Raw genomic sequence first — 52327 nt, 5'->3', positions numbered from 1 at the left:
ACATTTCAATTCCTATGGCCTTTAAAGCGATTATTGCCGGTGGTATTTTATGTTATACGCGGGCGCTCGGTGAATTCGGTGCGACCTTAATGTTTGCCGGAAATTTACCGGGTAAAACGCAGACGACACCACTAGCGATTTATACCGCAATTGATGGCGGTAATATGCAGCTTGCCTGGCTATGGGTCGGCGTCATGATTTTGATTTCCTTCGTCATGCTCCTTAGTGTGCATACGATTCAAAAATAAGAATGAAAATTGAATGAAAACGGGAGCCTATTCATTTAGGCTCCCGTTTTTTTAACCGCCACTAATCGGAGGAATGAACGCAATGACATCACCACTTTGCACAATTGTATGGTCCATCGCAAATTCCTCGTTCACGGCACTCATAACCGTTGAAAGCTCAAGTTGATAGCGGGCTTCAAGCCATGCTTTGACGTCCGAAACGCTCATCTTCTCCGCTTCGATGACAAGTTTCTCCTCGCCAACGGTTTCACGTAAATGCGCAAATAACAATACATTAATCATCTAATTCCTCCTTAGGCGCACCTGCTCGGTATGGTACATTTTCTAGCTGGTCGCCAATCCATTCCGTACCGTCTTCCCAGTGCTCTTTTTTCCAAATCGGCACAATTTGTTTAATGCGATCTATCGCAAATTCATTCGCTTCATAGGCGATTTTTCGGTGTGGCGATGATACCGCAATGACAACCGCAATATCGGTGATGTCAAGCTTACCAACACGATGGGTAATCGCTAGCTGTGCTTCCGGCCATTTTTCATGCATTTCACGCTCGATTTGCTCAAACATTTTAATGGCCATCGCGGGATAGGCCTCGTATTCAAGTGATACTGTCTTTTTGCCTTTTGTTAGCTCGCGGACGGTACCGATAAATACTGTAATCGCGCCTGCATTTCTGCTGACAACTTTTTGTGTGACGTCATCCACGACAAGTGGCTCACTGCTAATTTCAAAACGCGCTGTCATTTAACATCCTTCTTTCGTTACTAAAAATGATAGATATGCTGCCTCATCCTGCAGCGCAAAATGCGGAATTTTTTCACATAATGCTTGTGGAAACGTCGGCCAATAAATAGCCGCGACAATATTTGATAAGGTTAAAAGTTTCACATCTTCAGGCTCTTTAAGAAGCACAACCTTTTGATATGACTCACTTTTATACCCTTCTACAATTATAAAATTAACCAAAAGCGCTTGTTCATATAAATGAATCAACTCATTTAATGCACATGTATTTTTGGCGAGTTGGAGCTGTACAACACCGTCCCCTTCAACGGCGGAAACTACAGCGCCTGCTTGTGCATGACGGGTGCTATCTTTCGTTAAATTCGAAGCGGGTGTACCGCCATGACCATGATGCTTAATCGAGCCCACACGCAGGCCCTTATTACATGCATAGGAAATCAGTTTTTCTGCAAGCGTTGTTTTGCCGCTATTTTGATAACCAACTATCTGTAAGATGGTACGATGTTGTCCCAAGGCCATGCACTTCCATTCGTATCTTCGAGTAGTAAGACATCAATCTGCATGCCCGCTTCATAGCCTCGCGTTCCACCGGGTAACACGATAAAGGCATTGGCATCCGCAAGCGACGACACCGCACTCGATTTATCAAAGCCAGATGGTGTCGCGACAAGCTTGCCGTCCGTCACAGTGACTGTACTACGAACGAAGCGCGTAAATGGATTCGGCTTTTTAAAATCCACGCCAAGTGCCGCTTTTTCACGACGTAGATGTGGTGCTTGACTCCCAAGCGCCGCTTTAATGACCGGTTTTGTATACAATTCAAAGCCGACATAGCATGCAGATGGATTGCCAGATAAGCCAAATAAGAGCTGTCCGTCACACTGTGCAACCGTCGTCACACTACCGGGACGCTGTGCGACTTTGTTAAATAACACATCTGCACCAATTGCCTCATAAATTGCTGGTAAATAATCAAAGTCTCCAACCGATACACCGCCCGTTGTAATTAAACAGTCGACCTCCGCCATCGCTTTTTTAACGGCCTCAATACAGACGGCTAAATCATCACTTAACTTACCATAATATTTCGCCGTTGCGCCGGCACGTTCAATTTGTGCGAGCATCATATAGGCATTACTATTACGAATTTTCCCTGGTGCTAGTACTTCATGTGGCTCAAGCAGCTCACTCCCTGTAGCAATGACGCCAATAACAGGCTTTACAAAAACCGGGACTCGCGCATAGCCAAATGTCGCCAGCAAGGCAGACACACCCGGATTAATATACGTGCCTTTTTTCACCAGTACCGCACCCTGCTTCACATCCTCGCCGCGGTAAGAAATATTCGTCCCCGCTGCAAATGCGCGCTTAATGGTCATATAGGTTTTACCGTCTGCCTCATATCCCTTCGTCAGTTCAAGCATGACGACTGCATCACAGCCAGCAGGAATCGGTGCGCCGGTCATAATACGCACTGCCTGCCCCGGTTCGACAAGCTCATCAAATACAAAGCCGGCACCAATGGTCCCAACGACCTCAAATGCGACCGGATTTTCAGCAGAAGCGGCCGCACTATCAATGGCACGAATCGCAAATCCATCATAGGGTGAACGGTCAAATGCGGGAACATCCTGATCGGCCGCAATATCCTCTGCGACGTAACGTCCGTAGCTCTCGGTAATGTCCACCTGCTCTACTTTTCCTTCTGTTGCATACTGCATGACGCGCTTCACCGCTTCACCAACCGCGATTGGTGTTCTTTTTTCTAACATATTGTTCACTCCTTAGCCTAATAGACGATAATATAAATTTTTTGCATAGTGAATATCATGAGTCCCATGAATGAGCACACGTCCATCCTTAAAAATAACGATGCGCTGCTCCGCTAGCTGACATGATATTAAATACGGATTTTGTTGGACCGTCCCCTGACTTGCTAATGTGCTCGCAAGCGCCTCTAAATCATAATTTTTCGACTGTGCCGGACGGATTTGAACCGCATCACGCCCGCATAATACCGCACTTTTCGTTTGCTGTTCAAACGCTAAATACGGATAGCTCGGCGCCTCGCCACAGCTTTGACAACCGGGATTTTTTGCGGCCTGCATTTTCATTTCAAAATGCTGATTTTGCCACACATCAAATGTTAAAAAGGTGCCGCGTAGTGCCGCATAGTTATTCGTTAAAATTTTAAAAGCCTCCGCTACTTGGTAAGCCGCAACAATTTGAACTGCCGGACTAATAATGCCCACTGTATCACAGGTCATTCCTGTATTTGGCATCGCCTGTAGTAGACAATGCAGACAAGGTGTTGTACCCGGTAAAATCGTATAAGTCGCGCCGTAACTACCAACACAAGAGCCATAAATCCATGGAATATGATGCTTTTGTGTTAAATCATTGATAATAAAGCGAATATCAAAATTATCAGTACCATCGATAACTAAATCGACGTCCGAGAGAAGCTCCGTCAATGTCTCGACATTGGCATCCCCGACGATGGCCTCTACTGCGACGTCGGCATTAATTGCTTGCAGTCGTTCTTTTGCAGCAATGGCCTTTGGTGTTTTTTCGCGTGCATGTTGCTCGGTATATAGCTGCTGACGCTGTAAATTACTCCACTCCACATAGTCGCGGTCAATAATCGTAACACGTCCGACGCCTGCGCGCACAAGTGGCTCAGCCGTTGCACTACCAAGCGCCCCTGCGCCAACGATTAAAAGATGTTTTTGTTGTAAATGTTGCTGTCCTTCCACTCCAATGGGGGTAAAGAGTTGTTGACGAGAATAACGGTCATTCATGACAGCCACTTCCTTTCTTGTTTAATTTTGTTTGACGTACTGATTGTTAGCATTATAATATAAACATTGATTTTATGCCCGAAGGAGGCGATGATTCATGCATCCAACCCATGAACAGGAACGCGTACATGCCGCGATTTTAACGGTAAGCGATACGCGTACGACTGAAACCGATAAGGGTGGTCAAGCCATTTTGCACGCATTGAAGCAGGCAAATTTCGACGTAATTGATTATAAAATTTTAAAAGATGAGCTCGACGAACTGCTTGCACAGCTACGTATTTGGTGCAGTGATTCGTCGATTAATACGATTATATTGACCGGTGGCACTGGCTTTACGAAGCGTGATGTCACATATGATGCCGTCGTACAACTCGTTGATAAGGAAATGCCGGGTTTTGGCGAGCTATTTCGCATGCTAAGCTATGATGACATTGGACCAAAAGCGATGTTTAGCCGCGCCGTTGCTGGTGCTCATGCCGAAACAGCTATCTATGCCCTCCCCGGCTCAACGAATGCGGTCAAACTTGGTATGGATAAACTCATCGTGCCAACTGTGCAACATTTTTTAGGCGAGCTAAAGCGCCGATGAATATTACCGGCGTCATTTTAGCTGGCGGAAAATCATCGCGCTACGGCAAGCCGAAGATGTTTGAACGCTTTAGGGGAAAGCCCTTATACAAGGTCGCGGTCGATGCCTTTGAAAAAAATGCACTCCCTGTCGTCATTGCGACAAATGAGACACTACTGCCACATTTCTCAGATGAAAACGTGACGTTTATTACCGAGCAAACACCGCATGAGGGCCCGCTTTATGCGCTCGCTCATGTTATGGAGCAAGTCGAATCTGATTGGTATTTTGTCGTTGCGGCAGACATGCCCTTTATTGATGCCGCATTTATTGCGACACTTTGCCGTCAAATAACAGCAAACTGTGATGCAGTGATTCCGACGTCAAATGACAACTTGCAACCACTCGCAGCACTCTATCATCGACGCGCACTTGAGCAAGCAAAACAGGCACTTTTTGATAATAAACGAAGTATGCGTGCGTTGCTTCATCAAGTCCGCGTATCATTCGTTGAAATGAATGATACGACAACATTTTTAAATATCAATGCCGTTGAGGACTGGCCTCAAGGCGATAAAGGAGATAACGAATGAGTGAATTTTCACATTGGAATGAAGATGGCCGTCCTAAGATGGTCGACATTTCCGATAAACAACCAACGAGCCGTACAGCCATTGCGCGCAGTACGATTGCGTTATCAACAGAGCTTTACGAAGCCATCGAGCAAGGCAACATCAAAAAAGGGGACCCGACACAAGTAGCACAAATTGCCGGCATTATGGGCGCGAAGAAAACCGCCGATATTATCCCGATGTGTCACCCGATTATGCTACAAGGGACAGATTTTACCTTTGCCTATGAACAAACGGCTGCAGGCTATGATCTGCACATCGAAGCAACCGTGAAATGTGACGGTAAAACAGGCGTTGAAATGGAAGCATTAACAGCTGTATCCATTGCCTCCCTTACGTTTTATGATATGTGTAAAGCTGTTGATAAATCGATGATTATTAAAAACACCTATCTCCTGAAAAAAACAGGTGGTAAAAGCGGTACATTTGTAAATGATAAAATCGATTAATGAAAAAGGAATCGCCAACTCGCGCGATTCCTTTTTTTTATGATTTAGCCGCTTTTTTTTGGAATGCGATATAGTAGGCAAGACCAACAAATACTGCCCCACCGACTGCATTTCCTAAGAAAGCAGGTACGACATTGTGTAAGAAATCGCCCCATGTAACATCTGCGCCTGCAAAAATACCCGCTGGAATCACGAACATATTTGCGACAACGTGCTGGAAGCCGATTGTCACGAAAGCCATTACTGGGAACCAAATACCTAAGATTTTACCGATAAAGTCTTGTGCACCAAAGCATAACCATACTGCTAAACATACTAGCCAGTTACAGCCAATACCTGATACGAAAATTTGCATAAATGTGGCATCGACTTTCCCTTGTGCGATGGCCATTGTTTTTTCAGCAAATGCACCTTCTGTTAAGCCTAAATAATGGCCAAAGAAGTAAGCGATAAATAAGGCACCAAGTAAATTGGCGAATGTGACGAAGAACCAGTTACGAGCAAGCATTGCGAATGTGATTTTTTTCGCATAAAATGCCATTGGCACCGTCATCATATTACCGGTAATTAAGTCTGCCCCAGCAAGTAATACTAAAATAAGACCGATTGGGAATACTGCGGCGCCAATAAATGTCGCGAAGCTTCCCCATTCTGCTGGCATTGTGCCCATTACACGAATATCTAATAAAAAGCCAAACGCAATAAATGCGCCCCCGAAAAAGCCTAAAATCAACATTTTTAAAATGCTGCCTTGGACTTTGCTCACGCCGGTGTTTGTTGCGATTTCTGTAATTTCCTCTGGTTTATAAAAAGCCATGTTACTCTCCCTTAATCAAAAAACTTACAACATGCTTAACCGCCGATATGTGACATTTCTATTTTTGCCTTTTTACGACGTTTAACTGTTTCTTCTGTACGCTCCTCTGAGTAACGGTCCGTACGCTGCTCCCAGACCGATGCAATTTTTGCACCGACTGCTGCATCGTCTAAGTCCGAACGCAGTAAGTCGCGTAAATCTGTGCCTTCTGTTGCGAAAAGACATGTATATAATTTTCCTTCCGCCGAAATACGCGCACGTGAACAATTACCACAAAATGAATCGGTTACAGATGAAATCACACCAATTTCTCCGCCGCCGTCCTCATAACGAAAACGTGACGCAACTTCACCACGATAATTAGGTGCAACTGCCTTTACAGGAGAGAATTTTTGCACTTCGTCGATAATTTCCTTTTTCGAAAATACATCATCCAAGCGCCAACCATTTGAATTGCCAACGTCCATATATTCGATAAAGCGTAAAATATGCTGTTTTTCTTTAAAATAACGGGCCATCGGTAAAATATCCTCGATGTTTTTACCTTTTTGCACGACCATATTCATTTTTACGTAGAGTCCTGCTTCTGCCGCTGCCTCAATACCAGCAAGCACGGTTTTTACTTTGCCGCGATTGCCATTCATCGCTTGAAAACGCTCATCCTCTAGTGAGTCTAAGCTAATCGATACGCGGTCAAGTCCCGCTTCCTTTAGCGGCTTCGCATATTTTTTGAGTAACGAGCCATTTGTCGTCATCGCAATATCCTCGACACCCTCGACTGCACGAATCATGCGGACGAGCACATGTAAATCACGACGCATTAACGGTTCGCCACCCGTAATACGAATTTTCTTTACACCAAATGACACGAAAATTCTCACAAGGCGTTCGATTTCCTCAAAGCTTAAAATTTTATCAGACGGTAAAAAAGCAAAGTCCGGGCCGAAAACCTCGGCTGGCATACAATAACTACAACGGAAATTACAACGATCCGTTACCGAAATACGTAAATCACGTAATGGTCTTTTCAATTGATCATAAATGGGGTTCATCTTCACACCTCCTCCTTTTTGCTTTTATAAGTTCACACGTTTTGGATGCGTATAAATATTCAGCGATTTATTACGAATAAAGCCAATCGTCGTGATGCCTAATTGCTCCGCTAAGCTAAGTGCTAACTCAGTCGGTGCTGATTTAGATAATACGATTTCACAGCCAATTTTTGATACTTTCATTAAAATTTCAGATGAAATACGCCCGCTAAAGACGATAATTTTATCGTCCATCGAAATCTCATGCTTCATGCAGTAACCATAAATTTTATCGAGCGCATTATGACGCCCAATATCCATACGGCTAACAATAATGCCATTTGTATCACAAAGTGCGGCATTATGGACACCACCCGTTTCTTTAAAAGTGACGGCTTCTTGCTGCATCATACGCATCAGGCGATAGCAATCCTCAGGTGTCACCGTCACATGGACCTCATCCATTTGTTTCGCAGCTAACGCATCACTCGCAAAAACAAATCCTTGGCGACTCATGCCACAGCACGATGTAATATAGCGCTTATTTTGCACATCACGCGCATATGGATTTAGCTTTGTCGTTTCCACATGGACGACACCTTCTTTTTCCTGATACCATAGACGATCGATATCGGCATATGTACGAATAATGCGCTCCGACGCTAAATAGCCGAGCACCATATCCTCGACATACTCCGGTGTGCAAACCATCGTCACAAATTCCTGTTGATTGATTTTGACGGTTACCGCATGTTCTGTAACAATCGTATCCTCGACTGCCTCATGCTGTGTCCCTCTCACGCGGATGATAGGACGCTTCACTTGTGTCTCCATAGGTATTCCCCCTACTCCTCAATCGTTTTCTCGAAAACAAAGACAGAAACCGCCATATCCTCTTCGATTTTTGATGTCTGAAAATAAATGGAGTAATTTGGCATCCATTAATTCTTCCATGCCATCTGGCGTTGCCTGCGCATATAAATCTTGAATCATCGCCGTACGTGCCTCGTGCACCATTTTGGCGCCTTCTGTTGTCCCTGCGATAAATTTCTCTGTTGGTGTAATATTGCCGTAAAGCGTTGATACTGCTAGGTTTTCGACAAACACCGTGTGAATACGTTCGGGCCCTTTCCCAAATAAATCTTTGCGTAATTTACGAATAATCTCGTTAAATTCATGCACTTTTTTTGACATTTTTTAAGCTCCTTTCTGTGTTTTTTGTAACTACAGGGGATTTATGACCCTCACAGTTTGATAATGATAAAGCAAGTTTTTGAAAAATAAAAGCCTTATTTTAAATGATAATGATTATCATGTAATATTTTTTATAAAATTTCTTGTATCTTTGAAAAGCGCCATGTATACTAGAAAACGAATAAAAAATGGCGTTGAGATATTGCGCTTATACTTACTATACCCTTTCTAGCAATTGTTTTTTAAACTTTATGTAAGATTTTAGGTAGGTATGACCGTTATGTTTTGATGTTGTTTTTATGACTTAAAATTTAAAATGTCGGATTGGCTTTTTAAGCAAGTACTGCTAAAACTCTCATCCACCATGAAATAAAACTTATGCGTCTTTACGAATTCGCAGCAGTCTTTTTCGTGGTGGATTTTTTTGTTTTTACAGCGATTTTCCTATGAATCCTTATTTCCATCGACGATAAATAATGCGTTCATAGCAACTACAATTCAATTTTAAACTTGTTTGCGCCGATTGGTTTGGCTACATCACCCTTATAACAAGACACGCAAGTGCACGGGCATTTGTAAATGGGGCTGTCGTTTTCAAACTTATCACGCAAGAGAAGGAGGAATTTCTTTTGACGGAAATCAAAATCAATGGCGTTTCTTATGACGTAGCAGAGGGCGCTACGATCCTTGATACGATTAACGTAAATAATATCGAGCATCCACAAGTATGTCATGTCGAAGCGGTCGACCCGATTCGCACATGTGATACATGTATCGTTGAAATCGACGGCAAATTAGTCCGTTCATGTTCAACGAAGGCCACGGATGGTATGGACATTCAGCTTGCTTCACCAAAGGCGAAAGAAGCACAAACAGAAGCAATGGACCGCTTACTCGAGAACCATATGCTGTACTGTACAGTATGTGATAACAACAACGGTAACTGTACGTTACACAATACGGTCGATATGATGGGCATCGAACATCAAAAATATCCGTATACACCGAAAGTAGACCCAACCGAGGTCGATATGTCTCACCCATTTTACCGCTATGATCCAAACCAATGTATCGCCTGCGGTCAATGTGTCGAAGTATGTCAAAACCTCCAAGTGAACGAAACATTATCACTTGACTGGGAAGCTGAACGTCCACGCATTAAGTGGGATGACGGCGCAGCCATTAATGATTCATCATGTGTAAGCTGTGGTCAATGTGTCACAGTCTGTCCATGTAACGCCTTAATGGAAAAATCAATGCTTGGTCAAGCTGGCTTTATGACAGGTATGAAACAAGACATGTTAGACCCAATGATCGACCTTATTAAAGAGGTTGAGCCTGGGTATAGCGGAATCTTAGCCATTTCTGAAATTGAATCAGCTATGCGTAGCGAGCGCACGAAGAAAACGAAAACCGTTTGTACTTTCTGCGGTGTGGGCTGTTCATTTGAAGTATGGACAAAGGGCCGTCATATTTTAAAAGTACAACCATCTGAAGGTCCGGTAAATGCTATTTCAACTTGTGTGAAAGGGAAATTTGGTTGGGACTTCGTTAACTCTGAAGACCGAATTACTACGCCATTGATTCGCCAAGGCGACGAATTCGTTGAAGCAAGCTGGGATGAGGCACTTGATTTAGTTGCTTCAAAACTTGGTGGCATTCAACAACAATTCGGCCCAGGTTCTGTCGGCTTCATTTCTTCTTCTAAAATTACCAATGAAGAAAACTACTTAATTCAAAAAATGGCACGTCAATTATTCAATACAAATGACGTCGACAACTGTTCACGTTATTGCCAGTCACCCGCAACAGATGGCTTAAGCCGTACAGTTGGTATCGGCGGCGACGCCGGTACGATTAAAGATATTGCCAAAGCAGGACTTGTCATTATCGTCGGGGCAAACCCAGCAGAAGGTCATCCGGTACTTGCAACACGTGTGAAACGTGCGCATAAATTACACGGTCAAAAACTTATTGTCGCGGATATTCGAAAAAATGAAATGGCTGAACGCTCAGACATTCATATTCGACCAAAACAAGGGACAGACCAAGTATGGCTAATGGCGGTTACGAAATATATGATCGACCAAGGCTGGCATGATGCGAAATTTATCGAAGACAATGTCAATGATTACGAAGCATTTAAAGAAGTATTAGAGAAATACACGTTAGACTATGCATGTGAGGAAACAGGCATTGCCAAAGAAACCCTCATCAACATCGCCGAAATGATTCGTGATGCGGACGGCACGTGTATCCTTTGGGGTATGGGTGTAACGCAAAACACAGGTGGCTCGTATACATCTGCTGCAATCTCAAACTTATTACTAGCAACAGGTAACTATCGTCGACCAGGCGCAGGTGCTTACCCACTACGCGGGCACAATAATGTACAGGGTGCTTGTGATATGGGTACACTACCGAACCTACTACCTGGCTACCAAAAAGTAACAGATGATGCCGCTCGTGCGAAATTTGAAGAAGCCTATGGTGCTACAATTCCAGCAACGCCAGGTCGTACAAATCCGGAAATGCTGCAAGCTGTATCAGAAGGTAAAATGAAGGCTATGTATATCGTTGGTGAGGATATGGCACTTGTGGATGCGAACGCAAACCATGTAGATGAAGTATTATCTCAACTTGATTTTTGTGTCGTTGAAGATGTGTTCTTATCACGTACCGCACAATATGCAGACGTTATTTTACCAGCATCTCCTTCACTTGAAAAAGAGGGTACATTCACCAATACCGAGCGTCGTGTACAACGTTTATACGAAGTATTAACGCCACTCGGTGATTCTCGCCCTGACTGGCGCATCGTACAAGATGTTGCCAACCGTCTTGGTGCTAACTGGCACTATGAACATCCAAGTGAAATTTATGCAGAAATGGCGAGCCTGTCTCCTGTTTTCGCACAAAATAACTACGATGTCATGGAAGGCTGGAATAGTTTCGTATGGGGTGACCCAATCTCCGGAGCGAATACACCACTATTATTCGTTGATGGCTTCAACTTCCCAGACAAAAAAGCGCGCTTTGCACTCAATGACTGGGCACCGCCAGTAGAATATGAATGCCAATATGACTGCCATATTAATAATGGTCGTATGCTTGAGCACTTCCATGAAGGAAATATGACGAACAAATCAACAGGTATTCAACTGAAAGTACCTGAAATTTTTGTTGAAATTTCACCTGAGCTTGCAAAAGAACGCGGTATTGAAACCGGTGCACTTTTACGCCTTGTATCCCCTTACGGCGCGCTAAAAGTACCAGCACTTATTACAGACCGCGTACAAGGAAATGAGTTATTCCTACCTATGAACTCAACAAGTAAAGAGTCATCTATTAACTTCTTAACGGGTTCACAAGGTGATGCTAATACGCAAACGCCAGCTTATAAGCAAACAAAAATCCGTGTTGAAGTATTGAAACGCAAAGGGAAAAATCCACTTCCAGCAACAAATCCGCGTAATAAAAAACGTCACCCGCAAAATGGGGTTGAAGTACAGCGTAAATGGGATCGCCCGGGCTACGTGCACTTAACGACGGAAAAAGAAGGAGTGTAACATATGGCTACTCCGATTACAAAGATTAAAAAAGAAGTACTAACAGATGAGCAAATCGCCGCTCAAAAATTAGAAGAACTCAAAACACTCGTAACTGATAACGAACAAGCGGTCGCGCAAATCTTTTCGATTATGGCGGAGCTAAACGATGTTGGTGCGCTTGAAGCGGTCACAAAAATGCTTCAAGCAAAAGAAGAAATTGCGCATATTGCTCTTGGTCAAATGACACGCGAACCCGTAACGAACATGATGAATGTGATGCTAGGTGCTGCAGGAGCGCTTACACAGATGGATGCTCAAATGGTCGCAAAATTAATGACAAGCTTAAACTCAGGTCTAGACGAAGCGAAAGTTGCTGTCGAAGCAGATGAAAAAATGAGCATTTTCAAGTTAATGAAAATCATGAATGACCCTGATGTCAATCGTGCAATGAACTTCGGCGTACACTTCTTAAAAGGCCTTGGTAAAGGATTAAACGAATAAGGAGCGAAACCGATGTTAACACAACAGAAAATCATCCATGCATTGAAAGATGTAGAGGACCCAGAACTACACAAAAGCGTCGTTGAACTAAATATGGTACGTGACATTCACATTGAAGGTACCCATGTCTCACTCACAATTGTCTTAACGATTCAAGGCTGTCCCCTAAAAGCCAAAATCAAACAAGACGTTGAAACCGCCATTCAAGCATTAGGTGCTACAGCCGTGACGTTACAATTTGGTTCAATGACAGACGAGGAGCGTAAGCAACTAACTGCCTCTCTCAAAAAAGAAAATACCACATCAGAAGGTATGCCTACGATGCTACGAGAAGATTCAGGCGTAACCTTTATCGCTGTCACAAGCGGAAAAGGTGGCGTCGGTAAATCAACTGTCACTATCAACCTCGCAGCCGCACTTGCACGCCAAGGCAAGCGCGTTGGGATTGTTGATGCAGACATTTATGGCTATAGCATTCCGACTATGATGAAAATTATCGAAAAGCCAACGATGATTGACCAGATGGCTGTCCCTGTCATAAAAGAGGGTGTCAAAGTCATGTCGATGGGCTTCTTCTCAAAAGATAATCAGCCCGTTATGTGGCGCGGCCCGATGTTGAACAAGTGGATCCGCAACTTCCTTGTCAACACACACTGGGGCGACCTAGATTATCTATTACTTGATTTACCACCAGGCACTGGTGATGTCGCAATTGATGTCGCAGCAATGATCCCCCAAGCCAAAGAAATCATTGTGACGACACCACACAACGCCGCATCTCATGTCGCCTCTCGCGCAGGTGTTATGGCACGTCATACGAAGCACGAAATTTTAGGTGTTGTCGAAAATATGGCGTTCTATGAAACATCAGACGGAGAACGCAACTATTTATTCGGGAAAGATGGCGGTAGCGCACTTGCAGGAGCGTTAGCCACAGAAGTCATCGCACAAATTCCATTTGCACAGCCCGAAGAAAATACAGGCTCATCCGTTTATGACGAAGATTCGGTGGTCGGCGAAGCATTTACGCATCTTGCCGAAGACATTATTCATATAAACTAACAGTTACATCCCTACTTCTATTATAAGATTTACCAAAAAAATTCATCTATCTATTGAACGTGAAAAAAGAGACGACCCTTTCGCTTGTTGCAGCAAGCAGAGGGTCGTCTCTTTCTCTTTAATAGCCGGCGCGCTTTAGCACCTGCATAAAATAAAAACGATACGTATTTTGCACAAACGTCTCAAGTGGTAAGCCCACATCGAGCTGATACTTCGTGAAAATAAAGAAAAATCGCTTATCCCAATTTTCACGCAGCAAATCTCCCGCCTGCTGATCGTATTTCGCTTCAAACTCTTCAATCAATGGCTCAATCATCGATACACAATGATTCTTTAAACCTTCAAGCGCTTCGATATCCTTATCGCGCTGAAAACGCATGAGCCAGTCCTTTATTTGTGCTTCTTCCATTAGATAAAACCGTCCTTTTTTTACGAGTTTCTTCTATTATATAGCACAAAAAATTCACCTAAAATTAGTCTACGCTTTTTGAGCGAGAAAGTCTAGCTGTCACACGGCACGCTTTCAAATGAATCACCTGAAATGAAATCATTCATTTAACATCGCCAATTACCCTAAGAAGCGTCTTTTACATACGACTTATGAGAAAATATGTGTCACCTCTATGAGAATAAGCCTGCGTGATTAATAAGCATTTGTGCAGTGTGCGTATTATCGCAAATAATTATGAAAATTTTTCGTGATAGTTGCGAAAGTTTGCACCAAAATTTCGATCAATACGTGCAAAAATTGCCCCTCAGAGCCTCATTATCGACCCATTTTATGCATTTTTCGGACGCAAATACGGTATTTCAACAGTAGAAAATGGTGATCTAGCAGCGGAACGTTATTTTTCACACAAAATCGAAAGAATCGTCCTTTACGGCATCATTCACCGACAAAAAACACCCCTCGGAGATACAAAAAAGGCTGTTTTCACCCGATTTCGGGTCAAAACAAGCCTTTTTGATTGCTTAAAAATAATAATGATATGCGTTCTTGTTAATAAATAATTGTTTCTTTCTTCTTTTATAGAAGATAATTATGAATCTGCCTATTTTCCACATGTAAATAGACCTTGTTTGGCACTTATTCTAAAATATGTTGTAGCCAAAACACGCTTCCTGAGGATTTCGTGATTTTTGAATCAGCTATTTGGCGAGAATCATTTTATACTGTTTGCGCCTCTAACACCGCATGTGCACGCTCTTTTAATTCAATAATAGTGTCTACCTCTGCTAACAAGCTTGCCATCGTCGCAAGCTCTTTATCGCTAATCCCAACGAGCTCCTCAAACATTTCAACCGACTCCTGTGAAATCTCAGAAATTTGATCCATCGCCACCGTGATTTGCTGTGAGCTTGATGATAATTCCTCAGTGCTCGCAGATGAGTTCATATTATTCTCCGCAATAATTTGCGTCGTTTCAACGATTTTATTAAACATCTCGACAATTTCTGAAATTTTATCGTTCGTAACCGCAAATTCCTCTGTCCCTTGCTGCATCGAATGGACAACGCGCTCTGTTTCATCCTGAATATTTTTAACAATATTCGATACCTCAAGCGCAGAATCACTCGATTGACCTGCTAGCTTGCGAACTTCATCTGCTACGACCGCAAAGCCCTTCCCATGCTCACCCGCACGTGCCGCTTCAATTGCCGCATTCAGCGCAAGTAGATTAATTTGCTCAGAAATTCCTGTAATGACCTTCACAATCATGCTAATTTCATTTGATTTGTCACCGAGCACTTTAATGCCATCAAATGTTGTTTGAATCGTTTGATTGAAATTCTCCATAATGCGAATCGATTCTTTTAATTTTTCATCGCCTTCTTTTGTTAATTGCAGTGTCGTATTTGACTGCTCTGAAATATCATTTGAACGAATTGATAGCTCACGAATCGCCTCATTAATATCCTTCATTGATTCTGTACTTTCCTCTGTTGAAATCAGTTGTGTACGCAAACCCTTACCAATCTCATCAATCGCCGCACGCACAATATCTGCCTTCTCGGTCGCATATTCACCCTGTTCTTTTAAATGTTCACTCTTACCATCAATCTCCTGTGTGAACTGTAAGAAACGTTCCTTTTCATCTGAAATATGCTTTGTTAACTGTTCGATGGCATTTGTTGCATCTACAGGCTCATTCGTCAATGATGCTATTTCCTGTAATGCCTGTGCATCTACCTGTGTCGATCTTTTTAGCGTTTGATACTTCAGCGCAAAATAAATCGTCGTGCCAAGTAACACAATCGTCAATACCAAAAAAAATACGCTCATTTTTCCGTTCTCCTTTATAAATCACATGTAATAATGTATGTACCATCCGCTACATCTGCTGGAATCATATTTAGACGGTCATTTGTCGCATATTTATGAACAATGTACTCGCCCTGCTGCGTTACATACTTCGTCATCCCTTGGTAACGCTCAAGTAACTTCATTGATTTAGGATTGGTCACCTCAGCTAGCATCATGCGTACACCCGCTTCACGCGCGCTCGCCATTAATAAATTGCTTAGCTCTTCAACGATTCCATGGCGATGATGCTCAGCCATAACGCCAAGTAAAAAGAGATGCAATACTTCTCCGTCCTCAAGCTCCTTGCCAAAACGCGCCTTATAATCTGTTAAAAAGCGCATATCAATATCTTCTAGCACCTCTAACACAACATTCATATCTTTAAATGAGCCCTCAAAAATCGGCTCTCCGTAAATTTCAAAACGATTACTATCACCGACAAGCGCTCCTACAACTTTCTGCTCATCATTTAGCGCCACTGCGCAAAATCCTTGTGTGACAACGGATTCAATATAATCCTTACAAAATTGATACCAATCCTCATACGTTAGTTTTAAGTAGCCAATCATCGGCTCTTGAATCCATTTACCAGCTACATCGACGCCGACAAAAGTATGGCCTAAAACCGCAGCAGCCTGGTCAATTAACTCATGCTGATCCTCTTTTAAAATCTTATACGTATACTTAGTTGCTACAGCTTGCATGCTCATCATTCCTTTTCTTTAAGGGTTCACAATCTCTCCAGGGAAATTAACTGTCGCTAGCGCATTACGCACCTGCACAAACGAAATTTTTGATTTCGGCATTACCAAGCGTAGATTTTTAAAGCCTAATGTCGTATAGACCATCATCGTTTGTCCAAGCTCCGCAGCCACCTTACGAGGTAGTGGCGACTGCTCGGTCGCATCAACTACCAACGTATAATTGTACGCAGGCACCTGACCAATTAATGACGTCATATCCTCTAGATACTCTGGTACAACCTCATCACGAATAAATCCAAGAATTTGCACATGTACTTCATTTTTTTGCTCATAAATTGACATGCGATACCTCGGCTTCTCAGCGAAAACCATTTCTATTCCTCCTATCAAAATAGTATTATTATACCTATAATGCATTATTTTTTATAGTATAAATAATATACATTAAAAAGTCGATAGTAGTTCCTTTGTTCTAATAAATTCTTTTAATAAAAACCCATTAATATGTAGAGGATAAGACGATAAAATCTCGTTAATTCATTATTTTCTTTTAATTTACTTATTTTCTAATTGAATGGTAAAAATACTTTTTGAGAAAATAATCATATTGTAGAATAAATTATGTTTTAAAGATACGTGAGGTTAATTATTATTCTAGAGATCCCAAGTTGATTCTTTTATAATAAGCTGAAGGAGTTTTGAGATGACAAACTATCACCTAAACGAACTACATGTATGTGGCAATTTAAGAGACCGAGACAAATTTCACATGATGCTTGCGGGCACACATACTATTCGAAAAAAACACTATATTAATAATTCAAAAGATAGCTTAGTAACAATTCGACAGGCGTATCCGAATGCAATCGTCTATACTGAAAAATATGGGCCCAATAGGTTAATTGTGGTTGAAACAAGAGAAACTATAGAAGATTTAAATTTTGCTACATTGTATAAAAGTGAGGATATTCATTTAGAAAAAGCAATCGGAGACACGACAACATCTGTTTATTTTTTTGAAGCACCTTATAGCCTAATTGAAGATTTAATCGAATCTATTTCACAGCAATTCCCCACATTGTACTTTCAGTTATCTGTGGAGTTTGAAGATATGTTTATAACAGACTGTTATCAAAATGGCATACACCTAAACAAATAAAAAGAGAGAAATCGTAATGCTACGACTTCTCTCTTTTTTTTATTATACACCAACTAAATAACGATAAATCGCCTCTGGAACAGGGGCTTCTAATTCAAAATTCAATGTCACATATGGTTTCATAACACCTTTGTGCATCAGTTGAATGTCCTCTGCACTTTCGACATCTGGTTTTGCCTTACCTAAATAGAAATAGTCGGTCCCTTCGCCACCTTCTTTTTTAATAAACACATCAATACGAAGGTCTGGACTGTGTAGTATTCTTTCTACCTGCTTTGAATTTACACGATTATTTGGACGTGTAAACCATTTTAGTGTAGAAGGGTTTAATAATTCGTCCTCATAAAGTGTCTCAGAGCTCAAGGAATCATCTTTATGGTACGTAATAAATAATGGACATGTATTTGTAGGCTCATCGATTTTATAGCCATACATTGTTGCCGACATATCACTACTCCAGTTCATTAAACGACAATAATCTTTACGTGAGTATTTCTCGCCAACTTTTAGCTGCTCATATGCATAGCGCGTAGATTTCTCGTTAGCGCAGGCAAAAATATCTTCTACATAACGGATAAATAAGCCATTTTTAAGTGCTACTTCAAATGAAGAAGTACGTGTGTACATATCTTCGTGTACCTCTAGCATTAAAGCATCTGCATATTTCGTTCGATTACTACTAACAAAGAAACTTAAATCAAGAAATCTTTCTACAGAAGTAATGGTTTCCTCGTCATAAGTAAGTTCATGTTGCTGCAGTAGCTCGATATACTGTGTTTTTGAGACAGTTGGTTGTGCTATTAATGCTTTCAATAAAAGAAGCTCATGCATACGCTTGCCATCAATTAATTCCTGTGATAAAAATGTCAGCATCGTATTTTGACTAGCTGGTAATGCGGCAAGGTCTTTATCCACATACATTAAGAATTCATGATAATTTGGGCGTTTCGTTAATAAAACTTCTGGATCTACTGAATGATGCTCGATAAATTCGATTAACATTGGTTGATGACCTAAGCGATTACTCAGCTGTTCAAACTGCGCCTTTAGCTCACGAATCGTAATTAATGTTTTTTGATTAATCGCTTCGAAAATACGATTTTTCGCAATTTCTTCAAAATGCACACTTGATACACCTTTAATATAAGCCATATCCATCGTATTACGGCGTAAATTATCCTTGTTGTACGTATTATCACCAGCAAGTGCCATCGGAATCATATAGTTATTTTTATAGTTGCCAATAAAGTCTAAAATCACAACATAATCTTTTGAATCATGCTTACGTAAGCCACGGCCAAGCTGTTGAATAAAGATAATACTTGATTGCGTTTGTCGCAGCATGACGATTTGATTGACTACCGGAATATCAATACCTTCATTAAATACATCGACCGTTAAAATATAATCGAGCTCACCCGCTTCTAATTGCTCAACGACCGCTTCACGAACATCCGTTGAATCTTCCCCAGTTAAAGGCATTGTTCGATAACCCCGTGCATTTAGCTTTTGCGATAATTGCTTCGCTTCCTCTTTACGACTACAGAAAATAAGGCCCTTTACTGCGTCTCCTGCATGGCCATAATATTCTACTTTCTCAATAACATGGTTCACACGCTCATCTAGCATTAATTGGTCAATTGACATATTCTCATCAATCACATATTCATCACGCTCAAAATCCGTTACACCAAAATAATGGAATGGGCAAAGCATTTCTTCCTCTAGCGCTTCTTGTAGACGAATTTCATAGGCAATATTGTAGTCAAACAGCTCAAAAATATTAAATTGGTCTGTTCGCTCCGGTGTGGCAGTCATCCCTAATAGAAAAGCCGGCTCAAAATAATCTAACAGGCGTAAATAAGAAGGAGCTCCCGCCTTATGTACTTCATCGATTAAAATATAATCAAATGCCTCACGGTCAAAACGCGCTAAATTTTCAGGCTTTGATAAGGTTTGAATTGTCGCAAATAAGTAGCGTGCATCTGTTTGCTGCGTGCTCCCAACAAATTTTCCGTAATCCGCTTTATCTCCACCAAGCACCTTTTGATAATCGCTCATGGCTTTCTCTAAAATCTGCTCGCGGTGTACGATAAAGAGCATTTTCTTCGGTGCATATTGGCGCACATCAAACGCCGATAAATACGTTTTACCCGTCCCCGTTGCTGAGACGACTAATGCGCGTTTTTCGCCCGAATCACGCACCTGCTGAATCTGCGCGAGTGCCTGCGTCTGCATTTTATTTGGTGTAATCGTCACATAGCCTGCAGTTGGTTCTGTTTCAAACGATGCTGCAAGTGCCGCCTCTGCTACTTGACCAGGTAATAACGGGAATGGTGTCACCTGACGTTTTGGCATTGGCTTATACGTTTGACGATACATATCAATCCATTGCTGAGATAGCGGTGTGGCGTCTTTCCAAGCATGTTCAAATTGTTCATTGAAGCGTTGAATCAAATCTCCCTGGCTCAGTGAATTCAATTTCACATTCCATTCGTAATTCGTTTTCAGAGCGGAATCTGTTAAATTGGAACTCCCAACAATTAGTGTTTCATAACTTCCTTGGTCAAAAATATACCCTTTCGCATGAAATCCAGGAATTGATGTCAAACGAACATCTACATTTGGAATTTTCATTAGCTCTTCAAAGGCTTTAGGGTTATTAAAGCCTAAATAAGTAGATGTTAAAATACGTCCTCGAACACCTTTTAATGCCAAATCCTGAAGTACAGATTTTAACATCACTAGCCCACTTGAAGTAATAAATGCCACTGAAATTGTGAATGAATGACATGTCGCAAGTTCCTGCAGTAAGGTCGGTAATACTTGTCCATTCGCATTATTACTTAATAATTTTGGCTGTAATCGCTCATTTGCAACAATTGCATCGTTCATAAATCCTTTTTCTAATGCCTCTACTAGCTGTTGTCTCGCTTCCATCAAATTCCCCCTACTTAGTCAATTGCTCCACTGCCGGAATATCGGCTGCTGCCCATTCGAGTGCCGGCAACTCGATACGCTTCTTCCAAATCAATTGTGCATGTTCTTTCGCAATTGGTGTGCCCTCTGTAATTTTTGCCTTGTATGTTTCAAGACGTACAATCACGTTCTCATATTCGTACGTCGTATCTTCTACTTTATCGCCAACATCAATCACACAATCTAATTCTTCCATAATTTCACGCTTTAATGCCTGCTGTGGTGTTTCGCCCGCTTCAATTTTGCCACCAGGGAATTCCCATAAATTCGCTAATGACATAATAGCACTTCGTTGTGCACATAAAATCTGTTGCGCGTCATTTTCAATAACTGCTCCCACAACATGAACGGTTTTCTTCATTTCTTATCACCTCTACTTCTAGTATACGAGTTTTTGATGAAAAAAGAATGCTTCATTCTCCTAAAAATAAACAGTGTGCCACAAATGATACTTCAAAGCCCCTACTGTGTTTAACAAAAATCAAAACGGTCAATAGTATTACTAAAGGTGGTGTGTAAACATGCTATTTATCGTACAAGGAAAGGTTTTTCGCGAACGGTTGACGATGAAAAATATTTCACGGCTTGCATTTGCAGATTCGGAAGGGTTGGCGCTTGATAAGGTGATGAAAGGGCTTCCGGTGACTGTGCCTTATTTTGAGGGGATTGTGATGCCGACGTTTAAGGATATTCCGGGTATTACGAGCGAGGTGGCGCTGCTGTGCTGGCATCGGCTGCATTTTAGTCGTTCGCTTGTTGAATTAGCGTATTACTTCCATCAGTTTGAGGAGCTTGAACAGCTTGTTTGTTTATCAAAGCAGGAATCCTGGGCGATTCGTGATCATTACGAGCAAATGGGCATTATTTTGACGCATGAGGAATGGTATTTGCCGAATTATAATCTATATGCGGCGCCAAGTGTGACGCTCACGGAGCATCGTCTACAACAATTTGCCAATCAAGTCGTCCATTTATTAAAGACGCGTGGGTGCACGGTTCAATCACTTGGTGGTACGGCGTGGAAAATTGATTGTCCTTATTTAATTGCTCCGCGAAAGCATTTTATCGTCTCGAGTCCTGAGGAGATGATTTTGACGTATGAAATTCTTATGAGCCAGACGTTAATGCCGATTAAGCCGGTGCTTCAAAAAACCGATAAGGCAGCGGAACTACTCGATGCTGAAGGAATTTGGTATGTCGATATACATGATGGCAGCATTGTCAGTGATGGGCGCTATATTTGGACGTAAAAAAAGAAGCCGAGGCGACGAATCGTCTAAGCTTCTTTTTTCTATACCATATTATGGGCGATATAACTTACTAAATAGTCAACCGTCTGCGCCTCAATCTTCGTTGGGAGCTCATTGAATGGAAAAGCAGACAAGCCATTTAGAAGCGAGCCAATATGTGCGGTCATTTTATTAACATTCGCTTTATCCATCGTCCTATCAATCATTTAAGGGCTTGTGCGCAGTTATGCCCATAACGCTCCGCCGCATCTTCAAAGCGCTCCCCCTCTAACACGACTTCCGTTGGCAAATGCCATGTCCCTTCCTCTGTCTGCTTTAATAAACCTATTTAAAAGGGAATTTTAAATTAATTTTTGGTAAATTGCTGTATCTTCATCGCTAAACGTATTGAAAATGATTTGCTTGAAATGGTGTGTCTGATTGGCAAGCCAATTCTTCGTCGTCTCAACAGCTATCTCTGCCGCACGCTGCTTTGGAAAACGAAATTCACCTGTTGAAATACTACAAAAGGCAAGTGTTTCAATTTCTTTCATTTGATGCGCTACATTTAAAACCGATGTATAGCAGCTCGCTAACTGCGCTTCGATAATTGGTGTAAGCGGCGCCCCTGCAACATTTGGGCCAACTGTATGAATGACAAATTTAGCTGGTAGATTATAGCCACGCGTCACCTTCGCCCCGCCAACAAGCTCAGGATGTCCCTGACTCGCCATAATAATATCGCAATCTGCACGTAGCTGTGGACCCGCCGCTGAATGAATGGTGTTGTCGATACAGTTGTGAAGTGGATGGAAGCAGCCCCTTAGCTGATCATTTCCTGCATTCACAATCGCATCCGCCTGTAGGGTCGTTATATCTCCTTGCCAAAGTGTCACTAGCTCCTCCCCTGTAGGTACCGCAATGTTTTTTTTGGCGAGCTCTTGCTGTAGTAATGTATCCGATAATAACAGAAGACGTTTATACAAATCTCCTGGAAAGCGCACATTAAAGTATGCACGAATCGCCAGTCGTTTCTGCTCCGTTGTTTTTGTCTGCTCAACATGTGGCACATTTGGCTCTGTACGTAAAAGGTCAAATAAATGCTCAACGACCTCATCATAGGAGAAATCTACAAACATTGGCTCGAATCGTTCAAATAATAAAATATCGGTTGCATACTGATTGATTTTCATCTACTTCACCCCTCTAGGTCCTTAGCTGTTTGTGCTGTTACTATACCCGATTCCTCCACGCTTTATCACCTAGTAAATGATGATATTTCTGTGAAGTGATGCGACACTATGACTTTTGGTTCTTTTTTCACTGCAACTATCCATGGTCGTTTTAGTTGCGAGTAAAATAGTCAGAATAGTAAGATAGTAAAAAGGAGATGATTTTTTGACAACCCCATTTTTTGATACATATAAAGCACAGTATAACGAGGTCGTAGCATGGCGCCGTCACTTGCACCAGCATCCAGAGCTATCCTTTTTCGAAACGAAAACAGCCGCATTTATTGAAGAAAAGCTACGTGAATTTGGCTTAACGGATATTCGTACAAATGTCGGTGGTAACGGGATTGTTGCAACGATCCATGGCGCAAATGAAGGCCCAACACTTGCCTTTCGTGCAGATTTTGATGCCCTACCAATCGTTGATGAAAAAGAAACGGCCTATACATCGACCATAAAGGGTGTCATGCACGCATGTGGTCACGATGGCCATACCGCGAATTTATTAGGCCTCGCCTATGTGCTGATGCAACATACAGCGGCACTTCACGGGAATGTCGTACTCATTTTCCAACACGCTGAGGAAAAACCACCCGGTGGCGCAAAGCCTATGATTGAAGCGGGTGCACTTGATGGTGTCGATTATGTCTTTGGCGCGCATCTCGCATCTGAGCTACCCGTTGGAAAAATCGCCTCTCGAAAAGGTCCGACAATGGCTTCAGTGGATGCCTTTAAAATTCACCTACAAGGACGCGGTGGCCACGGCGCTCGCCCACATCAGACCGTCGATTCCATCGCTATTGGGAGTCGCCTTGTGACGCATTTACAACAAATCGTTAGCCGTCGCATCAATCCCGTAGAGCCCGCCGTTGTAACGATTGGGCGCTTCCACGCTGGACACGCCTTTAATATTATTGCTGATACTGCGGAAATTGAAGGCACCGTTCGCGCAATGAGCCATGATGTGCGCATCCAGCTCGAGCAGGAAATTCGTGCCATTTTAGAAGGCATGAAGCACGCCGATCACATCGACTATACATTAGAATTTACACATGGCTATCCGGTGCTTATTAATACAGAAGCCGAAACAGCGCTCGTTGCTTCGTTAGCCGCACAAATATTTTCAGAAGATGCTTCTATCACGAAAGATATTGCCCTTGGCGCAGATGATTTTGCCTACTTCCTAGAGCAGCGCCCAGGTAGCTACTTCTTCGTTGGGAGTCACAATGATGACCCCGCTACCCAATATCCACATCATCATCCACGCTTTGACTTTGATGAACGCGCCCTGCTTCAAATGGGCGAAATGTTTTTAGCGATTGTGGGATATTATTTGGTGAAATAACCAAAAACCCGAAACTGCTTCCAAACAGTTTCGGGTTTTTCTTTACCATTCTTTTAAAAAGAAACGAACATAGACAATGCTCATACAGCCAACAATTAAATGAATAACGGATAAATCATAATAAAGCAGCCATAGCATTAGCGCCAACGTCACAAGTGACAAACCGTATAAAAGCTCTAAATATGGGCGGCCTGCATATGTAAGTGTAATCTGCCAGGTGCTAAGGGCAATCATCCCAATGACTGCGATGATTAACAGTGCAATGACGAGCCATAAGAGCGAGGCTTTGACAAAGAAATCAAGCACAAGGCAAATGCTTATCAGCAGCATACTACCGACGAATAATGCGGCAAGCGCGGTTGTCAGTAATGGATAATTGGAGCCATCAATGACGAGGTTCATCGTTTGCTGTGCAATGAAAATGCCTGCCATAATAGCCACAACTAAAAATAATAGGCCGACCGTGCGAAGTGTCCAATAATCATAGTGCCGCACGAGTACATAGCCAAGTGAAAAAGCACTGACACTCGCAATAATTAACCATTCTAGCTTAATGTTTTTGCGGCGGCTAAACGTATGTATATACACCGCAAACGCCAGTGTCGCAATGAGCATAATCATGGCTAGTGTCGCAAAGCTACTAAATATCGGCTCACCGGATTGTTTATATGATAGTGCAAAAAGTGCCAGCATCATCGTTACTAAACTAATAATCACCGCAAGTAGCACCCGAATGATTTCCACAAAGCGCTGACTAAGCACTTCTGGTTGCACGGTCTGCCAATAAATCCAGCCAGCTGCAAAGAGTGTTGCCAACATAAACAGCACAAGACTTGTCGTTAATGTTTCATGGTAGCGAAAGGCAAGACTTGGAATAACAACATATAGTAAAAGTGCTACTGCTAGTAAGCTATGCCGCGCTTGTGGCCATTTTTCTTCAATTGTTTCCAACATCTACTGTCCGCTCCCTTTCTCAAATGTGACATATTCAGGATTTGCTGAAATCCATGCATCCAAACCAATACGATACCAAGAGCCTTGCTGACCATACACTTGATAGCGATGTCCCTTATAGGTCACGCCAACAATTTCACTATCGGTGGACGGACTATAGCGCACATTTAGTGGCTCGACTAATTGTACCTCAACCGTTCCATAGCTCGTATCCGCGCTATAGCTTGCATGATACACCGGTACATCCTGCATCGAGGTTGTCGCCACTTTCTTCTTCGATACATACTGGCCATTCGCTAATTGATACGAATCACCCCGTACTTTATAGATGGCATAGGTTTCACGCACCTGCAATTTATCGGCTTTTTTTGTTAGCGCTAAATCCGAATACGTATGAATTTTTTGTTTACTTTCTGTATCACCACGAAGTATGCGTAAAGCATTTGTTTCAAACGAAGCATCTCCTGCAAGCAGCACAGCTGGTCTTTTTTGTTCTTTCTGCACTGTTTTTTCTGCTGCTTTTGGCTCCCCTAATAAAACACGTGCATCACTCGTGCGCTCTGAACTGGCAGATACACTTGCCGTGATTGCGCCAATAACAAACATTCCTATAACAATCCATTTCGTCGGAAACTGCCATTCTGTATAGCTAGCTGGCTCTTGCGACGTTGGTTTTGATTTCGGCTTCGATTTCGCGCGTTTCACCGTTGTCACTGACTCCGGCTTTTCTGCCTCCTGTGCCCTGGCAACATCACTTAATTTACGACGAAGCGGTGACGGTTGTTCTTGCTTCGGTGTTTGCTTTGGTTTAACAGGCGCTGGCTCTTGTGGTTTTGGCGCTTGTTCTACAGGTATTGGTTCTACCGGTGCTTGTTTTTCTGGCGCTTTTTTTACGGCACGCTTTGGCACTGGCTTCTCTTTCCTTTCAGCCGGTGCCTCCTTGCGTAGCGCATACGACGGCTCCCCGTGCTCCATCGGCTTTTTAAATGGCCTTGCATGGAATGTCGGATTGTCTAGCTCAATACGCATAAACCATACTGATAGCTGATAGGCAATGCTTAATAACGCAATCGCCTCATCAGACGTTCCGTACATAGCATTATGTGCCGCTTTATTCCCTTTGACACGTAGCTCATGCAAATAAAAGGTTGTCTGACGGTCAATCATGTCATTGCCCTCTAGCTCCCGAATACGCTCAAACTGTGAAATCCCCTCTGCTTCTGGGAATTTATTACGGACCCATAATTCCTGTGCCATCATTTCTCCAAATGAGCGCATCTTTGACATCGATGCATTTGGATCACTGTAGACCATACGCTCAGCCGCTTCTGCTATTTCACGATAAGGCGTCCATGGCCCATCAAAAAATTCAAAATTCCCCATAGCTACCTCCCTAGAAACTCTCTATCTTCTATTTTCTCACATTCTGCTAGAAGAAAAAATAGGCTTTTGCTCGTTGAATTCATTGTGTTTTGGGTCAAAATAGCAAGAAATTCCGTCAATGCAATCAAAAAAAGACTCAAGCAATTGCTTAAGTCTTTGTTCATTAAATATATTTTGGTGCTTCGGTAATCTTTTTATGTGTTGCGATACTCACAATAACAAAGAACACAAGTGACAGAAGAATCGGGAAGGTCACCGTATGCACACCGAAGAGATTTGGCGATAAGCGGTCGATTGAGATATATGTCGCAAGACCAACAATCATCGCACAAATCGCACCGTATTTATTCGCTTTTTTCCAGTATAAGCCTAGCACGATTGGCCAAACGAATACAGCCTCTAAGCCCCCGAAGGCAAAGAGATTTAACCATACAATTAAGTCTGGTGGGTTGAACGACATCAGTACGACTAAAATACCAACAATCGTTGTCACCGCGAAGCTCGTTTTCTTAATACGGTCCTCGCTCGCATCCGGCTTAATATAATGCAGGTAAATATCTTTAACGATTGTCGAGCTGACCATCATCAACAGTGCATTTACGGTCGACATAATGGCCGCCATTGGAGCCGCTAATACAATCCCTGCTAGAAGCGGTGGCAAGACATTCATCGTTAATGTTGGCATCACCTTGTCACCAATTTCAATGCCAGGTAATACAGCGCGACCGAAGACACCGATTAAATGCATGCCGAACATAATCGTCGCAATACCGATTGTACCGATTAAAATGGCACGGTGCATGCCACTTGATGATTTATAGCTCATCGCACGTACCGCAATTTGCGGAAGCCCGATAACCCCAACCCCTACAAGAATCCAGAAGGAAGATACGTAGGCAGATGTATACTGTCTTTCATCACCAAATGGCGACACAAGATTTGGATTAATAGTGACTAAATCATTCATAATATTCGTGATACCGCCACCTGCGATGACTGTACCAATTAGTAAAACAATTGTCCCGATGACCATTATCGTTCCTTGCAGCGCGTCTGTTAGCGCAACCGCTCGGAAACCACCGATAACGACATAAATTAACACAACTGCTGCAAAAATAAATAATGCGGTCGTATAATTCATGCCCGTTAAGGATTCAATTAACCGCGCGCCGCCAATCCACTGTGCAACCATCGATGCAAATAAGAAGATAATAATACTAATTGCAGAAACAAACACAACGACGTTGCTCTGATAGCGCTCACGTAAGAAATCAATTAATGTAATCGCTTTAAGTTTACGTGTTACAATGGCGAATTTTTTTCCTAATACCATTAACACGAAATAACCTGCAGGCAGCTGAGCAAGCGATAAAAGTACCCAGCCAAGCCCTGTATTATAAGCAACCCCTGGACCAGAGATGAAGCTTGAGGCACTACCATACGTTGCCATCATCGTCATCGCTAATAGGAAGCCACCCATTTCTCGCCCGCCAAGGAAGTATTCAGATAGGAAGGAATCTGATGAACGTACAAGCTTATTCGACCAGAAGCCAATTCCAAAAATAATGACAACAAAAATAAATAGCGGGATAATTACTTGCCAATGCACTAGTTGTCCTCCTCCTTATCCTCGAGTTCTACTTCTTTAAACACAAATTTTAGAAGGACGGCAATAACGACGATCATTAAAACAGTCGTTACCATACAGCTATAGAAGAACCAAGCTGGGAAACCCATAATATATGTATAGTCTTTTGGGTCCCCTCCACCCATTCCATAAGCGAATCCATACCACAGCGCAAAGTTGACGACGACGAGTGCGACGCCAATAAGTGCTTCACGATTGGCGATTCGATATCGCTTATCTTTCATGATCAAACACCTCTTTCTCAATAGTTGAACGCACGAATCCATTCCTATGTAAAGTTTCTCGTTGCTAATTCATGAGCAATTTTATAGTATTAGTTTATTGAACTTTATAGTTTAAGTAAAGTTCATTATAGTAAACTTTACTTAACGTAAGCTAAACTAATTGTATAAGGGGTGAATCGCTTTGACGATTGAACAACTAAAATACATCGTAGCGATTGCAAAATACGGTACGTTAAAAGACGCATCGGAAGATTTACATGTGACATTATCGGCGCTTAGCCAGGGTCTAAATCGTTTAGAAAAAGAACTTGGCCTGACGCTCTTTACCCGGAATCGTACGGGTTCAAGCATTACAAAGGAAGGAAAAGTCATCGTCAATCACGCGAAAAAAGTGCTTGATTCACTTGATGACCTAACAGAAGTCGCACAGGTGATGCAAAATCGCCTGACCGGTACATTAAAGGTGGCCTCCATTCCTGGGCCATTCTTTAAGCTCTTTACGATTGTCCAGCAAATGAAATCCATCTATCCAGAAATCAATATTCAAATTCGTGAACAAAACTCACAGACGATGCTTGAGGAGCTGCAAAGTGAAAAGGTAGACGTCGCACTCGCTGTCTATAATGACGAAGATATTCAAAAAAATCCCGATTTAACGTTCACAAAGATTACAAGCTGTAAGATGCTTATTGTCGCGCATCAGGACTCACCTGTCATTCAAAATAACCACACCGTAACCGATGAATTGATTAAGCAGCCCGTTATTATTTTCGATGATAAGATGGTCATTGCAACAATGAATGAAATCAAATATGCCTTCGGTCGAAATGATATTGTCATTTCGGTAAATAACCCGCATATCGTCCAGCAATATGTCGAAGAAAATAAAGCGTATACAGTCGGACTTGATTTGACGTTTACGCATTCTAAAAGCTTTATGCAAAATATGAACTTCGCGAAAATTGATTTTTTAACGACGATTCCAGTCGAGCATACATTTGGTATCGTCACAAAAGCCAATCGCCATGAAACACAGCTTATGAAAGAATTTGCGTATGAGCTAAAGAAAGAATTTAAAGATTATGTGAAAGAAATCACGCCAATCGAGCAATAATCAAAACGAGAACCGCCTGTTAAATAGGAGATTCTCGTTTTTTACGACATAAATTTTTTATGTACGCGCTATTTCACACCGTATTTTTTCTACTTTAATCGACATTAACTTAAGTTAACGAACGCTTAATTATAACGACATGAACGCATGATTTTCAAGTGCTTTCATCGCGTCAAACACACGTGTAGCCGTCATTTCGCCATTTGGCATCAAATGAATCGACTCCTCGGGAATGGTTGCTTTTTGTGCCACCGCTAGGAGTTCTGCATCTGTTGCGTCAATTCCGAGTTCCTTCAGTGATTGTGGCAGACCAAGTGCATCATAAAATGGGCGTAGTGCGGCAATTTCTGACTGGCGCCCCTCTAGCATTAGCTGCACGCAAATCCCGTATGCCACCTTGATACCATGAAGCTTCGTATGTGCCGCTTCAAGTGCCGTTAGCCCGTTATGAATCGAATGCGCGCCCGCTGTACGACCATAATGATCGCCGTAACCGCCTACCATGCCCGCATACATAAACATCGTTTCAATTACTTGAATAAAGGCATCATTAACAACCCCCGCATCTACTGCCGCAAGCGCTGCCTCTGATTGCGCAAGTAAAATGTCCTTACATTGACGAGCCGCTTCGTATGAAATCATCATCGGGACTGTTTTAGCCGCGATGCTACCTAGTTGCACATCCGCCTCATACCATTTCGCAATCGTATCCCCAATGCCCGCCACAAATAAATCACGCGGTGCCTGTAATAATAACGCCGGCTCCACAACGAGTAAACTCGACGCAACCGGGTAGACATCATAACGTACAAAGGCCCCCGTATCATCATAAAGCACACTAAGCGGTGTCCACGGCGCACAGTTGGATGCGAGCGTTGGCACGACAATGACCTGCTTATGCACTTCATTCGCGACCGCCTTCGCTAAATCAATGACCTTTCCGCCACCAACCCCAATAATCGCGTCATAATCCTCCATCATCGCTGTGACATGGTCAATCTCTGAAAATGAACACTCGCCACCATATGTATAAAGCTCCGTTTGCACCTCGACCATTGCCGGCCAAAAATCATCAATTGCCGCCCATGATTTCGTCCCTGTGACGATTAAAGCACGTAAAATCCCGCGCGCCACTAATAAACCCTCTAGCTTTTTCAATATACCTTCTTCTAAGATGTATTCGCTCGGTGCTGCATGTACATGAACTGTTTTCATCAAAATACCCTCTTTCTATAGCTATAGTATAAAACTAATTGAAGAGGTTTTGTATAGTATATTCAGAAAATTTAAAAAAGAACCGCATCACATGCAGTTCCCTCTATTACTATAGCGCATCAATAATCTTTTGATAAATCGGGATCATATGCGCTTCCTTACAATAAACCGCAATTTCATCTAGTGGAATCCACGCTACATCACTGTTTTCCCCTTCACAGACGACAAGATGCGCGCAATCATCCGCTTCGACTAAATAGGTCACATTCATATGAAGATGCTCGGACACATACTTGCCCTTCTTCACATGCCCAAGCACCGTTAGCTGTTCAATCGAAATCGGCTCTTCACTCACTGCAACAGCATCCACCCCTGTTTCTTCCTTCACTTCACGAAGTCCAACGGCTAAAAAATCACTTTCGCCGTCCGCATGACCCCCAGTCCAAGCCCATGAGTCATAAATATTGTGATACGCCATTAGCACATGTGTACGCGCTTTATTAACGACAAATGCCGATACGGTCATATGTGCAATCGGATTTTCACGTGTTAGTACATCATCGAAATGGTCAAAGGCATAGCGAAATGCTGCTAAATCGCGTGTTTCCTGTTCATTTTTTGGTTGATATTGTAATAATTGCTGTTGCCAAGTCATCATTAAAAACCCCTTATAGATAAGATACCTTCATGATAGCATAGTCGAATTCATTATATTTATATAAATTAAACGCTAGAAAAGTTCCTCTAAAAAGTAGGTCTTTAGGGTAAAATTTTGAACTTTATGATTTTTATTATGTTTATTAATTTATTCATTTTTATCGGTTTTTTTACACTTATACGCTTTATTCAACAAGAAAAACATTTCGAAATATGTATTTATTAGTTTCATTTAACTAAAAATAGAATAATAATTAAGTATTTAGTAATGTTTTTATAATTTTCTATTTATTTATTGTTTGAAAGCGCATACACTACTGGAAAGATATTTCACAATATGTTCACATTTAAATAAGGGGGCAACACATATGAATTTAGCAATCTTAGGATTTATTATGATGATCGTCTTTATGGCGCTCATTATGACGAAAAAAATGAGTGCATTAATGGCGCTGATTATTATCCCAACTGTATTTGCGCTAATCGGGGGATTTTACGCAAATCTAGGGGAGAATATGTTAGAAGGAATTTCACAGGTCGCACCAACGGGGATTATGCTCGTATTCGCGATTCTTTACTTCAGTGTCATGATTGACGCTGGATTATTCGACCCGGTAGTTGACCGTATCGTCAAAGTCGCAAAGGGTGACCCATTAAAAATTACGATTGGTACCGTTATCTTAGCTTCACTTGTGGCATTAGACGGCGATGGTACAACCACCTTCATTATTACAGTTACGGCAATGATGCCACTTTATAAACGTGTTGGCATGAACTTATACATTCTAGCATTACTTGCGATTCTTTCAATTGGTGTTATGAATATGACGCCTTGGGGCGGACCAACAGCACGTGCGATTTCAGCATTACATTTAACAACAGAGGAAGTCTTTACACCGATTATTCCCGTGATGGCCATGGGGATTGTCTTTGCGATTTTAGTAGCGATCTACTTCGGCTTTAAGGAACGTAAACGACTAGGCGGTATTATTGACATTGGAGAAATCACAGCGCAACATGTTGATATTAGTGAGAAAGAAAAAGCATTACGTCGCCCGAAATTAGTCATCGTCAATGCCTTATTAACAATTTTATTATTAGTTGCGTTGATTCTTGGCTGGCTACCTTCTGCCGTATTATTCATGCTAGCCTTTGCGATAGCGATGGTCATTAACTATCCGCATATCCCAACACAGCAGCAACTTGTAAAAGACCATGGCGGTAACGTATTAGCAACCGTTTCACTTGTCTTCGCATCCGGTATTTTCACAGGCGTTCTTGGCGGTACAGGCATGGTAGATGCCATGGCCAACTCATTAGTGCAAATCATTCCCGAATCAATGGGCACACATTTCGCACTGATTGCCTCATTCCTAAGTATGCCATTTACGTACTTCATGGCGAATGACCCGTACTACTACGGTGTGCTACCTATCTTAGCTGAATCTGCAGCGCATTACGGTGTTCCTGCCGCAGAAATGGCCCGCGCAAGTATTATTGGGCAGCCAGTTCATATTTTAAGCCCGCTTTATGCAGCTGGGTACTTATTAGTAGGTATGCTTGATATTGACTACGGCCAAAACCAACGCTTCGCTTTAAAATGGGCGATTGGCTCGTCATTATTTATGATTGTCTTCGCGTTAATCTTTGGTGTTATTTCGTTTTAATACAAAAAGCAGGAAGTCCTATATTCGGGCTTCCTGCTTTTTTCTATTAATTAATGCACCAAACGCTCGATTTCTCGCTTAGCTGCCATCACGTCTGATGTTAGCTGCTCTAAATCAACGTCGTCAAAGCGCACTTCTGGAATGATCACGGAAATAGATGCGACGGGACGCGTGCTTGAATCGGTCTGAATCGGGGCACTAACCGAGCATGCACCAAAAATACGCTCTTTTCGTGACACCGCATAGCCTTTGGCACGAATATCAGCTAATTCCGCAAGTAGCTGCGCACGGTCCACTACGGTGTTTTCTGTAATCATTTCAAATTTCACTTCATCTAAGTAGTCAGTGATTTCCTCATCTGGTAAAAAAGCTAATAGCGATTTTGCCGATGCCCCTGCATAGAGAGGAGAAGTATCCCCAACATGATTGCGCGCTGTTAATAAATGCGTGCTATCAAAATTGACGATACAACGGCGCTCATTGCCGTCTAAAATACTCATTGACACACTTTCATTATACTTGTCACTTAATTGCTTCAGCGCGGGCTTCGCGAGTGATAGAAGACTTGATTCCTGCTCGACTAGCTTGCCTAAATAAAATAGCGACAAACCAAGACGATACAGCTTCGTGCGCTCATCACGAATAAGGAAGCCTTCATATACAAGCGTTGCTACAAAACGCTGTAAGCTTGAAACGCCGATACCGGTTTTCTTATGAAGATCCGTCAGCGACAACTTCGGCTCTTCACGCGTGAAGGAACGTAAAATTTTAGCTGTTTTTTGAACGGTATTCATTAAATAGTTCTTTTCTAATTTCTCTTGATTCATGCCATTCCCTCCTACCAAGTATCGTACCAAAATTCGGCCGTAGCGACTATCCTTTTGGCTGTTTCACATATAAATGACTATGCTCACCTAATACCGGTGGTGCAAGCTCATACTCAATGCCAAGTGACGAATGTTGAAGCGGATTTTTCACAAAACGTACAGGCCCATATGCTGGATGCTCGATTTCACCGATTAAATCACGCGCCATGACTTGTGGCTGCTCAAGCGCTTCTGTAATCGAATTTACGCGTCCACCCGGAATTTTATGCTCCTGTAAAATTGCAATCCATTCATCGCGTGTTTTCGCCGCAATAATTGGCGTCAGTAAACGAACGAGTTCATCTTCATTTGCTTTTCGCTTCGCGTTATCCGAAAATCGTTCATCTGTCATCCATTCTGGACGCCCAATCGCCTGACAGAACTTCTTATACTGACCCTCGGTGCCAACACAGAACATCAGTGGGCCGTCCGCACAGTCAAACACCTGATACGGCGCAACATTATTATGACGATTACCTAATCGCTTCGACACGAAATCTGCATTTAAATATGCACTCGATACATTCGCTAGGCTACTCACCTGTACATCAAGGAGTGATAAGTCGATATATTGCCCCTCTCCTGTGAAGTCACGCTGACGAAGAGCTGCTAAAATACCAATCACCACAAAATGAGACGTTAAAATATCCGCTGTTGGTACACCAACCTTTGTTGCCACGCCATCCGGCTCCCCTGTAACATCCATCAAGCCGCTCATTGCCTGAATCACTGGGTCAAAGCCTGGTTCAAATGCGAGTGGTCCCGTTTGACCAAAACCCGTCACCGAACAATGAATGATTTGTGGATTAACGGCCTTTAGTTGCGCGTAGTCTAGCCCCATCCGTTTTAAATCACCCGTTTTGAAGTTATCGACAACAATATCAGATTCGCGCACAAGCTCTAAAAATTCTTCACGATCTGCCTCGTCCTTTAAATCGAGAAGAATCGATTTTTTATTGCGATTTGCACATAAATAATACGTGCTTTGTCCCCCTGCATATGGTCCCCAGCCACGCGTACTATCCGAGCCTCCAGGTTGCTCGACACGAATCACCTCCGCGCCTAAATCCCCTAACATCATCGTTCCTGCTGGCGCTGCATACACACGCGACAAATCTAATACACGAATATTTTCTAACGGCCTCATTCGCCTTCACCCCTTTCTATTACTTAAAATTCGGTTTTCGTTTCTCTAATACGGCTTGTACACCTTCTTTATAATCTGCAAGCTCCGTCACAATGCCCATCTGTGATGAAATATAATCAAGAGACGAGCGCAGTGACATCGTTTGTGATTGGTACACAGCACGTTTTACCATGCGCACGACCTCTGCCGGGCTGTTCGCGATTTTTTCTGCATAGCTTTGCGTAAAGGACGCAAGCTCATCCTCACTCACCACATACGTGACAAGCCCCATTTCCTTCGCCTCTGTTGTATCAAGCACACGCGCCGTCCATAGCATATCAAGCGCCTTATCCACACCGACAATACGCGGTAGGAAATACGCGCCACCATCACCCGGTACGATGCCGACTTTAATATAGCTCTCTGAGAACTTTGCTGTATCTGCCGCAATTCGAATATCGCACATAAGCGCCATATCAAGCCCTGCTCCCATCGCATAGCCATGCATCTGCGCGATGACTGGCTTATCAATTTCTTCTAATAGAAGTGGAATGCGCTGGATACGCTTCCAAAGTGAGTTTTTACGTGCAAGCGCTGTCGATGAGATGTCCTCACTACTTTCAAAGAAGCCCTTGCCAGCTGTCATCGCTTTAATGTCGCCGCCCGCACAAAACGCTTTGCCGTTCCCTTTTAAAATGACCACGCGAATTTCATCATTATCACGCACTTCTTCTAGCGCCTGAATCCATTTCATAACCATTTCCTCGCTAAACGCATTTAAGCTATCTGGACGATTCAATGTAATCGTCGCGATACGATTTTCAATTTCAAATAATAAATCTGCCATTTAAATCCCTCCTAGACGTTTTGTGTTTGCTTTGACGCTGTTAATGCTGTCCAAATATCCGTTGTACTCGCTAATACTTCTTGAACAAGCTCCTTTTTCCAGTAATCCGCTTTTACGAGCTCATCACGCCATGACCAAATGCGACGTGTATATTGATTTAAACTATGCTCATCCGTTACGCCAATTGCGGCATGCACTTGATGCGCAGAAGCTGCAATCACGCGGTTTGCATCCTCTAGACGTAGACGTGCGTAGCCAATATCATTCGTTTCAAGCGCTTCAAGTGTCGCTAAAATATTTTCTGCTGCAACATTCATAATCGCCTGTTCCCCTGCCATTAACGCAAGATGCTGCTGCACTAATTGGAAGCGGTGAATTGGACGACCAAACTGCTCGCGCTCCTTACTAAAGCGCACCGTTAAGTCAAATGCCTTGTCAATCGCACCCGATGTTTTAATCAGTGTTGCGGCTGTAATAAGCTTCATTAATTGCTTATATGTCGCATTATCTAAAGCGACCTCGATGGCAGGTGCAGCCGTCACTTCCACCGTATCACGTGGCTCTGAGGCAATATTTGTCGTTTCTTTTACACGAGCATCCGCAAGGGGGTACACAATAAGTTTTTCAGGCGTTACAACAACGACCTGCTCTGCATGACGCGCCCATGGAACAAATGGTAATGTCGCCTCAACACTTGATGCTATATGAAGCGTTGTCAGTGTTTGCTGCGCTACCTCACCGACTTCATTTAATAAAACATTCGCTAATGTATGCTCCACAAATGGGATGGGTGCTGCGTATTTACCGATTAGTTGATACACCGCAAATAAATCCTCTTTATCGCCACCTGCACCGTCCTGGTCCTCAGGCACAGCGATATTGATCATGCCGTTTTCTTCTAGTAGACGCCATAAATCCTCGCCCCACTGACCTTGCTCTAATACATCGACATCCTCTTTTTCCACTTTATCCTTTAGCATCTTTTCAACAACTTCTAGTAGCATCTCTTTCATTTCGCTCATTGTGCAATAACCCCTTTCGCAATAATGCCGTATAAGATTTCTGACGTACCACCACGAATTGTAAATCCTGGTGAATGTAAGATTGACTGTGCCAGTAAACGATTGATTTTATCCTCCGCATCTAGTCGTGGATAAACATCTAATAATAAGCGCACAATTTCAGGCACTTTCTGCTCGAATTTCGTGCCGACACTTTTCACCAGCGCTGCCGGAATACTTACTTCGCCTTCCTCCTCTAATACTTTTGCAACACCAATCGACAAATTACGTAAACTCCACACTTCTGCGACTAATTTCACCGCTTCCGCTAAGCCACGCTCATCTCCTTGGCGCTTCAGCTCTTCAATTGCTTCATTTAATAACGGGAATGTACTTAAAATACGCTCTGGACCACTGCGTTCAAAGGCAAGCTCTGCTAGACCCTGCTTCCAGCCATTGCCTAACGTACCAACAACGCGGTCATCTGGCACAAAGACATTATCAAAGAACACGTCATTGAAATGATGCTCCCCTGTTAAATAGCTAATCGGTGTAATTGTCACCCCTGGCGCATGTAAATCGATAATTAATTGGCTTAAATTTTCATGCTTTTTCTCTGGGTTATACGCACCTGTACGCACAAGTGTAATCATATAATGCGCATCATGCGCATTACTTGTCCATGTTTTCGCACCATTCACAAGCCACCCGCCGTCTACCTTTTCAGCTCGCGTACGAACGGATGCCAAGTCAGACCCACTGTTTGGCTCACTCAGACCAATGGCGAAGTAGCATTCACCCGCCACAATTTTTGGTAGGAAATATTGCTTTTGCTCCTCTGTACCAAAACGCAGTAAAAGCGGGCCTGTTTGTCGATCGGCAATCCAGTGTGCCGCAACCGGCGCACCAGCTGCTAAAAATTCTTCCGTTAAAATATAACGATCGATCGAGCTACGTGCCTGACCGCCATATTCTTTCGGCCATGTTAAGCCGATTAAATTTTCGTCGCCCACTATTTTTGAAAAGCTTGGCTCACTCCCGCTTAACCAAGAATCACATTTCGTTTGGAACGTCCCAGCCTCGATATGTTGTTGTAAAAACGCACGCACTTCCTGTCTAAATTGCTCTTGCTCTGCAGTAAATTGCACTGTAGGTAAATTCATTGAACATCCTCCTTTTACGCATATACGGTAATTACTTGTTTATATTAGTATCTTATTACGCGTTTTTAGAATTGTCAATATTTTCTACAAATTGTTTTCTTTTTCTACATCACGTTATTTTTACATAAAAATATTATGAAAAAAGAAATTTTTTGGCATAAAAAAAGAAGCATTGCCCTACAGGAGCCCTGCTTCTCTTCCTTATTTCACTTGCTGATACCACTCAAAAACGCGCTGTAACCGTTCAAATGCTTCATCAAATTGCGGACCAATAATTGAAATTTGTGCCAAGCCCTGCTTTTTTAAATAGCCGCTTTCATCATGTAGTAGTAGGCCATTTAATCGCGCAATTTCCAAAAACTCTGTTGGTAGCTGATAACTCACAATCATTGGATATCCCTGTGCATCACTTAATTTATAGCGTGCAAAGGCAGATTGCTCGAGCGTTTTAAAACGGGTATTCAGCACATCAAATCGTGCCGGATAAGGCGCAAGTGCCTCCACAACATTTGCTACTAAATACGCTGGTAATGTAAACGGTAGCTTCTGCTGCTGATAATGTACTAAATTACTATACAGCGGTGCATCATTTTTAGTAAAGTGTTCATTTGAAAAAACAAAGGCTAAGCCACTTAGCGCACCAATTGCTTTGCCGCTCACCGCTGTTGCTAATAAGCAACGGGATATATCCACAGGTGTTGCGCCAATGCTACTAATGCCATCGATGCAAATGTGAATATCGATATCTGCTAGTGCTTCAATCAAATCGCCATTCCAGACACCTGTCGACGTTTCACCTTGTACGAATACAAGCCAAGAATAGGCATTTTCTACAATCAATTCGCGGATGACCTGCGCATCAAAAGCCGCTCCCCAGGCAACTTGATGGCTATCGAAATTTAATCCCCAATGCATGGCTTGCTTTTGTAGACGTTCGCCAAATTCTCCATTCGCCAAAATCAGCCCGCGTTGTGCCCCAACGACTGCTTTTAATTGTCCGAGCATGACATCATTTGCTAGTGTCCCACTACCAACGAGCGTGCTAACATGGCGTGCATTTGTTAAAGTGCAGAGCTTTTGTTGCATCTTTGCATACAGTTCTTGAAAGGCGAGCGAACGATGTGACAGCGCACTATGCGTTAGTTGCGTTTGTGCAACAGGCCCCGGATAGAAATTCATTGGCTCAATACGAATTTGCTGTTGCATTTGCAGGCAATTTGCACGCGTTAAAATCATCGGAATAAAGGCCGCATCCGCTGTACCAGTGGCTTCTGAAAATGCTTCAAAGCCAATGCGACGATACAATTTTTCTTCTCTTGTCACACCGGAAATAACTGCCGCCGAATAGCCTCTATCATAAACATATGTATAAATGGCTTGTGCCAATTTTTGAAACACACGACCGTTGCGGTAAGCTTTTCGAATAGCTAATAAACGAATTTCACATAAATGTGACGTATCATATGCCGCAAGTAACGCTTCAACTGGTCCTCCCACCTTGCCGTCTACCGAAAATGGACGCTTATCTCGAAATGCTAGCATGCCAATTAATTGCTGCTCTTTATAAACGACTACATACGTATTTTCATTATGAAAACGGTCCACAAGACGGCGCTCTGTATTCGTTTCATGCTGAGGAATTTCTTCTACAAATGTTTCATAATTTAGAGCCGCAATTTCATCAAACTCTGCTGCTGTCGTTGCTATTTTACAAAAATACATCATTAACGCCACCTTTCTTGAATATTTGTGCGATGCTTAAGGAGGACTGCGGCTAATGCGAGGAGGAGCACACTGTATGCTGGATAAAAAATGAGAATTCCAGCGATTAGAGCAAGCACACTAATGACAAATCCAAGTGTTAAACTACGTGTCAGTAAATAGCCGATGCCAATCATAACGAGGACGCCGATCAATAACAGCGGCTCTAGCACGACAAGTCCTCCTAATAATGTCGCGACCCCTTTTCCTCCGTGGAAGCGGAGCCAAAATGGATATAAATGGCCTAATAAGCCACATGTAAGGCCCAGTGCCGCTATATAATCTGGAAACCCAAGTACATGCGCTGCCATCACAATGATGACGCCCTTTAACACATCGCCCGCTGCTGTCCACACAAAGGCCATCTTCCCAAGCGTCCGTCCCGCATTACGCGCACCTAAATTTCCACTATGCTCATTTGCTAATGAAACGCCGTACACTTTTCCAACAAGTGCGGCCGTCATACACGTTCCCAGCAAATAGCTACACATACTATAAATAATCACAAGCATCTTTACGCCTCCCTTTTATGTCCATTCCCTTTCTATACAAAAAATCTCGTAGAAAATGTTTCTTTTGATGAATTCGTCTTAAAACACATCTACCACCATATTAGTAGATGAATACATAATTAAGATACTACTTGGCTACGAGCGTTTGTTCTTGGTAAAATATTCAAAAAGAGAGATAATACTATTATATACGAGGTGCAGAAAATGCAAAAATATGAATTAACGAAAAAACAAATTTTTGAGTATGCTGATACGCTTGAGTTAGCCTTTTTTGATGGTGTGACACCAGAATTAGTAGCCGCCTTTGAAAAAACAATCGGATTTGAAATCAAGGGAAGCTACAAACAGTTTCTTTTAGACTTTGGCTTTCTCTCTTTCGGCTCCCTCGAAATATTTGGTATACCTCACAACGAGATTTTGAAGCAGAACGAGGACGATACGAATGCTTTAACACAGACATTAGCTAGTCGAAAAGAAATCAATTTGAGTGAAAATCTCTTAATTATTTATAACTTCGGCAATGGTGAATTATATTGCCTTGATTTATCTGAAGCAGTTCCTAAAGTCGTCGTCATCTGGGATGCTGAAGCAGAAAACAATGCGCACCCTCCAATTACAGAAGTAATAGCGGACTCATTCGAAGATTTTTTTGAGGAATATGTCAATGCGGAAATAACCGATTTTGAAGAGGAAGAATAGCTACTTCATCCCTTCTTAGAAAGACGGAAATTTTAAAAAACCAAATCAGCCGAACTTTGTAATTACCCTTCCTACACTTTCATGAATTGTATTGCTAACTAGAAAAGCCAATATGATAAACTATACTACATATTCTATTTAGCGTAGATTCCAATTCATTTTGTTGCGATTGAACGGTTTTTCTTTGATAGTAAGCTTCTACACAAAGATTAAAAAAAGCAGACATGTTATGAAAATTATCGTATTTGGCGCAACTGGTGGCGTGGGCCAACAGGTTGTAAAGCAAGCATTAAAAAAAGGCATCAAGGTGACTGCCTTTGTACGCACACCCTCAAAGATTGCATTGGTAGATGAGGCGTTAGAAATTATCCAGGGCGGTGCCTTCAATAAGGAAGAAGTCGCTGCCGCCATTGCAGGGCATGATGCTGTCGTGTCATGCTTAGGCTCAAGTCAGGGCATGAAAAAATCAACGGAACTTGAAGAGATGACGAAAAATATTGTAGATGGCATGCAGGCACATCATGTTAAACGCATTGTCTACACAGCTTCTGCAGGAATTAATAAAGAGATTCCTGGCATTAGCGGAAAAATCGTCATGAAATTACTTAAAAATGCGCTGACAGATCACCGCCATGCGGTTGATTATATTGAAGCACATGGATTAAACTTTACGATTGCTAGACCGATGAGTTTAACGAACGATATCTTCACAGGAACATACAGAGAATCAAAAGCATTTGTGCCCGAAAAAGCAAGTAGAATTTCGCGCGCTGACGTAGCACACTTTATTCTTTCAAAAATATACCCACACTCTATTTTTTAATTATTATCTTCGTAAAAGCTTGTATTTCTTTAATTTTATCCTTTAAATGCGCCCAAATTAAAATTGCATTACAAAAAGATTAAACAACTATATGAATAATATTGGATTCTTGGAGAATAATAGTGCCTTCAATTTCTCCAATGTTTTCAATAATAATTCGATTATCCATCTTTATAGATGGTTGATTCAAAAATAACTCTATTAATTGAACATCTCTAAAATCATTTCCAAACGTAGTGCAAACAGATTGCTTAATAAAATAATCTTTATCTCTTATTCTTACATTTAAAAAGTTATGGTGTAATGCTTGTTTATTAAGTTGGATAATATTCATTGGATCAAAGCCAATTAATTTTATAGCACCTGAAATGATTAATTTTATACCTTCCGATTCGTTAAATTTTTTAAAGGCTATGGATTTAGTTGTTTCAGCGTTATTTATTATTTGGAAAACTTCTTCTGAGTTATTAGGAATTGTTATTTCAACAGGTGTGTACGCTGGGCAGTTATTTTTGAAAAATGAATACAAGCTTACATTTGATTGCATAAACTCTACTTTCCATACCTTTGAAATGTCATCTAATAATAGACAAATAAACAAACCCGAGTTATAGCAGCTACTTCGAATGTTTATATGCGATAGATTGCTATCTAGTAATTGCTCGACATATTTGTTAATAGCATTCTCTTGATTAGAACTAACATCGTTTAGAGCCTTATATTCAACATAAAAAGCAGGCCCTTCAATAGTTTCAATCGCATTTTCATAGCCTACATAATCAGGGAATAGCACTGTTCTCTTATCTCTTAGTGTGATAAACTCGTTTATTTTTTGTTGTTTTTCTTTTAAATTAGTTGATACAAAAGCTTCAAAAAGTCTTTCTCTTTCTATAATGCGTAATTCAATATTTTTAAAGTCAATCGGGTAGTTGAATCCCACTATTTCATCTGGATAACGACTTTCCCCAGATAAATGTTGAAATACATGAAATGATTCATGGACAAGTAAAGAATAAATTTCTTCGAACGATTGATAGAGTGTCGTATCTACAATAGCTGTTGGCACTTCTTCAAAAAGAATACAGGTGCAAGCTTGAAATTGTTTTGTTTTAGCTAATTTTATATAAGTCTCACCATTACATTTAGGATGATTAAATAATAGGACATCTTTTTCATCAAAAATTGCGAACGGTACAAGATAAAAATCGTCCCAATACTTTTTTAAGCGCTCAGAACGTAGAGTTGTTAAAATTCTATCTAAAATATTTTGCATGAAATTCCCCTTTCAAAACCTATTAGATATTTATCCCTAAAGTAATTTGTTGTTCACAATCAACGAAACTAATCTTTTACGATTAATACCTTACTGCGGGGACGATTTCACAAGTCTCACTCTCTTCAAGAAATTTCGTGACGATGCTTGTATCCCCGTCTTCAACTAGTAAAATAATCAACGCACAATATAATGTAAAATTTAACATAAAACTCAATTTATTAAAATCCTTATTCTACAATATGTCTCTACTATTGAATAACACACCTAAATCAGTAACTAGGAAACTTTTCTGATTTAGTTTTGGCGCTTACAGTCTAAAACACCTATCCATCACTTACATTCAGTTTCTATGAAATCAAAAAACCGCCCCAATACGGAGCGGTTTTTGTTTTATTTTTTATAAGAAAATTAGTTATAATACAAGTTTTCAGTTGGATAAACTGGATCATTTGTAAGATCGATTCCAAGTTTCTTAATCGTTTGTTCGTTTTCTGTATTCAAGATAACAGTAGAGTGCGCTTGTGTATCTTTTAAATTTGGTAATTGCTTATGAGCCAACTCAGAAGTAGGGTTCGTCACCGCACTAATTGCTAATGCAATCAATACTTCGTTGGCACTTAATGTTGGGATACGGCTATTTAAGTCATCCGTTTTTAAGCGTTGAATCGTTTGCAAAATCATCGGTGATAACAAATCGATTTCATCGGCAATATTCGCTAATTTCTTTAAGCCATTTAAAATCGCAGCTGCTGAAGCATCCATCAGATTTGTCGTTCTACCCGTAATCATCTCACCATTTGTCAGTTCAATTGCAATGACAGCTGGCGAATTCGTGCTGTCTGTGCTCTCTTCAATTGTTTTCGCATACTTACGCGCTGGCAATACAGGTGCACGGTCTTCTTTCTTTAAGTTGCTCTCTTCTAAAATCACTTGCATGCGACGCATACTATCTTCGTCAGCAAGTCCTTTTTTTATAGTCGTTTTCGACGCGGAAACTACGACGAATGATTTCTTGTTTGGCCGCTTCTTGAACAATCGCATCATCTGTGATACCTGATTTCAAGCGGTTAACACCCATATCAGTAGGTGAAAGATACACAGACTCTTTACCTGTGATTTTTTCAATAATACGTTTGATAACAGGGAATGTTTCCATATCACGATTGTAATTGACTGCTACTTTTCCGTATGCTTCATAGTGATAATTATCAATCATGTTGACGTCTTTCAAATCGATTGTAGCTGCTTCATACGCAATGTTTACTGGGTGTTTTAATGGTAAGTTCCAAACAGGGAATGTTTCAAACTTCGCATAGCCGACTTTATTGCCTAGTTTATTCTCGTGGTACATTTGGTTAAGACATGTTGCAAGCTTACCGCTAGATGGCCCTGGTGCTGTCACGACAACAATTGATTTTGTTGTTTTAATATAAGGATTTTTCGCAAAACCATCCTCGCCCATAACCGCGTCCACATTTGTAGGATAGCCTTCGATTGCAGTATGTGTGTAGACGTTAATACCGCTTCTTTCAAGCTTTGTCATAAATACTTTAGCTGTTGGCTGTCCTTGGTAACGAGTCACCAATACACTATTGACAGAAATCCCACGTGATCTATATTCATCGATTAAACGTAGGACATCTTGGTCATACGTAATCCCGTAATCTTCACGGACTTTATTGCGTTCGATGTCTCCAGCGTACACACAAATAATAATTTCAGCGTTATCTTTTAGTGTATCTAATAATTTAATTTTGGCATCTTCATCAAATCCAGGTAAGACACGCTTAGCATGTTTATCCCCGATTAGTTTCCCACCAAATTCCAAGTAAAGTTTATCGTACTGCTCTACACGCTCTAAGATATAGGCAGATTGTTCTTGTAAATATTTGTCTGAATCAAATCCAATTTTCTTCATTTATTTCCGCTCACTTTCTACACGTAAAACTATCTCTTAAACCGATAGATGAAAACACCTTAAGAGAGAACATTAATTAAAATATATCCTTTATCATTTTGAACTACCCATCATTAAAAATCAATGGTTTTTGAACGTTGTTAGAATAATCATTGCTTTCTCCGTAGTGTTTCTTGTTGAGAACAAAACTCTACCTACCGACAACATGTTTTCTTATATATTTTAATAAATTTCAATTTAACTAAAAAACCCACGAATCATTGATTTAACAACGGTCGTGAATTTTTTGGCTAGTCTGTCATTTTAAGAACGTTTGTCTATAGCTGTATAGCCTATAACTTCATTCCAATGAATGAGCTACGAGTTTTCCTAACTTTGATTTAGGAACATTACTTGTATATCGTTATACTATTTTAGTAATAAGTTTAAACTTCGGCTTAAAATCAATTTCAAACGTTTGTAGGCGTTCATCATCTTCAATTGTCAGCATAATACTAGATACATCTTTTTTATCATTGATAATTTCAAAACGAGCTATATTCTTTAACTCTAGATATGTAATCAAATTCTTTGTATCATGATTCGTTACTTGAATTTTCACATCACCACAAGCTGGCTGCAACGTCACAATAAAATCTTCAAAGCCATTTGAAAATTCATAGGTTGCTTCATTATAAAAAAATACCATTGTGTCGGATGGTGTATCTAAAAAAGTCGGCTCACATTCAAACAATGCTAATAGCTCATGTTCTTCTGGAAATTCTTGCACTAATAAACTCCTCACTTTCACATCTTACTGTACCAGCATCCTATACTTAAATACAAAACAAGGTTCATAAGTGCTCATAATACGTTTCCTTACATACTTTGATGAATCGCACTCTTAACTAATACAAGCAATGATTCATGCTGCATGGCTTTTGTATAGGTTCAAACTTTTATTCGGAAATGTTATTTATATTTTTTACACTATGGCTCTACATTAACTAAATACTATCTAACAGTTTATTTAATTTAATTAATGCATCATGTACTTCATATCTTAGTTGTTGTTCTGATATTTCAAATGGCGTCTCTTGTCCTGGAAGACATTCATGCCAGTAGCAATCTGCTGATTCAAATACTCCGTTAAGAATCTCAAATAAAGACTCATCCATGCAGTCGTTACCTTCTTTAAATTTTTTAAGATATTGTGTTTGAAATTCATTTGCAGACATTCTCTCTTCTAAAAAATCTACTATCAATTTCTTGTATTTGTTTACGTTCATTATAATCCCTCTCAATAAATAGAATTAAGAATATTATACCCTGATTGCACGTCCACATAAATTCAGTTCATGTTTCAGATAAAAAAACGAATTCTAAGGTCAGTTACTTTTAATTTTATTAAACCTACCCTTTAACTCTATTTACTGAATTTCAGCTTCAGCCAAAACAACTCCCACGTGATTTTCTTCATTCGATTCATTACTAAATACCGCATCAGAGTATTATGGTTTTCATTTAATAATTCTTCATCACACTAAAATAAAAAATTCCAGTATATCGTGAAAATTATACTGGAATTTTCGAGAAACTATAGTTTGTAAATTCAATAATTTCTCAATATATTTACTTAAATAAATTAATTGTAGTAATGATAGAATGGAATAAATAGATTAGAAACAGGAGAAATTCGTATTGGTGCATATTCAAGTATCACGATTAATTTGCTGCCAAAAATATTAGGAGAATTTAAAAAACTATATCCTTTTATTACTATTCATTTATACGAAGGAAATGCAACTGAACTAGATCGATGGTTAGAAGAAGATAAAATAGATTTTGGAATTGGCACATCACACAATGAAAAATGGGAATTTGAACTACTATTTGAGAATCAAATTGTTATCGTAATGAATAACGCACATCAACTATCCAAAATAAATAGAATCAATTTAAAAGAAATAGAATGTGAAGAATTTATTTTACCTTACACAAATTCACATCTTGAAGTACATCAAATTTTTAAGAAAGAACAAATGCAACCAAATATTGCTTATCGAGTGAAAGGCGATGAAACGATTATTTCAATGGTAAGGCAAAATTTAGGTATTAGTTTACTAGCTGAATTATTGTTGAAAAATGACACGTCAGGTCTTGCAATAAGACCTTTAGAGGAAGATGTTTCACGAAAAATCGGCTATCTCATACATACTAAAAAACATTTACAAACACCAGCTATTCTTAAAATGTTAGATTTTATAAAAGAATGGATGAATAATAATAAATGTCTTTAAATGCGTTCTCAAAATCATGTTCAGGAAACAAAGGTTGTTGAAGAATATAAACGCGGTGGCAGAACAAGAGCATTAAAAGTTACTAGGAGAGTTTAAACAATGGGAATGCATATAATGTTTATTGTAATGATTATTTCATTAATCATTTCAACAGCATGGCTTTTTAAATGGGATAGAATAAATGAACCATTTATAGTTAATGGTAGTACGCTATTAGCTATAATAAATTTATTCTCAAGAAAAACACAAAAAATATTATTGATTATTTTGTTTGGTTTAATGACAGTCACAGTGATATTTATTTATGTGACATTCATATTATATGGATAAAACGTAAAAAGGATGAGAATGAGGAATAATGTATGAAAATTGAATGGGATATTTTTGATACGATTATTGTATTAATAACACTGATTGGTGTTGTAGGTGATCTATTGGGCGTGCTTCATATGAAAATAGGCTATTTACTATTTTTTGTTGTTGCTGGAATTTTAGATTTTAGGGGTGAAAAAGAAAAAGCAGGTAAAGTTAAGACAGTTGTTTTGTATGGGATTAATATTGTCTTGTTATTATCTTTATTTATTATAAAATAATATACTTTTTGAAAAAAACCAATCAAATTACATAAGTGCCGATAACACTTTTTCCCGGATACTTTCATGAATCACAATTTTAATTAGAAAAGCCATGAATCAATGATTCAACAATGATTTGTGGCTTTTTTTAGTGTTCCCTAACTTACGTTTGGGTACGTTTTAAAAATAGAAATATACAAGAAAATACAGTTATTGTTTTCCTAACTTTGCAACTTTTTTTAAATATAGAATACCTAAAAGCCAAATGAATGTACCCATTACTTTGTACATAATTGTTCTAAATACTTCATTATCTACGGTGATACTTATAAATAAAGAACCCACTAGAATTATCAGTATTCCTATGATTGAATGAATTATTTTCATAATTTACACATCCTAAAGCAATTTTTACATTATATACCATCTAACGTTTTATTCGTAGCGTATCAAAGCATTATTTTCTAATAAAAACAGCGCCAAGTACTGTTAAATCAGTGTTTGGCGCTGTTTGAAATGTTACCTAACTTTTATTGTGTATCGATTTGTATGCAGTATAAAGCAATTGCGCCTGTTTGTTGAAGCCAGTTAATAAATTTAACTTCAGCTGTAATTACTTCCAAATGATACATATGACTTTGACTAATCTTCTTGATTTTCTTTAAGAACCCAAGGCATATTAGATTCAAAACTTAACTGTAGCACTGGGGAGGGAAATTCTTCTGGTACAAACACCAATTCCTCTGTAAAACCTAACGTAAAATTCTCAACCTGAATAGTATTCATTTCATTAAAGTTAGATACTGTACACAATTCTCCTTCTAGTACTCTTCCAACAAAATGATAATCTCCCATGTAAATACGTGTCCCAACTTCCTCGGAAGGAAAGTCGGAAAGATGTGCTGGTTTTTCAGGAAGAATGCCTAACTCATTGAATATATCGGAAATAGGCGTCTTTAATAACTTAGTTGATTCAACATAATTTAGACAGTATAAGCAATTACAAACATCCATGTCTTTCCTATAAAACTCTCTTGTCTTAATAGGATCGATTTCTAATAACCATTTCTCAATTCTAATTTGTTGCAGCATTAAAACACTCCTTTCTCTCTTAAATATTTGATCGATTATAACATGAAACCCTGTTTCTTTTCCGAATTCTTATTCAATAAATTTGAAATATAAATATCACCAAAGCGCTGTTTGGAAAACAAAACCAATCAGATTCCGTAACCATCGATAACACTTTTTCCCGGGTACTTTCATGAATCACAAGTTTAATTAGAAAAGCCATGAATCATTATTAAATCAATGATTCGTGGCTTTTTTTGATATTCCCTAACTTTGATTTTAGAACGTTATTTGAAGGAGTTATGTATACTCTATACGTCATTAAAAGACTGATTTAACCTGGTGATTACTCTTTCCAATGGCTCATTAGCTGGGTTTGTATCGTAGTCTTGATATTTTTCTAGTAACGGCATGAAAGAATTGATTTGCATTTCATGAATTGTCATTGCATCTTCTAAATTAGCTTTAAGTAAAGATACTCCAATAAAATAAGCCTCCTTTTAATGAAAAGTGTTAACATTTCCAAAGTAGCATTTGGGGACGTTTATTGCATAATTTATGTATTAAAAAAATTCATATAATCCGTTTGCATAATAGTTATATATATGATTTTCGATTACGTTTTCACCGTAACCTTCAAAAAAGACAAGTTTATCTTTTTCATCTTGAAATGCATTTGGTTTAGGACGTATTGCTAATGCTAAATCAAATCTAGGATCACCGTATGTTGCGTTTCCCCAATCAATAATTCCAGAAATAATGCCATTCTGAACTAACACATTATCAATTGTAAGATCGCCATGAATTAAAGTTTGTCTCTCAATATGTAATGGGTGAGTAATAATTTTTTCTAATAGTTTTTGATCGCCGTCAACTTGGAAATTTTTAAAATTATATTCGGCTTGATATAACATTTGATTCAACCAATTTGTTTCATGTTTTAATGCTGGTGGACAATATGTATGATGAATCTCAGAAAGGCATCTTCCAAAATTAAAAAGAATCTCTTCTCGTTTTTCCTTACTTTTTTCGTTAAATAATGCCGAACGTATTGTTTCACCTTGTAGACATTCCATAAGTAACCATGATTCGCTCGTTTTTTTCTCAGTAAATATATGTACTTTGGGTACAGATATTTTAGTCTGTCTAACTAAAATATCCAAATTCGAATTTTCTTTTTTTAACAAAGAACAATTGAATTCACCTTTTGTACGTTTTAAAACATACTTTTCTTCATTTGCTTCTAGAATTATGACATCTGATGTATAGCCTTGTCTTGGAAATTTAATTGAATCAATAGTGGTTAGAAAGCTTTTAATTTCTAAAGGTATTTCATTTAATTCAATAGGTTTCAAAAATTACACCTCCATATAATCTGATTTATATACATAAAGCATAACCTTCCCAAAATGCTGTTTGGGAAGGTTATTTAGGATTAGTTTGTATATGTTATAAATTTTTAATGAACTAAAGCAATCTTGCATTTCACAATTATTATTTATTTTTATTAATGGCATCTTTGCTCAATAAAAAATAGGCCGTACTAGCTACAAATAACACTGTGTTAAGCCACATTGCTATGCCATTCCATTCGTTATTAAATAAGGTCATATTTGTTAGATTCACAAAAAACATTGCAACTAAAATAACGTACAATCCTTTTATCTCTTTCATTTCTAAACCTCTCGAAAAAGGTTGAATTTTTTATTTAATATGGTTGAAACCAAACACAGTAATTCATAAAAATAAGACACGAAAACATGCATAAAATTGGTGTAAGTAACATTCGTCTTTTTAAAATCATTTGCGTTAAACGGGGACGTAATTTCTTCCACATAACCGCGCCTAATGTTATTACGAAAAAAATAATAAACACTTCTGGATACACCAAAAAGAAAGCGACATCGCCTATTCCTACAAGGATTTCTAATAACACAGCATAGCCCAGCAAACGTATTTTCCCTACATACAATTGAATATTAAACATTAATTTCATAAGGCACATCTTTACCTTCAAGTCTCATCCCCCAAATCAAAAAAGATACAATATATACCATTTTATCACAGATACTGTAAGGGTGTGAAAGATACCCAAAGCCGTAATTGGAAAACAAAACTTCTCCAATTCCGTAACCATCGATAACACTTTTTCTTGCGTACTTTCATGAATCGTAATGTTAATTAGAAAAGCCATGAATCATTGTTAAATTAATGATTCATGGCTTTTTTGATATTTCCTAACTTTGATTTAGAAATCTTTTTTACACGGTTTTGCATACTATAGTAGCCTTCTTATAAATCATAAGCTTGCATCTTACGCAATTCTTTCTCTCGGTTAATTTTAACTACTTTTCTTCCTTGAATCCATTGTCCCAAAAGGAATACTAAGCCAATAAATATAATTAAACTTTCTTTTAACAGGCTACTTTCTGTTGTGAAAAATATAGAAATCCGCCAAATAAGAAATGTAGCAGGAATGATTATTCCGAACAATGAATGCTGCCGACTTGCTAAAAAATATTGTCCTCCTAAACAAGCTGCAATAAGTAGAACATTTGTTAAATCGTTAAATTCAAACATTATTTCTCCAGCCTTTCACTTTTATATTTATCGATAATTAACTTTGCTTCTTCCAATTCAACTCGATCATCAATCACTAACTGTTTTACAAATTGAATAAAATTCTCATTTTCAGTTTCATCATGTAATTTCACTTTTTCAATTAATCGATCCAGCTTAATTCTTACTGTTGGATAAGATACCTCGTAAAGTTTTGCCACATCTTTTAAAGACCCTGAATGAATAACAAAATTCTTAATAAATTCAACATCTTCTTTTTCTAAAGCATAAATCCAACTAGGTATATCCTTATTTTCCATATAAAACCTCCTCCTTTTAATCTAATATAACAATTAATTATATTTTATTCAACTTTATTTTTAATAAAATTGAATATATATTTAATTTTATTAAAAAATCTATTAAAAAAAGCACAA

General features: G+C 40.2%; 54 protein-coding genes and 2 pseudogenes. 16 read left to right on the top strand and 40 right to left on the bottom strand.

Annotated features, from left to right (window positions below; translation table 11 throughout):
- A pseudogene (locus KTHG_RS10360) lies at positions 1-248 on the top strand (molybdate ABC transporter permease subunit); the annotation flags it as partial.
- Positions 249-299: 51 nt separating this feature from the next.
- On the opposite strand, the gene moaD reads toward KTHG_RS10360, so the two are convergent.
- The 5 genes from moaD to KTHG_RS10335 are packed head-to-tail and all read right to left on the bottom strand — an operon-like array spanning position 300 to position 3791.
- Positions 300-530: a molybdopterin converting factor subunit 1 gene (gene moaD, locus KTHG_RS10355; protein ID WP_126990003.1), complete on the bottom strand. Its 231-nt coding sequence runs from the start codon at positions 528-530 to the stop codon at positions 300-302.
- The gene (locus KTHG_RS10350; RefSeq protein WP_126990002.1) at positions 523-990 is read right to left on the bottom strand and encodes a molybdenum cofactor biosynthesis protein MoaE; all 468 of its coding nucleotides are present in this window, start codon (positions 988-990) and stop codon (positions 523-525) included. The genes moaD and KTHG_RS10350 overlap by 8 nt, the downstream gene beginning before the upstream one ends.
- Positions 991-1509, bottom strand: coding sequence for a molybdopterin-guanine dinucleotide biosynthesis protein B (mobB, locus tag KTHG_RS10345; RefSeq protein WP_255512431.1), 519 nt, complete (start codon positions 1507-1509; stop codon positions 991-993).
- Positions 1473-2762 carry a molybdopterin molybdotransferase MoeA gene (locus KTHG_RS10340; RefSeq protein ID WP_139993355.1) on the bottom strand — a complete coding sequence of 430 codons (1290 nt, stop codon included), beginning with the start codon at positions 2760-2762 and terminating at the stop codon, positions 1473-1475. The genes mobB and KTHG_RS10340 overlap by 37 nt, the downstream gene beginning before the upstream one ends.
- Before the next feature lie 12 nt (positions 2763-2774).
- Positions 2775-3791, bottom strand: coding sequence for a thiazole biosynthesis adenylyltransferase ThiF (locus KTHG_RS10335; RefSeq protein ID WP_139993353.1), 1017 nt, complete (start codon positions 3789-3791; stop codon positions 2775-2777).
- Between the two features lie 97 nt (positions 3792-3888).
- On the opposite strand from KTHG_RS10335, the gene KTHG_RS10330 reads away from it, so the two are divergent.
- From KTHG_RS10330 to moaC, 3 genes are read left to right on the top strand one after another with little or no spacing between them, the layout of a single operon-like run.
- A complete protein-coding gene (locus tag KTHG_RS10330) occupies positions 3889-4383 on the top strand; it encodes a MogA/MoaB family molybdenum cofactor biosynthesis protein (protein ID WP_139993351.1) in 495 nt (164 codons plus the stop codon).
- The gene (locus KTHG_RS10325) at positions 4380-4955 is read left to right on the top strand and encodes a molybdenum cofactor guanylyltransferase (RefSeq protein WP_139993349.1); all 576 of its coding nucleotides are present in this window, start codon (positions 4380-4382) and stop codon (positions 4953-4955) included. Before KTHG_RS10330 ends, KTHG_RS10325 begins: the two co-directional genes overlap by 4 nt.
- Positions 4952-5443, top strand: coding sequence for a cyclic pyranopterin monophosphate synthase MoaC (gene moaC / locus KTHG_RS10320; RefSeq protein WP_139993347.1), 492 nt, complete (start codon positions 4952-4954; stop codon positions 5441-5443). The genes KTHG_RS10325 and moaC overlap by 4 nt, the downstream gene beginning before the upstream one ends.
- 37 nt (positions 5444-5480) lie before the next feature.
- On the opposite strand, the gene KTHG_RS10315 is transcribed toward moaC, so the two are convergent.
- The 4 genes and pseudogenes from KTHG_RS10315 to KTHG_RS10300 all read right to left on the bottom strand — a co-directional run bounded on the left by KTHG_RS10315 (position 5481) and on the right by KTHG_RS10300 (position 8485).
- The gene (locus tag KTHG_RS10315; protein ID WP_139993345.1) at positions 5481-6260 is read right to left on the bottom strand and encodes a formate/nitrite transporter family protein; all 780 of its coding nucleotides are present in this window, start codon (positions 6258-6260) and stop codon (positions 5481-5483) included.
- Between the two features lie 35 nt (positions 6261-6295).
- Complete coding sequence (gene moaA, locus KTHG_RS10310; RefSeq protein ID WP_139993343.1) at positions 6296-7312, bottom strand: GTP 3',8-cyclase MoaA; 1017 nt, start codon at positions 7310-7312, stop codon at positions 6296-6298.
- 24 nt (positions 7313-7336) lie between these two features.
- Positions 7337-8125 (bottom strand): formate dehydrogenase accessory sulfurtransferase FdhD, encoded by a 789-nt coding sequence (fdhD, locus tag KTHG_RS10305; RefSeq protein ID WP_139993341.1) that lies wholly within the window; start codon positions 8123-8125, stop codon positions 7337-7339.
- Positions 8126-8136: 11 nt separating this feature from the next.
- Positions 8137-8485: pseudogene (locus KTHG_RS10300) on the bottom strand (Na-translocating system protein MpsC family protein).
- A 629-nt stretch (positions 8486-9114) separates the two neighbouring features.
- On the opposite strand from KTHG_RS10300, the gene fdhF reads away from it, so the two are divergent.
- Genes fdhF through KTHG_RS10285 form a run of 3 tightly spaced genes read left to right on the top strand, consistent with a single transcriptional unit; the run spans position 9115 to position 13599 of the window.
- Entirely contained in the window at positions 9115-12054 is a 2940-nt protein-coding gene (gene fdhF, locus KTHG_RS10295) for a formate dehydrogenase subunit alpha (protein WP_126989991.1), read from the top strand.
- 3 nt (positions 12055-12057) lie between these two features.
- On the top strand, positions 12058-12537 hold the full coding sequence (locus KTHG_RS10290; RefSeq protein WP_126989990.1) for a helical membrane plugin domain-containing protein: 480 nt from the start codon (positions 12058-12060) through the stop codon (positions 12535-12537).
- 12 nt (positions 12538-12549) lie between these two features.
- The gene (locus KTHG_RS10285) at positions 12550-13599 is read left to right on the top strand and encodes a P-loop NTPase (protein ID WP_139993339.1); all 1050 of its coding nucleotides are present in this window, start codon (positions 12550-12552) and stop codon (positions 13597-13599) included.
- Between the two features lie 118 nt (positions 13600-13717).
- Here KTHG_RS10285 and KTHG_RS10280 read toward each other — a convergent pair whose 3' ends face one another.
- The 4 genes from KTHG_RS10280 to KTHG_RS10265 form a co-directional block, all read right to left on the bottom strand.
- On the bottom strand, positions 13718-14008 hold the full coding sequence (locus KTHG_RS10280; RefSeq protein ID WP_126989988.1) for a hypothetical protein: 291 nt from the start codon (positions 14006-14008) through the stop codon (positions 13718-13720).
- Between the two features lie 759 nt (positions 14009-14767).
- Positions 14768-15883, bottom strand: a complete 1116-nt coding sequence (locus KTHG_RS10275; protein ID WP_139993337.1) for a methyl-accepting chemotaxis protein — start codon at positions 15881-15883, stop codon at positions 14768-14770.
- Positions 15884-15897: 14 nt separating this feature from the next.
- Positions 15898-16608 (bottom strand): GNAT family N-acetyltransferase, encoded by a 711-nt coding sequence (locus KTHG_RS10270; protein ID WP_139993335.1) that lies wholly within the window; start codon positions 16606-16608, stop codon positions 15898-15900.
- An 18-nt stretch (positions 16609-16626) separates the two neighbouring features.
- Positions 16627-16980 carry a hypothetical protein gene (locus tag KTHG_RS10265; protein ID WP_139993333.1) on the bottom strand — a complete coding sequence of 118 codons (354 nt, stop codon included), beginning with the start codon at positions 16978-16980 and terminating at the stop codon, positions 16627-16629.
- 331 nt (positions 16981-17311) lie between these two features.
- On the opposite strand from KTHG_RS10265, the gene KTHG_RS10260 reads away from it, so the two are divergent.
- Entirely contained in the window at positions 17312-17767 is a 456-nt protein-coding gene (locus tag KTHG_RS10260) for a hypothetical protein (protein ID WP_139993331.1), read from the top strand.
- A 42-nt stretch (positions 17768-17809) separates the two neighbouring features.
- Here KTHG_RS10260 and KTHG_RS10255 read toward each other — a convergent pair whose 3' ends face one another.
- Together KTHG_RS10255 and KTHG_RS10250 are read right to left on the bottom strand one after the other, a co-directional pair.
- Complete coding sequence (locus KTHG_RS10255; RefSeq protein ID WP_139993329.1) at positions 17810-20707, bottom strand: DEAD/DEAH box helicase; 2898 nt, start codon at positions 20705-20707, stop codon at positions 17810-17812.
- 10 nt (positions 20708-20717) lie between these two features.
- Positions 20718-21107, bottom strand: coding sequence for a (deoxy)nucleoside triphosphate pyrophosphohydrolase (locus KTHG_RS10250; protein ID WP_139993328.1), 390 nt, complete (start codon positions 21105-21107; stop codon positions 20718-20720).
- A gap of 160 nt (positions 21108-21267) precedes the next feature.
- Between KTHG_RS10250 and KTHG_RS10245 the strand changes: the two genes are divergently transcribed.
- Positions 21268-21996, top strand: a complete 729-nt coding sequence (locus KTHG_RS10245; RefSeq protein WP_126989981.1) for a hypothetical protein — start codon at positions 21268-21270, stop codon at positions 21994-21996.
- A 41-nt stretch (positions 21997-22037) separates the two neighbouring features.
- Here KTHG_RS10245 and KTHG_RS21230 read toward each other — a convergent pair whose 3' ends face one another.
- Complete coding sequence (locus KTHG_RS21230; protein WP_186439557.1) at positions 22038-22187, bottom strand: hypothetical protein; 150 nt, start codon at positions 22185-22187, stop codon at positions 22038-22040.
- 150 nt (positions 22188-22337) lie between these two features.
- A complete protein-coding gene (locus tag KTHG_RS10240) occupies positions 22338-23168 on the bottom strand; it encodes a protein-ADP-ribose hydrolase (protein WP_199754651.1) in 831 nt (276 codons plus the stop codon).
- Between the two features lie 205 nt (positions 23169-23373).
- Between KTHG_RS10240 and KTHG_RS10235 the strand changes: the two genes are divergently transcribed.
- Positions 23374-24552, top strand: a complete 1179-nt coding sequence (locus KTHG_RS10235) for a M20 metallopeptidase family protein (protein WP_139993326.1) — start codon at positions 23374-23376, stop codon at positions 24550-24552.
- A gap of 42 nt (positions 24553-24594) precedes the next feature.
- Here KTHG_RS10235 and KTHG_RS10230 read toward each other — a convergent pair whose 3' ends face one another.
- The 4 genes from KTHG_RS10230 to KTHG_RS10215 all read right to left on the bottom strand — a co-directional run bounded on the left by KTHG_RS10230 (position 24595) and on the right by KTHG_RS10215 (position 28761).
- Positions 24595-25506: an FXYD domain-containing ion transport regulator gene (locus KTHG_RS10230; RefSeq protein WP_139993324.1), complete on the bottom strand. Its 912-nt coding sequence runs from the start codon at positions 25504-25506 to the stop codon at positions 24595-24597.
- Positions 25507-26889 (bottom strand): SH3 domain-containing protein, encoded by a 1383-nt coding sequence (locus KTHG_RS10225; protein WP_139993322.1) that lies wholly within the window; start codon positions 26887-26889, stop codon positions 25507-25509.
- 163 nt (positions 26890-27052) lie between these two features.
- A complete protein-coding gene (gene panF / locus KTHG_RS10220; RefSeq protein ID WP_139993320.1) occupies positions 27053-28498 on the bottom strand; it encodes a sodium/pantothenate symporter in 1446 nt (481 codons plus the stop codon).
- Positions 28498-28761: a YhdT family protein gene (locus tag KTHG_RS10215; RefSeq protein ID WP_139993318.1), complete on the bottom strand. Its 264-nt coding sequence runs from the start codon at positions 28759-28761 to the stop codon at positions 28498-28500. The genes panF and KTHG_RS10215 overlap by 1 nt, the downstream gene beginning before the upstream one ends.
- A 181-nt stretch (positions 28762-28942) precedes the next feature.
- Between KTHG_RS10215 and KTHG_RS10210 the strand changes: the two genes are divergently transcribed.
- Positions 28943-29875 (top strand): LysR family transcriptional regulator, encoded by a 933-nt coding sequence (locus KTHG_RS10210; RefSeq protein ID WP_139993316.1) that lies wholly within the window; start codon positions 28943-28945, stop codon positions 29873-29875.
- Positions 29876-30004: 129 nt separating this feature from the next.
- Here KTHG_RS10210 and KTHG_RS10205 read toward each other — a convergent pair whose 3' ends face one another.
- Positions 30005-31090, bottom strand: coding sequence for an iron-containing alcohol dehydrogenase family protein (locus tag KTHG_RS10205; RefSeq protein ID WP_139993314.1), 1086 nt, complete (start codon positions 31088-31090; stop codon positions 30005-30007).
- 109 nt (positions 31091-31199) lie between these two features.
- Positions 31200-31748 (bottom strand): NUDIX hydrolase, encoded by a 549-nt coding sequence (locus KTHG_RS10200; protein ID WP_255512430.1) that lies wholly within the window; start codon positions 31746-31748, stop codon positions 31200-31202.
- A 367-nt stretch (positions 31749-32115) separates the two neighbouring features.
- Here KTHG_RS10200 and KTHG_RS10195 point away from each other — a divergent pair, with 367 nt between their 5' ends.
- The gene (locus KTHG_RS10195) at positions 32116-33414 is read left to right on the top strand and encodes a CitMHS family transporter (RefSeq protein ID WP_139993312.1); all 1299 of its coding nucleotides are present in this window, start codon (positions 32116-32118) and stop codon (positions 33412-33414) included.
- A gap of 50 nt (positions 33415-33464) precedes the next feature.
- Here the strand turns inward: KTHG_RS10195 and KTHG_RS10190 are convergent, their stop codons facing one another.
- The 7 genes from KTHG_RS10190 to KTHG_RS10160 all read right to left on the bottom strand — a co-directional run bounded on the left by KTHG_RS10190 (position 33465) and on the right by KTHG_RS10160 (position 40690).
- Positions 33465-34241 carry an IclR family transcriptional regulator gene (locus KTHG_RS10190; protein ID WP_139993310.1) on the bottom strand — a complete coding sequence of 259 codons (777 nt, stop codon included), beginning with the start codon at positions 34239-34241 and terminating at the stop codon, positions 33465-33467.
- A 46-nt stretch (positions 34242-34287) separates the two neighbouring features.
- Entirely contained in the window at positions 34288-35427 is a 1140-nt protein-coding gene (locus KTHG_RS10185; protein WP_139993308.1) for a CaiB/BaiF CoA transferase family protein, read from the bottom strand.
- A gap of 19 nt (positions 35428-35446) precedes the next feature.
- On the bottom strand, positions 35447-36253 hold the full coding sequence (locus KTHG_RS10180) for an enoyl-CoA hydratase/isomerase family protein (RefSeq protein ID WP_139993306.1): 807 nt from the start codon (positions 36251-36253) through the stop codon (positions 35447-35449).
- 11 nt (positions 36254-36264) lie between these two features.
- Positions 36265-37275, bottom strand: coding sequence for an acyl-CoA dehydrogenase family protein (locus tag KTHG_RS10175; RefSeq protein ID WP_139993304.1), 1011 nt, complete (start codon positions 37273-37275; stop codon positions 36265-36267).
- Positions 37272-38417, bottom strand: a complete 1146-nt coding sequence (locus KTHG_RS10170) for an acyl-CoA dehydrogenase family protein (protein WP_126990329.1) — start codon at positions 38415-38417, stop codon at positions 37272-37274. Before KTHG_RS10170 ends, KTHG_RS10175 begins: the two co-directional genes overlap by 4 nt.
- A gap of 201 nt (positions 38418-38618) precedes the next feature.
- Positions 38619-40142, bottom strand: a complete 1524-nt coding sequence (locus KTHG_RS10165) for a GNAT family N-acetyltransferase (protein WP_255512429.1) — start codon at positions 40140-40142, stop codon at positions 38619-38621.
- The gene (locus tag KTHG_RS10160; RefSeq protein WP_139993300.1) at positions 40142-40690 is read right to left on the bottom strand and encodes a glycerol-3-phosphate acyltransferase; all 549 of its coding nucleotides are present in this window, start codon (positions 40688-40690) and stop codon (positions 40142-40144) included. Before KTHG_RS10160 ends, KTHG_RS10165 begins: the two co-directional genes overlap by 1 nt.
- A 204-nt stretch (positions 40691-40894) precedes the next feature.
- On the opposite strand from KTHG_RS10160, the gene KTHG_RS10155 reads away from it, so the two are divergent.
- Positions 40895-41389 (top strand): SMI1/KNR4 family protein, encoded by a 495-nt coding sequence (locus tag KTHG_RS10155; RefSeq protein ID WP_139993298.1) that lies wholly within the window; start codon positions 40895-40897, stop codon positions 41387-41389.
- Between the two features lie 229 nt (positions 41390-41618).
- The gene (locus tag KTHG_RS10150) at positions 41619-42212 is read left to right on the top strand and encodes an NAD(P)-dependent oxidoreductase (protein ID WP_139993296.1); all 594 of its coding nucleotides are present in this window, start codon (positions 41619-41621) and stop codon (positions 42210-42212) included.
- A gap of 79 nt (positions 42213-42291) precedes the next feature.
- Here KTHG_RS10150 and KTHG_RS10145 read toward each other — a convergent pair whose 3' ends face one another.
- From KTHG_RS10145 to KTHG_RS10130, 5 genes are all read right to left on the bottom strand, one after another.
- Positions 42292-43485 (bottom strand): hypothetical protein, encoded by a 1194-nt coding sequence (locus KTHG_RS10145; protein ID WP_139993294.1) that lies wholly within the window; start codon positions 43483-43485, stop codon positions 42292-42294.
- Positions 43486-43896: 411 nt separating this feature from the next.
- Positions 43897-44424 (bottom strand): DUF1846 family C-terminal domain-containing protein, encoded by a 528-nt coding sequence (locus KTHG_RS21840; protein WP_255512428.1) that lies wholly within the window; start codon positions 44422-44424, stop codon positions 43897-43899.
- Positions 44425-44443: 19 nt separating this feature from the next.
- Positions 44444-45406 carry a DUF1846 domain-containing protein gene (locus KTHG_RS21835; protein WP_255512427.1) on the bottom strand — a complete coding sequence of 321 codons (963 nt, stop codon included), beginning with the start codon at positions 45404-45406 and terminating at the stop codon, positions 44444-44446.
- A 403-nt stretch (positions 45407-45809) separates the two neighbouring features.
- Positions 45810-46175, bottom strand: coding sequence for a hypothetical protein (locus tag KTHG_RS10135; RefSeq protein ID WP_139993292.1), 366 nt, complete (start codon positions 46173-46175; stop codon positions 45810-45812).
- A gap of 217 nt (positions 46176-46392) precedes the next feature.
- Positions 46393-46674 carry a colicin immunity domain-containing protein gene (locus KTHG_RS10130; protein WP_139993290.1) on the bottom strand — a complete coding sequence of 94 codons (282 nt, stop codon included), beginning with the start codon at positions 46672-46674 and terminating at the stop codon, positions 46393-46395.
- Between the two features lie 381 nt (positions 46675-47055).
- On the opposite strand from KTHG_RS10130, the gene KTHG_RS10125 reads away from it, so the two are divergent.
- Positions 47056-47685: a LysR family transcriptional regulator substrate-binding protein gene (locus KTHG_RS10125; RefSeq protein WP_139993288.1), complete on the top strand. Its 630-nt coding sequence runs from the start codon at positions 47056-47058 to the stop codon at positions 47683-47685.
- Positions 47686-48047: 362 nt separating this feature from the next.
- A complete protein-coding gene (locus tag KTHG_RS10120; RefSeq protein ID WP_139993286.1) occupies positions 48048-48278 on the top strand; it encodes a hypothetical protein in 231 nt (76 codons plus the stop codon).
- 624 nt (positions 48279-48902) lie between these two features.
- On the opposite strand, the gene KTHG_RS10115 is transcribed toward KTHG_RS10120, so the two are convergent.
- The 5 genes from KTHG_RS10115 to KTHG_RS10090 all read right to left on the bottom strand — a co-directional run bounded on the left by KTHG_RS10115 (position 48903) and on the right by KTHG_RS10090 (position 52210).
- Complete coding sequence (locus tag KTHG_RS10115; RefSeq protein ID WP_139993284.1) at positions 48903-49352, bottom strand: hypothetical protein; 450 nt, start codon at positions 49350-49352, stop codon at positions 48903-48905.
- A gap of 542 nt (positions 49353-49894) precedes the next feature.
- Entirely contained in the window at positions 49895-50686 is a 792-nt protein-coding gene (locus KTHG_RS10105) for an aminoglycoside phosphotransferase family protein (protein ID WP_139993282.1), read from the bottom strand.
- 139 nt (positions 50687-50825) lie between these two features.
- Entirely contained in the window at positions 50826-51005 is a 180-nt protein-coding gene (locus KTHG_RS10100; RefSeq protein ID WP_139993280.1) for a hypothetical protein, read from the bottom strand.
- 618 nt (positions 51006-51623) lie between these two features.
- The gene (locus KTHG_RS10095) at positions 51624-51911 is read right to left on the bottom strand and encodes a hypothetical protein (protein WP_139993278.1); all 288 of its coding nucleotides are present in this window, start codon (positions 51909-51911) and stop codon (positions 51624-51626) included.
- The gene (locus KTHG_RS10090; protein ID WP_139993276.1) at positions 51911-52210 is read right to left on the bottom strand and encodes a DUF2089 family protein; all 300 of its coding nucleotides are present in this window, start codon (positions 52208-52210) and stop codon (positions 51911-51913) included. Before KTHG_RS10090 ends, KTHG_RS10095 begins: the two co-directional genes overlap by 1 nt.
- Positions 52211-52327 lie beyond the last annotated feature (117 nt).

The organism is Kurthia sp. Dielmo (genome assembly GCF_000307285.2).
Classification (GTDB): Bacteria; Bacillota; Bacilli; order Bacillales_A; family Planococcaceae; genus Kurthia; species Kurthia populi.
The sequence above is the reverse complement of the archived record's forward strand: the minus strand, read 5'-3'. Positions and strand labels throughout refer to the sequence as shown.

Excerpts from the sequence above, each read along its gene's own strand:
- KTHG_RS10240 (WP_199754651.1), bottom strand. The coding sequence starts at position 23,168 with ATGAAAATCAATCAGTATGCAACCGATATTTTATTATTTGAACGATTC.
- KTHG_RS10145 (WP_139993294.1), bottom strand. The coding sequence starts at position 43,485 with ATGCAAAATATTTTAGATAGAATTTTAACAACTCTACGTTCTGAGCGC.
- KTHG_RS10290 (WP_126989990.1), top strand. The coding sequence starts at position 12,058 with ATGGCTACTCCGATTACAAAGATTAAAAAAGAAGTACTAACAGATGAG.
- moaA (WP_139993343.1), bottom strand. The coding sequence starts at position 7,312 with ATGAACCCCATTTATGATCAATTGAAAAGACCATTACGTGATTTACGT.
- KTHG_RS10205 (WP_139993314.1), bottom strand. The coding sequence starts at position 31,090 with ATGAAAACAGTTCATGTACATGCAGCACCGAGCGAATACATCTTAGAA.
- KTHG_RS21835 (WP_255512427.1), bottom strand. The coding sequence starts at position 45,406 with ATGAAGAAAATTGGATTTGATTCAGACAAATATTTACAAGAACAATCT.
- KTHG_RS10180 (WP_139993306.1), bottom strand. The coding sequence starts at position 36,253 with ATGGCAGATTTATTATTTGAAATTGAAAATCGTATCGCGACGATTACA.
- KTHG_RS10280 (WP_126989988.1), bottom strand. The coding sequence starts at position 14,008 with ATGGAAGAAGCACAAATAAAGGACTGGCTCATGCGTTTTCAGCGCGAT.
- KTHG_RS10155 (WP_139993298.1), top strand. The coding sequence starts at position 40,895 with ATGCAAAAATATGAATTAACGAAAAAACAAATTTTTGAGTATGCTGAT.
- KTHG_RS10270 (WP_139993335.1), bottom strand. The coding sequence starts at position 16,608 with ATGCAAGCTGTAGCAACTAAGTATACGTATAAGATTTTAAAAGAGGAT.
- KTHG_RS10165 (WP_255512429.1), bottom strand. The coding sequence starts at position 40,142 with ATGATGTATTTTTGTAAAATAGCAACGACAGCAGCAGAGTTTGATGAA.
- KTHG_RS10215 (WP_139993318.1), bottom strand. The coding sequence starts at position 28,761 with ATGAAAGATAAGCGATATCGAATCGCCAATCGTGAAGCACTTATTGGC.
- KTHG_RS10130 (WP_139993290.1), bottom strand. The coding sequence starts at position 46,674 with ATGAACGTAAACAAATACAAGAAATTGATAGTAGATTTTTTAGAAGAG.
- KTHG_RS10195 (WP_139993312.1), top strand. The coding sequence starts at position 32,116 with ATGAATTTAGCAATCTTAGGATTTATTATGATGATCGTCTTTATGGCG.
- KTHG_RS10315 (WP_139993345.1), bottom strand. The coding sequence starts at position 6,260 with ATGGCTTTTTATAAACCAGAGGAAATTACAGAAATCGCAACAAACACC.
- KTHG_RS10100 (WP_139993280.1), bottom strand. The coding sequence starts at position 51,005 with ATGAAAGAGATAAAAGGATTGTACGTTATTTTAGTTGCAATGTTTTTT.
- KTHG_RS10330 (WP_139993351.1), top strand. The coding sequence starts at position 3,889 with ATGCATCCAACCCATGAACAGGAACGCGTACATGCCGCGATTTTAACG.
- KTHG_RS10285 (WP_139993339.1), top strand. The coding sequence starts at position 12,550 with ATGTTAACACAACAGAAAATCATCCATGCATTGAAAGATGTAGAGGAC.
- KTHG_RS10250 (WP_139993328.1), bottom strand. The coding sequence starts at position 21,107 with ATGAAGAAAACCGTTCATGTTGTGGGAGCAGTTATTGAAAATGACGCG.
- KTHG_RS10335 (WP_139993353.1), bottom strand. The coding sequence starts at position 3,791 with ATGAATGACCGTTATTCTCGTCAACAACTCTTTACCCCCATTGGAGTG.
- KTHG_RS10170 (WP_126990329.1), bottom strand. The coding sequence starts at position 38,417 with ATGAATTTACCTACAGTGCAATTTACTGCAGAGCAAGAGCAATTTAGA.
- KTHG_RS10090 (WP_139993276.1), bottom strand. The coding sequence starts at position 52,210 with ATGGAAAATAAGGATATACCTAGTTGGATTTATGCTTTAGAAAAAGAA.
- KTHG_RS10230 (WP_139993324.1), bottom strand. The coding sequence starts at position 25,506 with ATGTTGGAAACAATTGAAGAAAAATGGCCACAAGCGCGGCATAGCTTA.
- KTHG_RS10225 (WP_139993322.1), bottom strand. The coding sequence starts at position 26,889 with ATGGGGAATTTTGAATTTTTTGATGGGCCATGGACGCCTTATCGTGAA.
- moaD (WP_126990003.1), bottom strand. The coding sequence starts at position 530 with ATGATTAATGTATTGTTATTTGCGCATTTACGTGAAACCGTTGGCGAG.
- fdhD (WP_139993341.1), bottom strand. The coding sequence starts at position 8,125 with ATGGAGACACAAGTGAAGCGTCCTATCATCCGCGTGAGAGGGACACAG.
- KTHG_RS10095 (WP_139993278.1), bottom strand. The coding sequence starts at position 51,911 with ATGTTTGAATTTAACGATTTAACAAATGTTCTACTTATTGCAGCTTGT.
- KTHG_RS10350 (WP_126990002.1), bottom strand. The coding sequence starts at position 990 with ATGACAGCGCGTTTTGAAATTAGCAGTGAGCCACTTGTCGTGGATGAC.
- KTHG_RS10245 (WP_126989981.1), top strand. The coding sequence starts at position 21,268 with ATGCTATTTATCGTACAAGGAAAGGTTTTTCGCGAACGGTTGACGATG.
- KTHG_RS10325 (WP_139993349.1), top strand. The coding sequence starts at position 4,380 with ATGAATATTACCGGCGTCATTTTAGCTGGCGGAAAATCATCGCGCTAC.
- KTHG_RS10200 (WP_255512430.1), bottom strand. The coding sequence starts at position 31,748 with ATGATGACTTGGCAACAGCAATTATTACAATATCAACCAAAAAATGAA.
- KTHG_RS21230 (WP_186439557.1), bottom strand. The coding sequence starts at position 22,187 with ATGGATAAAGCGAATGTTAATAAAATGACCGCACATATTGGCTCGCTT.
- KTHG_RS10265 (WP_139993333.1), bottom strand. The coding sequence starts at position 16,980 with ATGGTTTTCGCTGAGAAGCCGAGGTATCGCATGTCAATTTATGAGCAA.
- KTHG_RS10160 (WP_139993300.1), bottom strand. The coding sequence starts at position 40,690 with ATGCTTGTGATTATTTATAGTATGTGTAGCTATTTGCTGGGAACGTGT.
- KTHG_RS10260 (WP_139993331.1), top strand. The coding sequence starts at position 17,312 with ATGACAAACTATCACCTAAACGAACTACATGTATGTGGCAATTTAAGA.
- KTHG_RS10175 (WP_139993304.1), bottom strand. The coding sequence starts at position 37,275 with ATGAGCGAAATGAAAGAGATGCTACTAGAAGTTGTTGAAAAGATGCTA.
- KTHG_RS10255 (WP_139993329.1), bottom strand. The coding sequence starts at position 20,707 with ATGGAAGCGAGACAACAGCTAGTAGAGGCATTAGAAAAAGGATTTATG.
- KTHG_RS21840 (WP_255512428.1), bottom strand. The coding sequence starts at position 44,424 with ATGCAAGTGATTTTAGAAGAGAGCAACTTAAAGAAAGAAGACCGTGCA.
- mobB (WP_255512431.1), bottom strand. The coding sequence starts at position 1,509 with ATGGCCTTGGGACAACATCGTACCATCTTACAGATAGTTGGTTATCAA.
- KTHG_RS10120 (WP_139993286.1), top strand. The coding sequence starts at position 48,048 with ATGAAAATTGAATGGGATATTTTTGATACGATTATTGTATTAATAACA.
- moaC (WP_139993347.1), top strand. The coding sequence starts at position 4,952 with ATGAGTGAATTTTCACATTGGAATGAAGATGGCCGTCCTAAGATGGTC.
- KTHG_RS10115 (WP_139993284.1), bottom strand. The coding sequence starts at position 49,352 with ATGCTGCAACAAATTAGAATTGAGAAATGGTTATTAGAAATCGATCCT.
- KTHG_RS10185 (WP_139993308.1), bottom strand. The coding sequence starts at position 35,427 with ATGAGGCCGTTAGAAAATATTCGTGTATTAGATTTGTCGCGTGTGTAT.
- KTHG_RS10190 (WP_139993310.1), bottom strand. The coding sequence starts at position 34,241 with ATGAATCAAGAGAAATTAGAAAAGAACTATTTAATGAATACCGTTCAA.
- KTHG_RS10150 (WP_139993296.1), top strand. The coding sequence starts at position 41,619 with ATGAAAATTATCGTATTTGGCGCAACTGGTGGCGTGGGCCAACAGGTT.
- KTHG_RS10275 (WP_139993337.1), bottom strand. The coding sequence starts at position 15,883 with ATGAGCGTATTTTTTTTGGTATTGACGATTGTGTTACTTGGCACGACG.
- KTHG_RS10340 (WP_139993355.1), bottom strand. The coding sequence starts at position 2,762 with ATGTTAGAAAAAAGAACACCAATCGCGGTTGGTGAAGCGGTGAAGCGC.